The organism is Erwinia sp. MYb375 (assembly GCF_037479175.1).
In the GTDB taxonomy this organism is placed as follows: Bacteria; Pseudomonadota; Gammaproteobacteria; order Enterobacterales; family Enterobacteriaceae; genus Erwinia; species Erwinia rhapontici.
In genome coordinates this window covers 57,131-114,801 of record NZ_JBBGZS010000010.1, presented here as the reverse complement: position 1 = coordinate 114,801, position 57,671 = coordinate 57,131, and the positions used below count along the sequence as shown (strand labels likewise).

Sequence of the window (57,671 nt, the reverse complement as noted above, 5' to 3'; positions counted from 1 at the left end):
AGTACCGTGATTTATGAGGCTCATGTGCGTGGCCTGACAAAGCGGCATCCGGATATCCCGGAAGCGATACGCGGCACCTACGCGGCGTTGGGGCATCCGGTGATGATCGACTACTTCCAGCGACTGGGGATCACCAGCCTGGAGTTGCTGCCGGTGGCCTGCTTCGCCAGTGAACCGCGCTTACTGCGTATGGGATTGAGTAATTACTGGGGCTATAACCCGCTGGCCTGCTACGCGCTGGAGGCGCGCTACGCCTCCGGCCAGCAGCAGCTGCATCCGCGTCAGGAGTTCCAGCAGGCTGTGAAGGCGCTGCATCAGGCTGGTATAGAAGTGATTCTTGACGTGGTGTTTAACCACACCGCTGAGCTGGAGGAGACCGGCCCCACACTGTCGATGCGCGGCATCGATAATCAGAGCTACTACTGGCTGGACGGGCAGGGGGAATATCAGAACTGGACCGGTTGTGGCAACACGCAGAATCTCAGCCACCCGCAGGTGATGGCGTGGATGCTCGACTGCCTGCGTTACTGGGTAGAAGAGTGCCATGTTGATGGCTTCCGCTTTGATCTGGCCACCGTACTGGGGCGCACGCCGGACTATCAGCAGGATGCGCCGCTGTTTCAGGCGATGGCGGCCGATCCTGTGCTGTCGGGTTGCAAGCTGATTGCCGAGCCCTGGGATATCGGCATCGGGGGGTATCAGGTAGGGCATTTTCCGCCTCCGTTCGCCGAATGGAATGACCATTTTCGCGATACCACGCGGCGTTACTGGCTGCATGGTGAGTTGTCTAACGGCGACTTTGCACGGCGTTTTGCCGGGTCGAGCGATATCTTCGATCGTGGCGGCCGACGGCCCTCCAGCAGTATCAACCTCGTCACCGCCCACGACGGTTTTACCCTGCGTGATGTGGTCAGCTATCAACATAAACATAACGAAGCGAACGGCGAAGATAACCGTGATGGCAGCAACAATAACTTCAGCCATAACCACGGTGTGGAAGGATTACAGGCACCGTTACTGATCATGGAACACCGCCGTCGGAGCGTGCATGCCCTGTTGGCCACGCTGCTGCTGGCGCAGGGAACGCCGATGTTACTGGCCGGGGATGAACACGGGCACAGCCAGCACGGTAACAATAATGCGTACTGCCAGGACAATCCGCTGACATGGCTCGACTGGCAGCAGCACGATCGCGGACTGTTTGCTTTCACCGCCGCACTGCTCCATCTGCGCCGCCGTATTCCGGCGTTGCAGCAGGACCGCTGGTGGCAGGACGGTGATGGCAATGTGGAGTGGCTGAACGACCAGGGACAGCCGTTGACCACCGAGCAGTGGGAGCAGGGGGCGCATCGTTTGCAGATCAGGCTTTCACAGCACTGGCTACTGACGATCAACGCCACCGAAGAAGTGTATGACCTGGTGTTACCTGAAGGGAAATGGCATGCCATTCCTCCCTTTGCCGGGGATGATAACCCGATTCTGTCAACGGTCTGGCATGGAGCCGCCCACGGTGTGTGCGTGTTCCAGGAACAATCATAATAGGAATCAGACATGGTCAAATTAGATAAGAACGACCCTGTAATGCTGGCAAGGCAACTCCCTACACAAACTGTTGCGCTGATCCTTGCAGGTGGCCGTGGTACGCGCCTGAAAGACCTGACCGCCAAGCGTGCGAAACCTGCGGTTCACTTCGGCGGCAAGTTTCGTATTATCGACTTTGCGCTCTCCAACTGCCTGAACTCTGGCATCCGGCGTATCGCAGTCATCACCCAATATCAGTCGCATACCCTGGTGCAGCATATCCAGCGCGGCTGGTCCTTCCTCAATGAAGAGATGAACGAGTTCGTCGATCTGCTGCCTGCGCAGCAGCGCCTCTCAACCGATCACTGGTATCGCGGTACCGCCGATGCGGTCACACAGAACCTCGACATTATTCGCCGTTACCACGCGCAGTACATCGTGATCCTCGCCGGGGACCATATCTACAAAATGGACTACTCGCGCATGCTGATCGACCACGTGGAAAATGGCGCACGCTGCACCATTGCCTGCCTGCCGGTGCCGCTGGAGGAGGCCAGTTCCTTCGGCGTGATGAAGGTGGATGATGACAACAAGGTGGTCGAGTTCCTTGAAAAACCGGAAAACCCGCCGTCTATGCCCGGTGACAGCAGCCGGGCGTTAGCCAGCATGGGTATCTATGTTTTTGATGCCGAATACCTCTTTGGCCTGCTGGAAGAGGATATGGAACTGCCGCAGTCGAGCCATGATTTCGGTAAAGACTTGCTGCCGAAAATTGTCGCCAGCGGCGAGGCACTAGCGCACTCGTTCAGCCTCTCCTGCGTGCAGCATGACGAAACGGCCGAGCCTTACTGGCGTGATGTCGGGACGCTGGAAGCCTACTGGAAAGCCAACCTTGATCTCGCCTCGGTGATGCCGGAACTGGATATGTACGACAGTACCTGGCCGATCCGCACCCATATGGAACCGTTGCCGCCAGCGAAGTTTGTGCAGGATCGCTCCGGTAGCCATGGGATGACAATGAATTCGCTGGTGTCAGGGGGCTGCATTATCTCTGGCTCAGTGGTGGTGAACTCGGTGCTGTTCTCACGGGTTCGGATTAACTCCTTCTGCAATATTGAGTCATCGGTATTACTGCCGGACGTGGAGGTGGGACGTTCCTGCCGTCTGCGGCGTTGTGTGATAGACCGTGCCTGCGTACTGCCAGAAGGAACGGTGATTGGCGAAAACCCGGATGATGATGCCCGGCGTTTCCACCGATCGGAAGAAGGGATCGTTCTTGTCACCAGGACCATGCTGGCGAAGCTTGGCTGGCGATAGCACAAAAATTATCCAAAATAATGGAAGTTGCCTCAAGGCGGCAAGGCAAAGAGTCCCGATGAGCTTACACAGGTAAGTGATTCGGGTGAGTGAGCGAAGCCAACGCTGAGGCAGCTTCGAGTATGAAGGATAAAAAAGGAGCCGATAATGCAGGTGTTACACGTCTGTTCAGAAATTTTCCCGCTGCTAAAAACCGGCGGACTTGCTGATGTTATTGGGGCATTACCGGCGGCGCAAATCGCAGAAGGCACGGATACAAGGGTGTTGTTGCCGGGCTTTCCGGCGCTGAAGAAAGCCATTACACCGACTCAGGTGGTGGCGAAGCTGCAAACATTTGCCGGTGATGTGGAGCTACACTTTGGTCATTTCGATGGCGTCGGCATTTATCTGATCGATGCTCCCGGCCTGTACGATCGGCCCGGCAGTCCGTATCACGATGAGTCGCAGTACGCTTATGCCGATAACCATCTGCGCTTTGCGCTGCTGGGATGGATCGGCTGTGAGCTGGCGTGTGGGCTGGATAACTGGTGGCGACCGGATGTGGTGCATGCTCACGACTGGCACGCGGGGCTGGCCTGTGCCTATCTTGCGGCGCGTGGGCGCCCGGCAAAATCGGTGTTTACGGTCCACAATCTGGCGTATCAGGGGCTGTTTGAAGCGCGGCATCTGGATCTGCTTCAGCTCCCGCCTTCCTTCTTCAATATGCACGGGCTGGAGTTCTACGGGCAGATCTCATTCCTTAAGGCCGGGCTGTTCTATGCCGACCATATCACGGCCGTCAGCCCGACTTACGCACGTGAAATCACGCTGCCTGAGTTTGGTTACGGTATGGAAGACTTGCTGAAACAGCGCCAGCTGGAAGGGCGGCTGACCGGGATACTCAACGGTGTTGATCCGGCTATCTGGGATCCGGAGCAGGATCTGCTACTGAATGCGCGCTATAACCGTGATGTGCTGGATGCCAAGCTGGAGAACAAACGGCAGTTGCAGATCACCATGGGATTAAAGATCGACGATAAAGCACCGGTTTTTGCTGTGGTCAGCCGTTTAACGAAACAGAAAGGGCTGGATCTGGTGCTGGAAGCACTGCCGGGACTGTTGGAGCAGGGCGGCCAGCTGGTGTTACTGGGCGCTGGGGATGCAGAACTGCAACAGGGGTTCCTTGCTGCGGCTGCCGAGTATCCAGGCCAGGTGGGCGTGCAAATCGGCTATCACGAAGCCTTCTCGCACCGCATTATTGGTGGTGCTGATGTGATTATGGTGCCGAGCCGTTTTGAGCCTTGTGGTCTGACACAGCTCTACGGATTGAAATACGGCACGCTGCCGCTGGTGCGGCGTACCGGAGGGCTGGCAGATACGGTGAATGACAGCTCACTGGAAAATCTGGCGGACGGTATCGCCAGCGGTTTTGCCTTTGAAGACAGTAATGCCTGGTCGTTATTACGTGCAATTCGACGTGCTTTTGTTCTCTGGTCCCGTCCTTCGTTGTGGCGCTATGTTCAGCGTCAGGCAATGGGGATGGATTTTAGCTGGCAGGTGGCTGCAGTGGCCTACCGCGATCTCTATCAACGTTTGTTGTAACCAGAAAATGGGAAATTTGATATGAACGCACCGTTCTCCTATGCCTCACCGACGCTCAGTGTCGATGCACTCAAGCACTCCATTGCCTATAAGCTGATGTTCACCATTGGCAAAGACCCGTCTATTGCTAACAAGCACGAGTGGCTGAATGCCACCTTGCTGGCCGTGCGCGATCGTATGGTCGAGCGCTGGCTGCGATCGAACCGTGCCCAATTGTCTCAGGATGTGCGTCAGGTGTATTACCTGTCGATGGAGTTTCTGGTGGGGCGCACGCTGTCCAATGCGCTGCTGGCGATGGGCATCTACGACGATGCAAAATCGGCACTGGAAGAGATGGGCTTCGATCTTGAGGAGTTGATTGAAGAAGAGAGCGATCCGGGGTTGGGTAACGGCGGCCTCGGTCGTCTTGCTGCCTGTTTTCTGGATTCCCTTGCCACGCTCGGTCTGCCGGGACGCGGCTACGGCATCCGCTACGAGTACGGCATGTTCAAACAGAATATCGTTGATGGTCGCCAGGCGGAGTCACCGGATTACTGGCTGGAATATGGGAACCCCTGGGAATTCCAGCGTTTTAACACCCGCTACAAGGTGCGTTTCGGTGGCCGTATTCAGCAGGAAGGCAGCCGCGCACGCTGGGTAGAGACCGAAGAGGTGCTGGCCACCGCCTACGATCAAATTATCCCGGGTTACGATACGGATGCCACCAATACCCTGCGGCTATGGGGCGCGCAGGCCAGTAATGAAATCAACCTCGGGAAGTTTAACCAGGGCGATTACTTTGCGGCGGTGGAAGATAAAAACCATTCGGAAAATGTGTCGCGCGTGCTCTATCCCGATGACTCGACCTATTCCGGGCGTGAATTGCGTCTGCGGCAGGAGTACTTCCTGGTGTCAGCCACGGTTCAGGATATCCTTCATCGTCACTGGGCGATGCACCAGACCTTTGATAACCTGGCCGATAAAATTGCCCTGCATCTTAATGATACCCACCCGGTGCTGGCGATCCCCGAACTGATGCGCGTGCTGATCGATGAGAACAAATTTACCTGGGATGACGCCTTTGAAGTCACCTGCCAGGTGTTCTCCTACACCAACCACACGCTGATGCAGGAAGCGCTGGAGACCTGGCCGGTGGATATGATCGGTAAAATTTTGCCGCGTCATCTGCAAATTATCTTCGATATCAATGACTACTTCCTGAAAACCATCCAGGATTATTACCCGGATGACTGGGAGCTGCTGTCGCGTATTTACATTATTGATGAGAACAATGGTCGCCGTATTCGTATGGCCTGGCTGGCGGTAGTGGTCAGCCATAAAGTGAATGGCGTCTCTGAGCTGCACTCGAATCTGATGGTTCAGTCGTTGTTTGCTGACTTTGCCAAACTGTTCCCTGGCCGTTTCTGCAACAAAACTAACGGCGTGACGCCACGTCGCTGGCTGGCACTGGCGAACCCGGCGCTCTCCGATGTGCTGGATGAGACGATTGGTCGTACCTGGCGTACCGAACTGAGCCAGCTGGATGAGCTGAAACAGCATATTGACTATCCGAACTTTATTGAGCAGGTGGCGAATGCCAAACTGAAAAATAAAAAGCGTCTGGCGGCTTACATCAGCCAAAAAATGGATGTGGTGATCGATCCGCGTGCGATGTTTGATGTGCAGATTAAGCGTATCCACGAGTACAAACGCCAGTTGCTGAATGTTTTGCACGTCATCACCCGCTATAACCGCATCAAAGCCGATCCGACTGCCGATTGGGTGCCCAGGGTCAATATCTTCGCCGGGAAAGCCGCCTCAGCGTATTACACCGCAAAACACATCATTCATTTGATCAACGATGTGGCGAAGGTGATTAACAACGATCCGCAGGTGAAGAACAAACTGAAGGTGGTGTTTATCCCTAACTACGGCGTGAGTCTGGCGCAGATCATTATTCCGGCAGCCGATCTCTCCGAGCAGATTTCACTGGCGGGCACCGAAGCGTCCGGCACCAGCAATATGAAATTTGCACTCAACGGTGCCCTGACGATTGGTACGCTCGACGGGGCGAACGTCGAGATGCTGGATCATGTGGGTGAAGAGAATATCTTTATCTTCGGTAACACCACGCCGCAGGTCGAAGCGCTGCGCAACAGTGGCTATAACTCCCACACTTTCTATGAGGAGGATGCCGAACTGCATCAGGTCCTGATACAGATTGCCACCGGGGTATTCAGCCCTCAGGAGCCGGGGCGTTATCGCAATATCTTTGATTCACTGGTCAATCTTGGGGACCATTATCAGTTGCTGGCCGATTATCGCAGCTACGTGGATACTCAGGATAAGGTCGATAAGCTGTATCGTAATCAGGAAGAGTGGACGCGCTGTGCGGTACACAACATTGCCAATATGGGGTATTTCTCGTCGGACAGGACCATTCAGGAGTACGCGGATGAGATCTGGGGGATAAAACCGATAAGATTGTAATCAGAGCCGGAAAGGCGAGGCATGTAGGGTTGGGGTATGCCAACCCTACATGCCATAGTATAACGTAGGGGTCGGGCATGCCCGACCCGCTGATATTACGATGCCAGCGACAGCGCGGCCGGTTTCTTACCGTGCTCGGCCAACCACGCGGTCACTCGCGCCTGCTGCTCATCGTTCAACCACATCCCTTCTTTGGTACGACGCCAGATAGCATCGTCGGTCACGCGTACCCATTCGTGCTCAACCAGGTAACGCAGTTCCGCTTCATAGAAGTGGTGACCAAACAGCTCACCCAGATCTTCAAGAGAGGTCGCGTCTTTCAGCAGCAGTTCTGTATTACTGCCGTAGGTGCGCGCGAAGTGGCGTGCCATCGCTTCGGTAATAAACGGGAAGCGGCGACGCAGGGTTGCGGCGTAATCTTCACGTGTTCCGGCAAAGTTGCCACCCGGTAGTACACAGCTTTTGGTCCATGCCGCACCGATATTCGGATAGTACTTGCTCAGTTTCTCCATCGCGTGCTCTGCCAGCTTACGATAGGTCGTCAGCTTACCGCCGAACACCGAAAGCAGTGGTGCCTGGCCGGCATCATCATGCACATCCAGCGTGTAATCGCGGGTAATCGCCTGCGGAGAATCTGACTCGTCGTCACACAGCGGACGCACACCGGAGTAAGTCCAGACGATATCGTCACGCCCCAGATCTTTCTTGAAGTGGGCGTTAAACACTTTCAGCAGATAGTCGACTTCGTTATCGTCGATTTTCACATTCTGCGGATCGCCTTTGTACTCAACGTCGGTGGTGCCAATGATTGAAAACTCATCCATCCACGGAATGACGAAGACAATACGGTTATCTTCGTTTTGCAGAATATAAGCCTGTTTCTGGGTGTGCACGCGTGGTACCACGATATGGCTGCCTTTGATCAGACGGATGCCATACGGCGACTTCAGCTTCAGGCTGTCATCGAACAGCTGTTTGACCCACGGACCAGCAGCATTTACCAGGCCTTTGGCGCGCCAGGTAAAGGTTTTGCCACTGTCGATATCTTCCGCTTCCACGATCCACAGACCATTTTCACGCCAGGCGCGCGTCACGCGGGTACGGGTGCGAACTTCACCGCCACGCTTCTCAATTTCCTGCGCGTTAAGCACGACCAGGCGGGCATCATCCACCCAACAGTCAGAATATTCGAAACCGCGCACGATTTCCGGCTTCAGCACCGAGTCTGAGCCAAAACGCAAACCCTTACTGCCCGGCAGGCTGGTACGTTTACCCAGGTGGTCGTACATAAACAGACCCACGCGGATCATCCAGGCTGGACGCAGATGCGGGCGATGCGGCAGACGGAAACGCATAGGGAAAGCGATGTGGGGTGCCATTTTCAACAGCACTTCACGTTCGGCAAGGGCTTCACTCACCAGGCGGAATTCATAGTGCTCCAGGTAGCGCAGGCCACCGTGGATAAGTTTTGAACTGGCAGAAGAGGTGGCGCAGGCGAGATCTTGCGCCTCCAGCATCAGTACTGACAGGCCGCGCCCGGCAGCATCAGCCGCAATGCCAGCACCGTTAATACCGCCGCCGATTACGATCAGGTCTTTGGTTTCCACGTCATCTCCTCCGATGTTCGGAATCTTTCACTAATGTTCGTTTTCGAGCATTATACTAATCGGAAACCAACATTGATGCCAGCGTTAACCTAATAAAAACAATTATGCGTGATGCAGGTAACATATTTGCTGCAAGAAAAAGTTTATCTCCCTGCTAACTGCCGGGTTATTGTGCGCCGGCTTCAGGCTACAATGGGGGTAATTTGGTCACTTTTTTAGCTTTTGACGAGAACCCACCATGGAACAATTTGAGTGCATCAACGTACAGCAGGCGCAGCAGAAACTCTCTGAAGACAATGCGTTGCTGGTTGATATTCGCGACCCCCAGAGTTTTGCCGCAGCCCATGCCAGCGGCGCTTTTCATCTGACTAACGATTCACTGCCTGCTTTTATCTCTCAGGCGGCGTTAACGACCCCGGTGCTGGTGATGTGCTACCACGGTAACAGCAGTAAAGGAGCCGCACAGTTCCTGCTCAGTCAGGGGTTCACGGCGGCTTACAGTATTGATGGCGGATTTGACGCCTGGCGTGCCGCTTTCCCGCAGCAGGTCGACGCACTCTGACGCCTCTCTTGTCACCGCTCGCGCTTTCCCCTGCAACAGGTAAGGGGAAATCGTTATACTCTCGGTTTGTCTGGTCTGACTGAAAGGAAGTCGCTTCTCTATGCGCATCACCCATTTTACTCATCTGCGCCCGGCGCAGGCGTTTGTCGATTACATGGCGACGCGCGGCGTGACGTTGCGCGTTGAGCACGATAATGGTTACACCCTGTGGCTGGATGATGAATCGCAGCTGACGGTGGTCGAAAACGAACTTAACCAGTTTATTCGTGACCCTAACCACGTGCGTTATCAGGCGGCCAGCTGGACCTCGGGCACGACCGACAGCGGCATTCACTATCAGCATGTTTCACTGCTGGATAATCTGCGTGAACGTGCCGGCGTTCTCACGCTGACGGTGATGGCAGCCTGCGTGCTGGTCTTTATCCTGATGCAGGTGCTCGGGGATGGCGCCGTGATGCGCCTGCTCTCCTGGCCTGATGCGGATCAGCACTTTGAACTGTGGCGCTGGTTCTCACATGCCTTACTGCATTTCTCGCTGTTGCATATTCTGTTTAACCTGATGTGGTTTTGGTATCTTGGCGGCACGCTGGAAAAGCGGCTCGGCAGCGGCAAGCTGTTCGTGATTATGCTGATATCCGCGCTGCTCAGCGGCTGGATGCAGGCGAAGTTCAGCGGTGTGCTGTTTGGTGGGCTTTCCGGTGTGGTCTACGCCCTGATGGGCTATTCCTGGCTGAGCGGTGAACGCAGCCCTGAGCGCGGGATCTTTCTGCAACGCGGATTGATGGCCTTTGCGGTTCTGTGGCTGCTGGTGGGGTATTTCGGTTGGTTTGGTTTGTCGATTGCCAATGCAGCGCACGTGACCGGGCTGCTGGTTGGGCTGGCGATGGCCTTTGTCGATACGCGTCATAAAAAAAGCTAAAAGGAGAACAGCGTGAAGCAGACACAACGACATGACGCCATCATCGAGCTGGTGCGCCGTCAGGGATATGTCAGTACCGAAGAACTGGTAGAGCACTTTGATGTCAGCCCGCAAACCATTCGTCGCGACTTAAACGATCTGGCCGAGCAAAACAAAATTCAGCGCCATCACGGCGGTGCCGCGTTACCTTCCAGTTCGGAAAACACCGCCTGGCAGGACCGTAAGATGATGTGGTCGGCAGAGAAAGCGCGTATTGCTCAGCGTGTTGCCAGCCAGATCCCCGATGGCGCCTCGCTGTTTATTGATATCGGTACCACCCCGGAAGCGGTGGCGCATGCGCTGATGAACCATAACAATCTGCGTATCGTCACTAATAACCTGAACGTTGCGGTGTTGCTGATGGCGAAACCCGATTTTCGCCTGATCCTGGCCGGGGGCGAAGTGCGCACCCGTGACGGCGGGATTATGGGCGAAGCGACACTCGACTATATTTCTCAGTTCCGCCTCGATTACGGCATTCTGGGGATTAGTGGCATCGATATGGACGGCTCCCTGCTGGACTTCGACTACCACGAAGTGCGCACCAAGCGCGCGATAATCGAAAATTCACGCTGTGTGATGCTGGTGGCAGACCACTCTAAATTTGGCCGCAACGCGATGGTTAACCTGGGCAATATGGGGTTGATCGATTATCTGTTTACCGACCAGGCACCGCCACCGAGTGTGATGAAAACGATCGAACAGCACGAAGTTCATCTGGAACTCTGCTAGCCCGGCCTGGGCGATCTAAAAAAAGGTCGCCCGCTACTGGCACGTTTAACGAATTCACGCATACTCAGATCAGTCTCTTTTTTTCACTTCCTCTTCCCATTCTGGGCGTGCAGCCTGCTCTGCACCCTATAGCCGTGCGCTTTATCCGGGCAGCCCAGCCCGGTTGGTTGTCCCCCTCTAGTTGTTTATTTGCTTTTTTTTCGCTCATCGCATTCTGCGGTGAGCTTTTTTTCGTTTTGCCGTCTTAACTGTAAAGTGCCTTCAGTCACATTTTGCTCACCCGTTTAAGAGGGATTGTATGTCGCAACAGAAATTCAATAAGGTGCGCTTTGATGCGGCGTTGACGCGTCAGTGGCAGCACCTTGGCTATACATGTGCCGCAGACATGACCGCCCACCAGTGGTGGCAGGCTATCAGCGGTGCGCTGGCAGAACTGCTGGCGGCACAGCCGGTGGCGAAATCCGTGAAAAAGCAGCGCCACGTTAACTATATTTCCATGGAGTTTCTGATTGGCCGCCTGACCGGGAATAACCTGCTGAATCTGGGCTGGTATGATGCGGTTAAATCGGCACTGGCAGAGCATCAGCGCGATCTCAGTGAGCTGCTGGAAGAAGAAGTCGATCCTGCTCTGGGTAATGGTGGACTGGGGCGGCTGGCGGCCTGCTATCTGGATTCGATGGCCACGGTGGGGCAGCCGGCCACGGGTTATGGGCTAAATTATCAATACGGTTTATTCCGCCAGTCGTTTGACGACGGTCAGCAGATTGAAGCGCCGGATGACTGGCAGCGTGAGCGTTATCCATGGTTTCGCCACAATGCGGCGCTGGATGTGAACGTCGGCATCGGCGGGACGGTAATCAAAAATGCCGATGGCCAGCTGGCGTGGCATCCGGCGTTTACCCTGCGCGGCGAAGCCTGGGATCTGCCGGTGACCGGCTACCGCAACGGGGTTGTCCAGCCACTGCGTCTGTGGCAGGCCACCCATGTTCATCCGTTCGACCTCACGCTGTTTAATGACGGTAAGTTTCTCACGGCCGAGCAACAGGGTATTGATGCGGCGAAGCTGACCAAAGTGTTGTACCCCAACGACAACCATCAGGAAGGAAAGCGCCTGCGCCTGATGCAGCAATACTTCCAGTGTGCCTGTTCGGTGGCCGACATTCTGCGTCGCCATCACCTTGCCGGGCGCAGCGTGCATACGTTGCCGGACTATGAGGTGATTCAGCTTAATGATACCCACCCGACCATCGCCATTCCCGAGATGCTACGTGTACTGCTGGATGAGCACCAGTTAAGCTGGGACGATGCCTGGGCCATCACCCGTCAGACCTTCGCCTACACCAATCATACCCTGATGCCGGAAGCGCTGGAGCGCTGGGATGAACGACTGGTACGCAGCCTGCTGCCACGCCATTTCACGTTGATTAAAGAGATCAACCGACGTTTTAAAAAGGTGGTCGAGAAACAGTGGCCAGGGGATGAAGCCGTCTGGGCGAAGCTGGCGGTGGTGCACGATAAACAGGTGCGCATGGCCAACCTCTGCGTGGTCAGCGGTTTTGCTGTGAATGGTGTGGCTGCGCTGCATTCTGAACTGGTGGTGAAAGATCTGTTCCCGGAATATCACCTGCTTTGGCCGGAGAAATTCCATAACGTCACCAACGGCATCACGCCGCGTCGCTGGCTGAAGCAGTGTAATCCGGCGCTGGCCGCGCTGATTGATGACACGCTTAACGTTGAGTGGGCGAACAATCTGGATGCCCTGAAAGGGCTTGAAGCCTTTGCCGACAATAAAGCGTTCCGCAAACAGTATCGACAGATTAAACGCGCCAACAAGCTGCGCCTGGCTGAGTACATTGTGCAGCGCACCGGGATTGTGGTGAACCCGGATGCCTTGTTCGATGTACAAATCAAACGCCTGCATGAGTACAAACGCCAGCATCTTGGCCTGATGCATATCCTCTCTCTCTACAAACGGCTGCGCGACGACCCGAAGCTGGATGTGGTGCCGCGTGTGTTCCTGTTTGGCGCCAAAGCCGCACCGGGTTACTACCTGGCGAATAATATTATTTATGCCATTAATAAGGTGGCGGAGAAGATCAATAACGACCCGCTGGTGGGCGACAAGCTGAAGGTGGTGTTCATTCCGGATTATCGCATTACGGCGGCTGAGTTGATGATCCCGGCAGCCGATCTGTCAGAACAGATCTCCACTGCCGGATATGAAGCTTCAGGTACAGGCAATATGAAGCTGGCGCTGAATGGTGCACTGACCGTAGGTACGCTCGACGGGGCCAACGTTGAAATCGCTGAACAGGTGGGTGAAGAGAATATCTTTATCTTTGGCAATACCGTGGACCAGGTCAAAGCGCTGAAAGCCAGTGGCTATCAGCCGCTGAAGTTACGCAAAAAAGATAAACATCTTGATAGCCTGTTGAAAGAGCTGGAGAAAGGGTTTTTCAGCGATGGGGATAAACACGCGTTCGACATGATGCTGCACAGCCTGGGCAAAGGGGGCGATCCGTGGCTGGTGCTGGCCGACTTCGCCAGCTACTGCGAAGCACAGCTGAAGGTGGAAGCGCTGTACCGTGACCAGGAGGCCTGGACGAAAGCGGCTATTCTGAATACGGCCCGTACCGGGATGTTCAGCTCTGATCGTTCGATTCGGGATTACCAGCAGCGTATCTGGCAGGCAAAACGGCCCGGGAGAGGCGATGGACTTAAAAAAGCGTGATCAGGCCGCGGCGGCGGCGGGTATTGCTTCGAAATATATTAATGCACGCGGGCAGCCGGAAGCGGTGAGCGCCGGGACGCGCGAAAAGCTGCTTGAGGCAATGGCAGTCCTTCCTGAGAGGGGAAATGCGCCACTGCCACCCTGTCATGTGCTGCTGAAAAAACGGACTCAACAGCTTCAGGTGGGAGGAAAAGGGAATTATCAGTGGCAGTTTGACAGTGAGCAGGGGAAAACCCACCAGGGGTCGCTGTCTGGTGGAGAGGTGCTGACGCTGCCAGCGAATCTGCCAGAAGGTTATCATCATCTGCTGCTCACGCAGGGGAAAAAACAGTGGCCGTGCCGGATTATTGTGGCACCGAAACGCTGCTATGAGCCTGCGGAGTTAAAGCGCGGCGACAAACTGTGGGGCGCCTGCGTGCAACTCTACACGCTGCGATCGGCCCAGAACTGGGGGATCGGTGACTTCGGCGATTTGAAGCACATGGTCAGCGAGATCGCGGCACGCGGCGGTGCATTTATTGGTCTCAATCCGATTCACGCGCTTTATCCTTCCCTGCCTGAAAATGCCAGTCCTTACAGCCCGTCGTCACGGCGCTGGCTCAATGTGATGTATATCGATGTGGCTGCCGTGCCGGATTTCCAGCACAGTAAGGCCGCTCAGCGCTGGTGGCAGAAAAAGAGCACCCAGACGGCGTTACACACTGCACGCGATGCTGACTGGGTGGATTATGCGCGGGTGGGGGCATTAAAAATTCAGGGGCTACGTCATGCCTGGTCGCAGTTCACCGCACGTGATGCGCAGGACGCCAGCGTGCAGCACTTTGAGGCCTTTATCAACGCCGGGGGAGAAAGCCTGTTAAACCAGGCCGCCTTTGATGCCCTGCACTGCGCTATGCTGAAGGACGATCCTGCTCGCTGGGGCTGGCCGGTATGGCCTGAAAATGTACAGCAGGGCGATAGCGAGGCGGTGCAGCAGTTTTGCCGTGAGCAGCAGGATGAAGTGCGTTTCTGGTCATGGCTGCAATGGCTGGCGAATCGTCAGTTTGATGCGTGCTGGCAGTGTTGCCAGCAGAACCAGATGCCGGTGGGGCTTTACCGGGATTTAGCCGTGGGCGTGGCGGAAGGAGGATCCGAAACCTGGTGCGATCGTGAACTGTACCGGTTGAAAGCTTCCGTTGGCGCGCCGCCGGATATCCTCGGCCCGCTCGGGCAAAACTGGGGATTGCCGCCGATGGACCCGCACGTGATGGCGGCGCGTGGCTACCAACCGTTTATCGACCTGCTGCGGGCGAATATGGCGAGCTGCGGCGCACTGCGCATCGATCATGTGATGTCGCTGTTGCGTTTGTGGTGGATTCCTTACAGTGAAACGGCCAACTTCGGTGCCTACGTCCACTATCCGGTGGATGACTTAATGGCGATCCTCGCGCTGGAAAGTCAGCGCCATCAGTGCATGGTGATCGGTGAGGATCTCGGTACCGTACCGGCGGAAATTGTCAGTAAACTGCGCGACAGCGGTATTTATTCGTGGAAGGTTCTCTACTTCGAGCAGGAGAGTGGGGATCGTTACCGGGCACCCTCCGCCTGGCCACGCCAGTCTATGGCAAGTGCGACGACCCATGACCTGCCGACGTTGCGTGGCTTCTGGAGTGCCGGGGATCTGACTCTGGGTGAAACGCTGGGTATTTATCCTGACAAGCTGGTCCTCAAAGGGCTGTTTGAGCATCGCGTCCGCCAGAAACAGGCATTGCTGGAGGCATTGCATCGTCATCACTGTGTGCCAAAAAGCTGTGGTAAACGGGCTGAAAGGATGGCGATGACAACGGTGCTCAATCGCGGATTACAGCGTTTTATTGCCGACAGCAACAGCGCACTGCTGGGGCTGCAACCAGAGGACTGGCTGGATATGGCCGAGCCGGTGAATGTACCGGGCACCACCGATCAGTATCCTAACTGGCGGCGTAAACTGAGCGTCACGCTGGAGGCCATGTTTGCCGATGATCGCGTTAATCGCTTAATTAAGGATATCGATAAACGACGTAAAGCCCCGTAACAATCGTGCGAGGCATGCCTCGCCCCTACGACATTGGTATCAACTATTACCGCATCACGTAGGGGTCGGGCATGCCCGACCCCTTTCTCTTGCGGTCCGCCCGGCGCTTACGGCGTAAAGGCTTTAAAAATCACCGAACCGTTCACACCACCAAAACCGAAACCGTTAACCAGTACGCTGCGGATGGTCATCTGCTGCGCACTGTTTTTAACGATGTTCAGCCCTTCAGCAGCACTGTCCAGCTGTGTGATATTCAGCGAAGGTGGCGCAATCTGCTGACGCATTGCCATCAGTGAGAAGATCGCCCCCACAGCCCCGGCGGCGCCCAGCAGATGCCCGGTGGCGGATTTGGTTGAGGAGATCGCCGTGTGAGCACCTTCACCCAGTACCCGACGCAGCGCATTGATTTCGGCAAGATCGCCGACCGGCGTCGAGGTAGAGTGGGCGTTGATATAATCGATATCGCGCCCTGTTATCCCTGCCTGCTGGAGCGCAATGGTCATCGCACGCGCAGCGCCTTCGCCATCTTCCGGCCCGGAAGTGATGTGGTAAGCATCCGAAGTGGTGCCATAACCGACCACTTCACCAAGGATTGTGGCGCCACGCGCCTGAGCACGGGTCAATTCCTCCAGTACCAGCATCCCGGCACCTTCTCCCATCACAAAACCATCACGTGCCTGGTCGAACGGGCGCGAAGCCTGCTCAGGATGGTCGTTAAAGGCTGTTGAGAGCGCGCGGGCGGCCTGGAAGCCCCCGAGTGAAACCGGATTGATGCAAGATTCACAGCCACCCACCACGGCGATATCCGCATCATCAAAACGAATGGCGCGGAAACCGTCACCGATACTTTGAATGCTGGCCGCGCAAGCGGAAACGGGTGTTCCCAGCATGCCCTTGAAGCCATATTTGATCGCCACGTGTGACGCCGCGAGATTGGCGATAAATGACGGAATTGTAAACGGGGACAGTTTACGGCTGCCTTTTTCTGCCACGGTTTTGACCGCATTGCTGATGGCATGAAAACCGCCAATGCCGGTGGCAATAATGGTGGCGGTACGCAGACGTGCGGTTTCCGAGAGATTATGTAAGCCGGCCTGCGTGATGGCTTCTTCGGCCGCTGCCAGCGCCAGATGAATAAAGCGGTCCGCTTTACGCTGCTCTTTCACCGGAATAAGCGCAGCGATATCAAAACCGTGCTGCGGGTCTTGTTCGATGGAGGGAACCTGCCCACCCACGCGGATGGCCGTATCGCCATAGGCCTCTTCAGGAAGATGACGAATCCCGGACTGACCGGCGATCAGCCGTTGCCAGCTACCGTCTACGCCATTACCGAGCGGGCTGATTAAGCCCATACCTGTGATCACGACTCTTCTGCCAATATTGTTCAACATGATGACCTGTAGGTTGCGAAAACAGGTTTCAGTGTACACGTGTAAGCTGAAAAATCCAGCGTCAATCACGCCAGGGAAAATTAAACAGGCAGTCGGGGAAAAATTAAACCGGGGGCGTGAAATCGCGGGGAAGAAAAGAGAAGGGGCCGGATATCCGGCCCCAGGTCATCAGTAGAACGAATGCTCACCGCGTTCGTGTTCTGTCAGGTCGCGTACGCCTTTCAGTTCAGGGAACGCTGCCAGCATCTCTTTCTCGATGCCTTCTTTCAGGGTCACATCGACCATGGAACAGCCGTTACAGCCGCCGCCAAATTGCAGAATAGCGAAACCTTCGTCGGTGATTTCCATCAGGGAAACTTTACCGCCGTGGCTGGCCAGCTGCGGGTTGATCTGGGCCTGCAACAGGTACTCAACACGCTCAATTAACGGGGCATCTTCGTTAACTTTACGCATTTTGGCGTTCGGTGCTTTCAGCGTCAGCTGTGAACCCAGGTTATCGGTCACAAAGTCGATTTCAGCGTCTTCCAGATACGGTGCGCTCAGGGCATCAACATAGGCTGACAGCAGGGGAAACTTCAGTTCAGTATCCGTTGCTTCTACTGCATCGGGTGGGCAGTAGGAAACACCGCACTCGGCAGTCGGTGTACCCGGATTAATCACGAATACACGAATTTGGGTGCCATCTTCCTGCTTTGACAGCAGTTTTGCGAAGTGCTCTTGTGCAGAGTCGGTAATTAGGATCATGGCGATTGCTCAATAGTTAACTAATTTCATTGGTTATAATACGCCCATCACCGACGCTCTACAAGGTTCGGCACAGGCACCAGATCTGTACGCTGGCAGCACCCCTGGCCAGCAGAATGCGGCTTATCTCTGCGGCGGTACTGCCCGTGGTGACCACATCATCTAATAAGGTGATATGCAGTCCGCGCACATCAATTTCAAGTGTAAACGCGCCGCGTAAGTTTTTACGCCGTGCCAGAGCGCCCAGTCGGTGCTGAATACGCCCCGCACGCACACGTGTGATGGCTCGGGGTAAATAACGACATTGCGTCCAGCGCGCCAGGCTGTGAGCTATATCCTCCAACTGATTATAGCCGCGTTGCCACGCCCGGCGATGATGCAGTGGCACCGTCAGCAATACATCGGGACGAAGCAGCCCGCTGTTACGCCGTTGCATTAACCAGCATAGCAGTATCAACCGGGCCAGCATTACCGCAAGTGCGGTGGTGTGATAAAACTTTAGCCGGTTCACCAACTGGCTCAGCGGTGGTTGCCAGGGCGTGACTGACACCAGCCACTGCCAGGGAGGCGGATTGTGCAGGCAGCGGCCGCATTCACGGGTTGTTTCGCCGCTGGGCAGTCCACAGCGCGGGCAGCCACCGCGCATCGCCAGAAGGCGACGTAAACAAACGGTGCACAAGCCGTGCTGTGCAAGATTGAGCGGCATCAGACATAGCCAACAGCCTGCTGGCATTGGTAGCATGGCGACCTCGTAATTTAAATACAGGACGATAACCCATGACGGTGCTTCACTGGGAGACTATTGGACAGGGCGATTGCCATCTTGTGCTGCTGCACGGATGGGGGCTGAACGCCGGGGTGTGGCATTGCATTAGCGAGCGGCTCAGTGCACATTTTTGCCTGCATCTGGTGGATTTGCCCGGCTATGGCCACAGTCAGGGATTCCCGGCAATGACTCTTGACGAGATGGCGGCAGCCGTGCTGGCGCAGGCCCCTGAGCAGGCCATCTGGCTGGGCTGGTCGCTGGGGGGCCTGGTTGCCAGCCAGGTGGCGCTGAATGCGCCGCAGCGGGTGCGCGGTCTGGTCAGCGTGGCATCCTCACCGCGTTTCAGTGCGGAAGCTGATTGGCCCGGCATAAAACCGGAAACGCTGACCTCATTTCAGCACCAGTTGAGTGAGGATTTCCAGCGTACCGTGGAGCGGTTTCTCGCGTTACAAACCCTGGGAACGGACAGCGCTCGCCAGGATGCCCGGGCGTTGAAAAGCGTGGTGTTTGAGCGGCCGGTACCTGCGGTTGAGGTCCTGAACGGCGGACTGGAAATTCTCAAGACGGCAGACGTACGCCAGGCGCTCGCCGCGCTGTCCATGCCATTTTTGCGCCTGTATGGGGCGCTGGATGGCTTAGTCCCGCGCAAAATTGTCCCGCTGCTTGATGATGCCTGGCCAGCCAGCACCAGCCATATTATGGAGAAAGCGGCCCATGCGCCGTTTATCTCGCATCCGGCGGATTTCTCACAGCAGATTATCGATTTCAGTGAAACTCTCTGGACCTGAATTCTGAATTAAAAACAGCCTGCTCCGTTGATTATTTCTGGTCATTTTTTGCAACAATTCACCTCGTTGCTGCTTTTATCTGTTGGGGAAATAATAAAAGCGGCAGCTTAGATTTGCTGCCATAATTTACTGGAAATATTGACCTAAGGAGAGGAAATTATATGAAAAAGCTGATCACTATCTCTGCCCTGATGTTGACTACCCTGGCGGCATTTAATGCCAGTGCAGCCGAGCAGATCACCCGCGAAAAAGCGCAGGAGATGAAGCTGGAAAAGATCGGTACGGTGACGACAAACTCCACCACCGACCCGATGGATGCCAACGCGCGCCTATCGAAAAAAGCGGATGAGAAAGGCGGAAAATACTATGTGATCATCGCGGCCCAGCAGGGGAATCGCGATCACGCATTGGCCGACGTCTATAAGTAAGTGATAGTCTCTGCCCGCCATCGGTGGGCAGTTTCAGGCTTTCAGCCAGCGGTATTCCCACGCTTCCAGCAGCATCGCCTGCGCACCATCAATACGATCGTCACTGGCAATATCCCGATACCAGCGCGCCTCTGGCAACATCAAACTCACTGCTTTGTTGCTCAGGTTAAACACACACCAGAGGGATTCCTGTTCTTCTCTTGCCTGGCGTTTCATCACCAGCAGTGAATTGTCACTGTCGATGATGCTCATGGGATTATCCGGATGGAAGGCCGACTGCTGGATACGCACCTGAATAAGCTGGCTGAGAGCATAGTAGACCCGTTGTCGCAGTGAATCCTTTTCCATTAATGCCTGTTCGATATCGCTGACGGCATATTTCTGGCGGTTGATCGCCCGGTTGTAGCCGGCGGTTTTGACGCCTTCTACATCGTTACGTGAGCCGAGAATACTTTGTACGTAGATGGCCGGTACGCCGGGAAAGGCCAGCAGCAGCGCATGAGCAAGCAGGAAACGGCGCAGGCGGGTATCGTCGTCGTCCGGTTTCTGATTCAGCGCATCCATGTAGGTGACGTTAATTTCATACGGGCTGGTGCTGCCGTCAGGGTTATTCTTATAGGAGATCAGTGCCCCTTCCATCGCCAGATCGCGCACCAGCGAAACGATTTCAGTTTCTGGCAGAATGCCGCGTAAGGGGTTCAGACCGATGCCGTCATGTGAGGCGAGGAAATTGAAGAAGGTGGTGCTGCCGCTGCCGCCATCGAGGGAGGCGGCCCACTGCCGCAGGGCGCGCGAGGATCCGTAATGGATCGCGTGCAGCACCAGCGGCGGCAGTGAAAATTGATACACCATCTGCGCCTCATCACGACCATTACCAAAATAGCTGATGTTATCTTTGTGCGGTACGTTGGTTTCCGTCAGCACAACCGTGCCTGGTGCCACCTCGTTGGCGATGGCGCGAAACAGTTTGACCAGTTGGTGGGTTTTTTCCAGATGAATGCAGGACGTCCCCGGGGTTTTCCACATGTAGCCCACGGCATCCAGCCGCAGGTAATCGGCGCCTTTTTCCAGATAATCCAGTACCACGTTCACCATCGCGATCAACACTTCCGGGTTAGCGAAGTTCAGGTCGATCTGATCGGCGCTGAAGGTGGTCCAGATAAAACGGGTTTCACCATCGGCCATCGTAAAAGGCGTGAGAAGGGGTGAGGTGCGTGGGCGGGTGACAGCGCTTAAATCGGTGGTGGGCGGCATGCTGATAAAGAAATCGTCCCAGCCGGGGTCCTGCGCCAGATAATGGTGAAACCAGGTGCTTTCAGATGACATGTGGTTGCAGACAAAATCAAACATCAGCCGGGTATGCTGGCGCAGGGCGGCCACATCCTGCCAGTCGCCACATTTAGGGTCCACCTGGTGATAGTCAATAACGGAGAAGCCATCGTCGGAAGACCAGGGGAAAAAAGGCAGCAGATGAACCAGATTAAAGCTGGATTGCAGGTGCTGTTGCCAGAAACGGGAGAAGGTCGTCAGGGTGGGTGTGTTCTCTTCATGAAACTGATCGGCGTAGGTGATCAGCACCACGTCTTTTTCATCCCAGTGTGGCTTACGTGACTGTTGAATACGCTCCCGCGCATCAGCAATCAGCGTATGCAGCCGCTGTAAGCAGGATGGCGGGAAAGTGTAATCGTAGATCTTATCTATTAAGTTATTGATAATATCCATTATTATTCGAATTGCCACCGCTGGTGAAAAATTCAGACGTTATTTTTCACTGTAGACGCTGGTCACAAAATCGCAACCTGCATCAGTGGCAACGACCGTTTTTGGCGCAGTTCTGGCAGCCGGTGCTGACCTGTTTGACCGGGATCTGCGCCGGGGTGATGCGCACCCGGCGTAGCGCGCCCAGCAGCAGGGCATTGAACAGCAGGACAGTGGTAATAATCAGACTGCTGCTGCCCGGATGCTGGTGGAAACTGGCAACCTGATAGAACAGAGCGGCCAGCGAGTAAGCCAGATCCAGCCCCCACAGGATCGAGAACAGCATCCAGCGGTGACTGCTTTCACGGGCAATGGCACCCATCACTGAAACGCACGGCACGTACAGCAGCACAAAAATCAGGTAGCTGTAGGCGGCGGCATCGCTGGCGAACTTGCTGTGCATCGTACCCATTGCGCCGCTGGCCATTTCCGCATCGCCTTTACTGGCCTCAATAGGGTTGGCGAGAACGCTGAGGCTGAAGGTGGCTTTGATGCCTTGCCATGTCTGAGTCAGCGCGTCACTCAGTTGCGCGCGAAGACTGAACTGCTCAGGGTCGAATGCCTGCTGTTGCAGCGCTTCGGCGGTGTAGAGGGTATTCAGCGTGCCGACTACCACTTCTTTTGCCATCGCTCCGGTCAGCAGACCGACGGTAGCCTGCCAGTTATCATCGTGAACACCGATCGGTGCCAGCAGCGGTGTCAATGTCTGGCTGACGCTGGCCAGCGCGGAGTCGTTCAGATGACTCACCGGCTTGCCGCTAAACGAAAAACAGTTTAGCGCTCCGATAAGCATACTGACCAGCACAATCACTTTCCCGGCCCGCAGGACAAACCCCCGCAGACGCTGCCAGGTCTGCAACAGCAAACTTTTGGCGTGAGGAACGTGCCACAGCGGCAGTTCCATCACAAAGGGACTGGCGGTACCGCGCATCAGCGTATGCTTCAGCAGCAGACCAGTGGCGATGGCCGCACAGATCCCCAACAGATAGAGGCTGAAAACGACCAGGGCACCGCGCTGACCGAAAAAGGCCGCCGCAAAGACGGCGAAAATCGCCAGCCGCGCTCCGCAGGAGATAAACGGCGCCATCAGCACGGTGATCAGCCGCTCCCGTGGCGCGTCCAGCGTGCGTGCACCCATCACCGAGGGCACATTGCAGCCAAAGCCAACAATCAGCGGTACAAAGGATTTACCGGGCAGACCCAGCGCCTGCATCAACCGATCCATCACAAAGGCGGCACGCGCCATATAACCGGAATCTTCCAGCAAAGAGAGGAACAGATACATCATGCCGATCTGCGGCACCAGCGGCATCACGGTATTGATCCCGCCGCCAATGCCCTGCGCCAGGAAAAGTGTCAGCCATAACGGCAGGTGCAGCGTAGCCCCCAGCCATTGCGTACCCTGAATAAAGATCGCCGCTGATCCAAGGTCGAACAGGGGTTGCAGCGCGCCACCAAGGTTGATGGCGAGGAAGAACATCATATACATCACCAGCAGAAACACCGGCAGACCCAGCCAGCGGTTCATGGTCAGCCGATCCAGCCGCTGGCTGAACAGGCTACGGCTTCCGGCCACACGGATGACCTTGTGACAGAGGGATTCGAGAGTCTGATAGCGGCTACTGGCAATGGACTGGGCAGCATCTTCCCCCAGATGTTCATGGATGCCAGGCAGTAACGCCTGGGCAGCGGGCATCTGCTGCTGGCTCCAGATGTCCCCTTCCAGCATATGCAGGGCCAGCCAGCGTTTCTGCCCTTCGGGCGTGGCGGCAGGCATGGCCGCGACCAGTTCACGTAATGCCTGTTGCAGCGGCTGCGAATAGGGGACATCAAGCAGGGTAGGCTGGCGTGAATAGCGGTCGATGGTCTCTTTCAGTGGTTTGATGCCGCGCCCGCGTGTCGAAACCAGCGGTATCACCGGGCAGCCCAGGGCCTGTTCCAGCGCCGCGAGGTCTAACTCTGTTTGCTGGCTTTCAACAATATCCAGCATGTTTAACGCCACGATGCAGGGCTGCCCCATTTCCAGCAGCTGCAAGGTCAGATAAAGATTACGTTCAAGGTTACTGGCATCCACCACGTTAATCACCAGGTCAGCATCACCGCTCAGCAGATACTGGCAGGCAATCTGTTCGTCCAGCGATGCCTGCGCCGAGAGGGTGGTGAGCGAGTAACAGCCCGGCAGATCAACCAACTGCACCTGATGCTCTGCGGTGGTGAACAGCCCCTCTTTGCGCTCGACGGTTACCCCGGCCCAGTTACCGACCCGCTGGCGCGATCCGGTGAGCTGGTTAAACAGGGTGGTTTTACCTACGTTTGGGTTCCCGGTCAGTGCGATAGTGATGGTTTTCATGCTGTCTCTCCGGCTGACTGCATGGCTTCCAGCTGGAGCAAATCAAGGTCCCTTTTGCGCAACATCAGGCTCACGTGGCGGGTTTCAATATGCAGCGGATCGCCCAGTGGCGCGATGCGGATCAGCCGAAAGGTGGCGCCGGGCAACAGCCCCAGCGCCATCAGTTTCTGGCGAAATACCGGATTGATGGATGACGAAAAACCGACGATTCGGTAGGTATGCTGTGGGATCATGTGCATTGGCGGTGCCTGCTTAAATAGACACTGAGAATTTTAATGAGAGTGATTCTTGCTCACATTGATATGGAGCAACTTAATCGCAGGGCAAGTGGGGAGGTTAGGAAAAAAGAGCGGGCCGTGAGGCCCGCCGGGGAGGATTAGCTTTTTTTACCAAACGCGGCGGCCAGCGCATCGCCCATCGCGCTGTTGCCCGCAGACTGAGCAGCAGGGCGTTTGTTGTTGGCTTTTGCCGGGCGTGCATTGTCACGGTCCGGCGATTTGTTGCCGCCACCGCGTCGCGCATTGGTTTCGCCTGGCTGCTCGTCAAGACGCATGGTCAGTGCAATACGCTTACGCTGTAAATCCACTTCCATCACCTTCACTTTGACCACATCACCAGCTTTCACCACTTTGTGTGGGTCATCGACAAATTTATCGGCCAGTGAGGAGATATGCACCAGACCATCCTGATGGACGCCGATATCGACGAAGGCGCCGAAGTTGGTGACGTTAGTCACCGAGCCTTCCAGCACCATCCCCGGGAGCAGGTCATTCATGGTGTCGACGCCGTCAGCGAACTGTGCGGTTTTAAACTCAGGACGGGGATCGCGGCCCGGTTTTTCCAGCTCTTTGATGATGTCACTCACGGTCGGCACGCCGAAACGCTCATCGGTAAAATCAACGGCTTTCAGATTACGCAGCTCAGTCGGGTTACCCATCAGGTCGTTCAGTGCCTGCTCGGTGGCGGCGAGAATGCGCTCCACGACAGGATACGCTTCCGGGTGCACGGTAGAGGCATCCAGTGGGTTATCGCCCTGAGTGATGCGAAGGAATCCGGCGCACTGTTCAAAGGCCTTTGGCCCCAGACGACCGACTTTCAGTAACTGCTGACGGTTCTGGAAACGGCCGTTCTCGTCACGCCAGGTGACAATATTCTGGGCGATCATCTTGCTCAGCCCTGCCACGCGCGTTAGCAGCGGCACAGAGGCGGTATTCAGATCGACACCCACGCCGTTTACGCAGTCTTCCACTACCGCATCAAGTTTTCTCGCTAACTGGCTCTGGCTGACGTCATGCTGGTACTGGCCGACACCAATGGATTTCGGGTCGATTTTCACCAGTTCGGAGAGCGGGTCCTGTAAGCGACGGGCAATGGAAACCGCACCACGCAGCGAGACATCCAGGCCGGGGAACTCCAGCGCCGCCAGTTCGGAAGCGGAATAGACCGAGGCTCCCGCTTCGCTGACGATGACTTTCTCGCCCTGTACCTGCGGGAACTGCTTCTGCACCTCAAGATAGAAACGCTCGGTTTCACGCGATGCCGTACCGTTGCCGATGGCGACCAGTTCAACCTGATGTTGGGTGCAGAGTGCCGCTACGGCCGCTGCGGCTTTGGCAGTCTGCCCGGTGTGAGGATAGATGGTGTCGGTCGCGACCAGCTTCCCGGTCGCATCCACTACGGCGACTTTGACCCCGGTACGCAGGCCAGGATCGAGACCCATCGTGGCGCGCATCCCCGCCGGTGCCGCCATCAACAGATCGTGCAGATTGCGGGCGAAGACATTAATCGCTTCGTCTTCCGCGCGTTCACGCACAGTGCCCATCAGTTCGGTTTCGAGGTGCAGCAGCACCTTGATGCGCCAGGTCCAGCTGACCACGGCTTTACGCCAGGCATCCGCTGGCGCATTGTTCAGGCGCAGATTCAGATGGTCCGTGATGATCTGCTCACCGTGGCTTTCGCGCGGTGGTTCATCGAACTGCGGATCAGCATTCAGCGCCAACTGTAAGATACCTTCGTTACGCCCACGGAACATGGCCAGCGCACGGTGTGAAGGCACAGTGGATAACGCTTCATGATGATCGAAGTAGTCACGGAATTTTGCGCCTTCCTCTTCTTTGCCATCGATCACGCGTGCGACCAGGTGTGCATTTTTCCACAGGTAGTCACGTACTTTTGCCAGCAGCCCGGCATCTTCTGCGAAGCGTTCCATCAGGATATAGCGTGCACCATCCAGTGCCGCTTTGGTGTCTCCCACACCTTTGTCGGCATCAATGTAGCCAGCGGCCAGTTGTTCAGGGTCGTGAGACGGCTCCTGCCATAACGTGTCCGCCAGGGGTTGCAGACCGGCTTCAATAGCGATCTGACCGCGCGTGCGGCGCTTCTGTTTGTAAGGCAAGTAGAGGTCTTCGAGCTCGGTTTTACTCAGAGTGGCGTTGATTGCCGCTGCCAGTTCATCGGTCAGTTTTCCCTGGTCGGCAATGGATTTCAGAATGGACTGGCGACGGTCGGCAAGTTCGCGCAGGTAACCCAGTCGGGTCTCCAGCTGACGCAGTTGGGTATCATCTAACCCGCCGGTCACTTCCTTACGATAACGTGCGATAAACGGCACGGTATTTCCTTCGTCGAGCAGGCGAACAGCGGCTTCAACCTGTTCTGGTCTGGCCTTTAGCTCACTTGCAATCAGGCGGCTCAGTGAATTATTCATCATTGTTGGGACACTTTTTAGCTTAAGAAATTGGCAACAGTTATACGGATTGCAGCAGCATAATGCCAGTCATCAGGCTGTCAGCATGGCTGCAACGGCGAGTTTAAGACTCTTTGACGTAGCTGATCGCATTGACGTACCACAGCGCTTCACCCACCGGGGTGTGGACGATGGCGGCATCCCCGATCTCTTTTTTCAGCAACGCACGCGCCATCGGCGAGTCGATAGAGATATAGTCATTACGACCAAAAATCTCGTCATAGCCGACAATGCGGAAATGCTTCAGATCGCCATCATCATTTTCCACCTCTACCCAGGCACCGAAAAACACTTTGCCATCCTGCTGAGGGGAATAGTCGACAATACGCAGCTGTTCCAGGCACTTGGTCAGATAGCGTATCCGGCGGTCAATTTCACGCAGGCGTTTTTTGTTGTACTGATAGTCGGCATTTTAACTGCGATCGCCAAGGCTGGCCGCCCAGGTGACCTTTTTCGTCACTTCCGGGCGATCTTCGCGCCACAGGAAGTCCAGCTCCTGCTTCAGCAGGTTGTAGCCTTCGCGGGTAATCAGTTTGGTTTTCATCATTCAGCCATCGTCATCGTGATATGCAGACTATTTTGTTGTGCTGTGTGACGGGATGCAAATTCATTGTTCCGAATTATGCCGCAACGTTACTGCTTGTTTGTCATGATAAATACGCTGGAAAAAACCGTTCATCCCCAGGTTTTTTTGACCCAGGTTACAGATAAGCTGCTGTTTAATATGCTTTGTAACAATTTCGGCTACAATATAAACCATTATTGACTGTTACATTCAGGCATCTTTTTTGAAAATACAGGCTCAGGCAATAGCGCCTTTGGGAGTAACGAAATGCAAGAAAATTACAAAATCCTGGTGGTAGATGATGACATGCGTTTGCGTGCACTGCTGGAGCGTTATCTGACCGAGCAGGGCTTCCAGGTGCGTAGCGTGGCCAATGCTGAGCAGATGGATCGCCTGCTGACACGTGAATCATTCCACCTGATGGTGCTGGACCTGATGTTACCTGGCGAAGATGGCCTGTCGATTTGCCGCCGTCTGCGCAGCCAGAGCAACCCGATGCCGATTATTATGGTCACTGCCAAAGGCGAGGAAGTGGATCGTATCGTGGGCCTCGAAATCGGTGCGGATGACTATATTCCAAAACCGTTCAACCCACGTGAACTGCTGGCCCGTATCCGTGCGGTGCTGCGTCGTCAGGCGAATGAACTGCCGGGCGCACCTTCTCAGGAAGAAGCGGTGATTGCTTTCGGTAAATTCAAGTTGAACCTCGGTACCCGCGAGATGTTCCGTGAAGATGAGCCGATGCCACTGACCAGCGGCGAGTTCGCCGTGCTGAAAGCGCTGGTGAGCCACCCGCGTGAGCCGCTGTCGCGCGATAAACTGATGAACCTGGCCCGTGGTCGTGAGTACAGTGCGATGGAGCGTTCTATCGACGTACAGATCTCCCGTTTGCGCCGTATGGTGGAAGAAGATCCGGCTCATCCGCGCTACATCCAGACCGTTTGGGGCCTGGGCTATGTCTTCGTGCCGGACGGCAGTAAAGCATGAGGCGATTCCGCTTCTCTCCCCGTAGTTCATTTGCCCGCACACTGTTATTGATCGTTACCCTGCTGTTCGTCAGCCTGGTAACGACCTATCTGGTGGTGCTGAACTTTGCAATTTTGCCCAGTCTGCAACAGTTCAACAAAGTTCTGGCCTATGAAGTGCGTATGTTGATGACCGACCGTTTGCAGTTGGAAGATGGCACGCAGCTGGAAGTGCCTCCGGCATTTCGCCGTGAAATCTACCGTGAACTCGGCATCTCGCTGTATACCAATGCAGCGGCGGAAGAGAGCGGATTACGCTGGGCGCAGCACTATCAGTTCCTCAGCCAACAGATGGCGCAGCAGTTGGGTGGCCCGACCGATGTTCGTGTGGAGGTCAATAAGAACTCCCCGGTGGTGTGGCTGAAAACCTGGCTGTCGCCGGATATCTGGGTGCGCGTCCCCCTGACCGAGATCCATCAGGGCGATTTCTCTCCGTTGTTCCGCTACACGCTGGCGATTATGTTGCTGGCGATCGGCGGAGCCTGGCTGTTTATACGTATCCAGAACCGCCCGCTGGTGGAGCTGGAGCACGCAGCGTTACAGGTGGGTAAAGGCATTATCCCGCCACCACTGCGCGAGTATGGTGCCTCTGAGGTCCGTTCGGTGACGCGGGCATTCAATCAGATGGCGTCTGGTGTGAAACAGTTAGCTGATGACCGAACCCTGCTGATGGCCGGGGTGAGTCATGACCTGAGAACGCCATTGACGCGTATTCGTCTGGCAACGGAAATGATGTCAGAGCAGGATGGCTATCTGGCTGAGTCGATCAATAAAGATATCGAAGAATGTAATGCGATTATCGAACAGTTTATTGATTACCTGCGTACGGGCCAGGAGATGCAGTTTGAACGCGCGGACCTCAACAGTGTGTTGGGGGAAGTGGTGGCGGCAGAAAGCGGTTACGAGCGTGAAATTGAAAACGCCGTAATGTCCACTGAGCTGATGCTGGATATTAATCCCCTTGCGATTAAGCGTGCTATTGCCAATATGGTCGTCAATGCTGCCCGTTATGGTAATGGCTGGATTAAGGTCAGTTCCGGCCGCGAGCTGCATCGGGCCTGGTTCCAGGTGGACGATGATGGTCCCGGTATTGAACCCGACCAGCTTAAGCACCTGCTTCAGCCGTTCGTGCGCGGCGACAGCGCACGCAGTACCAGCGGCACGGGCCTGGGACTGGCGATTGTGCAACGTATTATTGATGCTCACCAGGGGGCACTGGAGATTGGTAAGAGTGAAAAAGGGGGCTTACGCATTCGTGCCTGGCTGCCATTGCCACCTGCCAGCCTTCCGCCAGGGCCGACAGTGACAGGCAAGGGCGCGGCATGATGTCGTAGGGGTGAGGCATGCCTCACCCGATTCCACTGGCTTACAGTGTCGGTCCGGCTTTCACCAGAGCTTCACCCGCTTTGGTGTCGGTAAACTTATCGAAGTTATTGATAAATCTCTGAGCCAAATCCCGGGCCTTTGTTTCCCATTCGGCTTCACTCGACCAGGTTTGACGCGGGTCGAGCAGTTTGCTGTCTATACCTTGCAGAGTCAGCGGTATCTCCAGGTTGAAAACAGGCAACGTGGTGGTTTCTGCATGGGCGATGTCCCCACTGAGGATAGCGTTGATAATCGCCCGCGTATCGGCGAGCGAAATACGTTTCCCGCTGCCGTTCCAGCCGGTGTTCACCAGCCAGGCTTCTGCGCCTGCGTCTTTCATCCGTTTCGCCAGAACCTCTGCGTACTGTGTGGGGTGCAGAGTCAGGAACGCGGCACCAAAGCAGGCTGAGAAGGTGGGAGTGGGGGCGGTGACGCCACGCTCAGTACCGGCCAGTTTGGCGGTAAAACCGGACAGGAAATGGTACTGGGTCTGCTCGGCGGTCAGGCGTGATACGGGGGGCAGCACGCCAAAAGCGTCAGCGGTCAGGAAAATCACTTTCTTCGCGTGGCCGGCTTTCGACACCGGTTTAACAATATTGTCGATATGGTAAATCGGGTAGGAGACGCGGGTGTTCTCGGTCTTGCTGCTGTCGTCATAATCCACCGAACCATCGCTGCGAACGACAACGTTCTCCAGCAGGGCATCCGGGCGGATCGCATGGTAGATCTCCGGTTCTGCTTTTTCTGACAGCTTGATCGTTTTAGCGTAGCAGCCCCCTTCAAAGTTAAACACGCCGTCATCATCCCAGCCATGTTCATCATCGCCAATCAGCTTGCGCTCTGGGTCGGTAGACAGTGTGGTTTTGCCCGTGCCCGACAGGCCGAAGAATATGGCAACATCCCCTTTTTCACCGACGTTTGCCGAGCAGTGCATCGACGCGATCCCTTTTAGCGGCAGCAGGTAGTTCATAATAGTGAACAACCCTTTCTTCATCTCGCCGCCGTACCAGGTTCCCCCGATAAGCTGTATGTTTTCCGTCAGGTTAAAGGCGACAAAGTTCTCGGAGTTCAGTCCCTGCGCCTGCCAGTCCGGGTTGGTGCACTTGGCGCCGTTCATCACCACGAAGTCAGGTGTGAAATTCGCCAGACCCGATTCATCCGGGCGTATAAACATGTTCTTCACAAAGTGCGCCTGCCAGGCGACTTCCGTGATAAAGCGTACGCTGAGGCGTGAGTCCGGGTTAGCGCCGCACCAGGCATCGACCACAAACAGGCGTTTGCCGGAGAGCTGCTGCGTGACAAGGTTTTTCAGCGACTGCCAGGTTTCCTGCGAGAGGGGATGGTTATCATTTTTACCTTTGCCCTGGTCACTCCACCACAGCGTGTCGCGGGTGGTTTCGTCACGTACCAGATATTTGTCTTTCGGAGAACGTCCGGTAAAAATGCCGGTATCCACGGCCACAGCGCCAGACTGCGTGATGATACCGTGCTCAAAACCGTTTAATGTGGGTAGGGTTTCTTCCTTAAACAGGGTGTCATAATCAGGATTATGAATCACCTTAACCGTATCAGTGATGCCATAAGCGACGAGGTCCTGCAAGGTCAGGTCGTTAGTGTGCATGTTACTGCTCCTTTGTCGGTTTTTTGTACTGCGTCAAATTGTAGGGGTATTTCAACTTTATTATCGCGAGTGACCTCCGACTTCTGCATCAGTGCCGGGTGATACCACGATCGCGCGCAGTTTACACCCGCCAGAAAACAGCGAAAGCGGCAAAGAAGGAAAATGAGAAGCCACGCTGGGTTCAATGAAAAGAATCGCATTTGTTGCATCAATAGTGCTAAGTCGGTGTCTGTTTTTAGTGATAAATACCAGGGAGGGGAGGATTGTCAGGTGGAAAGTTCGACTTTTTGTGACGGGAGTATCGTATTGTTTTTTGATGAGAAATAAAGGCAGGCAGCGTAAAAACGGGGGCATTGTGGAAATGAAAAAGGCCGGAGAATATCCGGCCTCTGGCGATTAATGAACCTGTTGGTCACCTGTCGCAGAATCATTACGGATCGCGGCAATATCGACCGCATCATAGACATAATGATTACCGCAGTAGTCACAGTGCATATCAATATTGCCATCTTCCTGCAGGATTTGATCCACTTCTTCATCCGGGAGTGTGCGCAGCACATCGCCGCAACGTTCGCGTGAACAGGTGCACTTGAAACTCACGTTCTGGGGTTCAAACAGGGTGACTTCTTCCTGATGATAGAGGCGCCACAGCACGTCATTCGCTGGCAGGCCCAGCAGCTCTTCCGTTTTAATCGTTTCTGTCAACGTCGCCAGGTGGTTGAACTCATCCAGACTGGCATCCTGAGCCGGGAGAACCTGCAACAGAATACCGGCTGCACCCACCTGCGATTCTGTTTCGCCGGTGCGGATAAACAGGCGAGTAGGGAGCTGCTCTGAACGCATAAAGTAATCTTCCAGGCAGGCGGCCAGGGTGTCACCTTCCAGGCCGACAACGCCCTGATAGCGCTCACCTTCTTTCGGAGAAATGGTGATCACCAGATAGCCATTGCCGACCATCTCTTTCAGGCTGCTGCCGTCGGCAATTTCACCCTGCATACGCGCAACCCCACGCATTTCCTGAAGATTATTACCGTTGATCACCGCCATGTTAAGCGGGCCATCACCCTGCAATTGCACCGTGATATCACCGTCAAATTTCAGGGTGGCTGTCAGCAGGCTGGTGGCCACCAGCAGTTCGCCAAGGACCTGTTGCACTGGCTGAGGGTAGTCATGGCCCTCAATGATTTCCTGCCATGTCTGGGATACGGTAACCAGTTCGCCGCGCACAGCATGGTTTTCGAACAGGTAACGGTGCATCTGGTCTTGCTGGGACATAGTGTTTCTCTCGAGTGTGGCGTTATTCGTCGCCAGAATGTTTAAATTTCATCAGGTCACGACGTTCCTTTTTATCAGGGCGCCGGTCAGGGTGCGGCATAGTCAGGGCGTTCATTTTACGCGCCAGTGCCACTTTTTCCCGCTTCTCAATACTTTCTACCGTTTCACGGTACAATTGTTGCGCAACAGTCGCCGGGCCACGTTTGTCAGTGACCGCTTCAATTACTACGGTGCGCTGATCGTTACCCTGGCGCAGCGTCAGCTCCGCAGCGACTTCCACCAGTTTACTGGGTTTGCTGCGTTGACCGTTGTAATGGACTTTGCCGCCTTCGATCATTTCGCGTGCATCTGCCCGGGTTTTATAAAACCGGGCGGCCCAAAGCCATTTATCGAGCCGGACCCCGTCTGAGGGTTTCTCTTTCATCGCTGCTCCTTTTGGGAATACCCCTATATAGGGTGTCCCCCGTCGTCTTTCAAGTTAACGGGTGGGGCGTCCTGGATTATTTTGGGTATGGAGGGCACTAGCTATTAAAAATAGCACAGATGCGATGGGGTCAGAACATCGGCCGCACGGTCTGTATATCGTTGAGCGAATGGTTGAGGCATTTGTCGTAATACTGATGAATTTCCATCATCCGAAGACGATTACGGTGGATGCGACGCAGCGCCAGTAGTGTGTTAATGACCAGAATCAGAGTAAGCAACAGCAACAGCAAACTGCTGCCGAGGTAGTGCCATAATGTGATGGTATCCGGCTCGCTGTGCAGTGCGATATGGCGCGTACCGTTGGCATCGGTGGTGATGCTGGTAATGATCCCGTTAGCCTTAAACGGCGTGTGCAGCAGCATACCAGCCAGACGTTGCAGTTCTGGCCATTGGTCAGGCGCGTTGTAATCAAACAGTGATGCCGCCGGGGAGGGTTGATTCACCAACTGGCGGCCTTCATCGCTGAGGATCAGGAAACCACCCGGAGGAGGGCTGTTCAGCGCGTCTGAGGCACGGCGTGTTTCTCGGTAGAAGAAAGAGGACGTCGCGGTATTGACCAGGTTTTCCAGCGCTTCGGCGCTCACCGGGCGCAGTAGCACGTTCATGCCGTTGAGTGCACCAGAATTGGCACGATGCACCAGCGTCTGCCAGTCTTTGGCATTGCCGAGGTTGACCAGCGCATTTTTCAGACGCACACAGTCCTGTTCCTGGCTGCACAAATCCTGGGTTTTTTGCACGATATCGGAGAAGTCATCCAGCAGGATCATGCCTGACTTTTGAATGGCGGTGGCCAGCTGCGGATTGAGTTTTGGATCGGTGCTGGTCTGCGGATGAAGCTGCATCCGGGTGGTATCCAGCAGTGCGGTGGCTTTATCGATAATATCGGACTGCGGCAGGGGCAGGGGTTCAGCGTTGTTCCAGTATACCGCAGAGCAGTCGAACGGCATAAAGTCATAGCTGCGGTTGCCCTGATAGGTGGCTGGGATCGAACACATCCCCGTGCCTTTGACTTTCAGGCTGTCGCCCACATGCAGGGCAACGTTTTCTAAGTCACTCACCTGCGTGACCTGCAGACTTTCCGTGCCTTTAATCCATGCCAGGCTCAACTTCAGTGGCATGCTCAGGGGGATCCAGGAAATCAGCAGTACCAGCACCAACAACGCACCCGCAGCCAGCACAACATTTTTACGCCAGCGTTGGATTGGGAAATTACGCACCTCATCCTGCAGGGAGAGGAAACGTCCCTGGCGAACGACCTGGCGGTTAAGATAGATATCAACGTCGGTGGTTTGACCCAGGTCCTGGGTTACGTAGCTTTGCCAGTGTGGCGGATAGATCAAATCGATAATACCCAGCGAGATGTTACTGACCTGGCCCTGGTTGGATTCGCCAAATAAGCCCCAGCGTTTCGGTGCGCCGCGCAGGCAGTGGATGTCGCGCAGGTCTTTCTCTGTGGGGCGGCGGTACAGCATCCAGATGCTAAACAAAATCATACTTATTCCGGCCAGTACCAGCCATGGCATCAGAACAACCGGCCCCACCAGGCTGATGAAAAACAGCAGTAATCCCGTGCTGATAAGCACGGCTTCACGGGTGCCATCCGGCCTGCTCAACGCATACTCTTCCAGGCTCTCCTTGCGGACTCTGAGAAGCTCAACGTTCTCACCCTCTTCCTTGCGGATAGAGGCATTTTGCCCGGTCGCGCGTACCATCGGCATCAGTGCAGGCGATTCCCAACGATATTGGGTCAGTGAGTGCCCATTGAGTGAAATGACCAGCGGGATCGTTTGCGTTTTAATGAGCTCAACGTAGTTCTCTTCCGCAATGTACTGCTCCCATAGAGGGGGCAGATGCACTTCAACCGCATCCAGGTAGTAGCGCCATTTATTTTGGTCGTCGGTGGAGAGTCCGTAGCGGGTGATGGAGCGAGTGACGGGATAAACATTGTTGCTTTGAGACGTCAGAACCAGTTGTTCGGGGGAGCTACTGGCGCCGGTTGGCTGGGTATCGTGACGATTACTGGCCAGCATTGAGACATAGCGTTCTACCGCCGTGCGCTCTTCGTCGCTCAATTTGCGATAAGGGGGACTGATGAATGGCAGTGGTTTCGCCAACGGCGGGCGATGCCGCATAGCGTACCAAAAAAAACAACCTGCCGTCACCGAGCAGGCCAGCATTACAGCCAATATGATGACTATTGTGCTCATGCTCCCCTCATTCCTGCCACGATGCTCCTGTCATTTCTCTCGCATAAGATGGTGGGTCAATACCAGCCAAAAATGGCGAGTGAAGACAGAATAGGCAATTCACTGTGTGATTAAAAATAGCGCTAAAAATCATAAAATTAGAATAATTGTATAGCATGGCCGGGGGTGATGTTACCAGGCATTTACCCTAACAGATATCGGCATAATCCTATTTTTTAGTCGTTTAATTGACATTCTTTAAAAGATTTTCCTTATAGTAACAAGGATTTGTTATAAAAAAGTAAAATGATTCATGCGATGATTGGATTCCTGCGGCGCCTGCCGCACAATGGACAATAGCACACCCGTGTTTATACCGGGCATGACGTTAACCTTATTCGGCTTTTCGCTGGGGCCATGATGACCAGACAATTACAAAAACCTACTATCCACAAAGTTGAAGCTGTTGCACGCTCCAGGCTGTTCACGGTTGAAGCCGTTGATCTGGAGTTCAGCAACGGTGCACGCCGCGTGTATGAACGCATGCGTTCCTCCGGCCGTGAAGCGGTCATGATCGTGCCGATTGTCGACGATCATCTGATTCTGATTCAGGAGTATGCCGTCGGGCTGGAAAGCTACGAGCTGGGGTTCCCGAAGGGATTGATTGATGCTGGCGAAACGCCGTTTGAAGCAGCCAACCGTGAGCTAAAAGAAGAGGCCGGGTTTGGCGCTCATCAACTGGAGACGCTGGGAAAACTGACGATGGCGCCCTCCTATTTTTCCAGCCAGATGAACATTGTGGTGGCAGAGGGGCTTTATCCTGAGCAGTTGGAAGGGGATGAACCTGAGCCATTACCGCAACTGCGCTGGCCGCTGAATAACTTGCTGGCGCTACTGGATGAACCTGATTTTCGCGAATCGCGTAACGTCAGTGCGCTGTTTCTGGTCCGCGAATGGCTGGTGAAGCAAGGCCGGCTGAGTTACTGATGTGAGCTATCGTAGCGGGTGAGCGCGGCTGGCTGACCTGTAATAAAAAATGCCGGGCACTTGCCCGGCATTTTTGTATCAGAACAACTCGTGACTTTCTCCGTTGTCCATCAGTGTGGTGCCAACGTCATGTACGGAATACTCCGTCGGCTGGGTGCCGTTGATGAAGTACTCCGCGCGGCTATTGCCGCCACCGTTCGCCAGTTTGCCGGTGCTGCGGTCGATATTGACCGTCACTACGCCCTCTGGCGGCGTCAGGGGTTGTAACGGCACCCCATCCAGCGCGGACTTCATATAGTCATCCCATGCTGGCTGGGCGCTCTTGGCACCGCCTTCGTAGCCTGATATCTGATCTTTGATCGCCCCGGAAGCCGTAGTGCGTCCAAGGTCACGGCGGTGATCGTCAAAACCGATCCACACCGAGGTGACAACCCCCGGCCCGTAGCCAGAGAACCAGGCATCTTTTGAGCTATTAGTGGTACCGGTTTTGCCACCGATATCGTTACGCTTAAGGTCACGGCCAGCACGCCAGCCCGTCCCCATCCAGCCTGGTTCACCAAACACATTCGAATTCAGCGCGCTTTTAATCAGGAACGCCAGCGGGGTGTTGATCACGTGTGGCGCATATTGCTGCTGGCCATCCTGCTGACCCCGCTGTGGAACCTGCTCCAGCTGCGGTTGTGGCACGGCAACATTGTTACCTTCCGACGATACCGCCACGTTTTCCACGCTGTCTTCACTCAGTGCGACGGCCTTCTGAGTGTTGCCATAGATCACCGGCAGATTGCACTCTGCACAGGCGACTTTCGGTTTCGCTTCGAAGACGTGGTTGCCTTGCTCATCATCGATGCGCGTGATGAAGTACGGGTCAACCAGGAAGCCGCCGTTCGCCATCACAGAATAGCCACGTACCATCTGCAAGGGGGTGAAGGAGGCCGAACCCAGCGCCAGTGATTCCGTATGGACGATGTTCTGTGCCGGGAAGCCAAAACGCTGCAAATATTCGGCCGCATAGTCGACGCCCATGGCGCGCATGGCGCGCACCATCACAACGTTCTTCGACTCCCCCAATCCCTGGCGCAGACGAATGGGGCCCGCGTAGGTATTGGGTGAGTTCTTCGGACGCCAGTCGGCACCGGCACCGGCATCCCAACGAGAAATCGGCACGTCGTTAAGAATGGATGCCAGCGTCAAACCGCGATCCATTGCTGCGGTATACAGGAACGGTTTGATATTGGAACCGACCTGGCGTAACGCCTGGGTTGCACGGTTAAACTTGCTCAGATTGAAGTCAAAACCGCCTACAAGGGCGCGCACGGCACCATCGTGTGGGTCGAGCGACACCAGTGAGGAGTTCACATCCGGCACCTGGCTCAGCTGCCAGTCGTTATCCACCTTACGTACCCAAATCTGCTGGCCAGGCTGTAATACCTGGCTCACCGAACGCGGAGTGGCACCTTGTAAGGTGTCAGACTTGAACGGGCGCGCCCAGCGAACACTGGCGAGGTTTAGCGCAACGCTGCTGCCATCACGCATAATGGCAGTGGCTTCATCGCTGTTACTGGTGGTGACCACGGCCGGGAACAGCGGACCGTACACCGGCAGAGACTTCAGCGTTTTCATGATTTCACTGTGGCCCCACGCCTGTTCACCCACTTTCCACAACACACTGGCCGGACCGCGATAACCATGACGCATATCATAGGCAATCACGTTGTCCTGAACCGATTTCTGTGCCGCCAACTGGAGTTTACGGGTGACAGTGGTATAGACCTTGTAGCCATCGTTGTAGGCGTTCTCACCGAAGCGCTTGATCATCTCCTGACGCACCATCTCAGTCAGATAAGGCGCTGAGAAAGCAATTTCCGGCACATGATAGTCCGCCACCAGTGGTGTGCTGCGGGCTTCGTTATATTGCATCTGCGTGATGTAGTGCTGGTCAAGCATACGCGCCAGGACGGTATTGCGACGCTGCACAGCACGATCATGAGAATAGAGTGGGTTAAACGTCGACGGCGCTTTTGGCAGGCCGGCGATCATGGCGATCTCACTCAGTGACAGCTGGTCAACGCTCTTACCAAAATAGACCTGTGCCGCAGCGCCAACACCATAGGCGCGGTAGCCGAGGTAAATCTTGTTCAGATACAGCTCAAGGATCTCGTCCTTGCTCATCATTTGTTCAATGCGAATGGCGAGGAACACTTCCTTGACCTTACGTATCAGAGTACGTTCAGGGCTGAGGAAGAAGTTACGTGCCAGCTGCTGGGTAATGGTACTGGCCCCCTGCGACGCATGACCGGAAACCAGCGCAATGCTGGCTGCACGGAAAATACCAATCGGGTCGACGCCATGATGTTCATAGAAGCGGCTGTCTTCCGTCGCGATAAAGGCCTTCACCATTTGCGGTGGGATTTGTTGCAGCGTCAGTGGAATACGGCGTTTCTCGCCGTACTGTGCGATAAGCTCGTTATCAGCACTGTAGACCTGCATTGGCGTCTGCAGACGCACATCTTTCAGCGTGGCGACATCCGGGAGCTGTGGCTCTATGTATTTGTACAAACCATAGATCGAGCCAGCTCCCAGCAAGATGCAACACACTGCAAGGATCAATAAATACTTTACGAACTTCACCTGATATTTCCCACTTAAAGTCGGTTGGGCAGTTTATAAACAATCGCGCGGTAGTATAAAGGCAAGCCTGTACCTTGGATACGTCCTTTTCAACAGACGATAAGGAGATCGCGCAATGGCTTTTCAAACATGGCAAGTCGGGCTGGATATTCAAAACGGGCAGCTCTGCGCCCTGGGCATCCAGCGCCGTCGAAACGGCTGGCAGCTACGTCATTGGTGGCAGCATACGTTGCCGCAAGATACGTTAAGAAATGGCCTGGTGCAACGCCCGGACGATGTGGTGGCATTACTGCAACGCTGGCGTAAACACCTTCCTGCTCGCATTTCATTGCGGGTGGGCTTTCCCCCACAGTTAGTCATGCAGCGCCAGCTGACGAAGCCTGCCTTGCGATTACGTGAATCCGATCATAGCAGTTACATCATGGCGGCGGCGAGGCGACTTTTCCCAATCGCACCCGAAGTGCTGGCGCTGGATTACCGTTGTAGTGATGACGCTGACGGATCGATGTATCTGACGGCCGCACGTCAGGACGCACTACAAAATTGGGTAGACTGCCTGCAACAGGCATCGCTGGCTCCAGACGTTCTGGAACTGACTCCGGCGGCGCTGTATGCGCTGGCTCGTGAGCTGTCACTGGAGACGTCCGCTGCGTTGGTGCACCGCCTGAGCGATCACTGGCTGTGGTATGCCCCGCAGTCGGGTGAACATGCCTGGGGCTGGTGTTCACAGGAAGATGCAGCCGATTTTAGCGCACTACAGCAGCGATACTTACAAGGCAGTCACTCAGTCTGGTACAGCTCTGTGCTGGCAGAAGAGCGACCGGAAGGCACCTTCGCACTGTCGCCGCTGGCCGCAGTGCAATGTTATCAGCCGCCGTTACCCGTGTATGACGGTGCTTTTGCGTTGGCAACCGGCCTGGCATTACGCCCGGAGGATGACTGATGGTATGGGTGAACTTATTACCCTGGCGGCAGGTGCAATTGCAGAAGCGCTGGCGCGTCTGGCGTCTGGCAGGGGGCGCGTTAGTGCTGGTGTTTTCCATGCTGATGCTGAAGGGATACTGGCAGCGCAGTCTCAATCACCAACAGAGTAGCATGCAGGGGCTGTGGAACGCCGCGCTGAACGAGGCACAGGCTCTGAACGGGCGCACGCAGGCCGTGAGGCAGCAGCTCATCGCCTTGCAACGTCAGCAGGATCACCTCGTGCGCCGGCAACAGCAGATGGTTCAGTGGCGTGATTTCGCACGCGGGCTCGGCGCGCACTTTCCTCCGGATACGTGGCTGAACGTTTTGCATAAAACCCGTAAGGAACTGGTGTTACGCGGGGTGGCGGCCAGCATTCAGGAACTGCATCAACTGCGTGACAGATTACGTGAGGTTACGTTGTTTACACAGGTGAACCTGGGGGCGGTCCAGCGTGTGCGCACGGGCGAAATAACGTTCGATATGCTGGCATTACCGGTCTTGTCTTCTGGCGCCATCGAATGATGCACCGCTGGCTGATCGGCTGGTTGCAAATGGCAGCCTGGCTGCGCTTGTGCAGTTTTTGTGGCGCGGCGCTGTTGCTGGCGATGCTGTTATGGGGTGTCTGGCTGCGTCCGATACAACAAAAGCAGCAGCAGTGGGAACAGCAATGGCAGCAGCAGGCACATCGTTATCGCCAGCAGTTGCAATTACTCCGTGCCATGCCCGCACTTGCCGCCTTACAGCAGCAGACAGAACAGCTCGAGGCACAGCTTGTCTCTGACGTCAGCGGGTCTTACTCACTGTCCGACTTGCTCAAAGCCAGCGGTGCGGTGCTGGAATACTGGCGCCCTGCGGGGCAGGGCGGTGAGCTGTCTCTGACGCTGAACTGGCCACAATTTATTGCGCTGCTGGATTATCTTTCTGCGCTTCAGCCCACGTTACTGTTTTCCCAGTTCAAACTGCAACGTGAGGAACAGCAATTGCGCCTGATCATGGAGTTAACGGATGAAAATTAAGCTGGCCTGGGGATTGCTGTTGTTGATGTGTAACGGGTGGGCGCGCGATCCTTTTTTTCCTCTGAACGTCCAGCGTTGCGCGTCCGTGGCAGAGACGGAACTCACCTGGCGTTTACTGGGACTGATTGGCCGAGAGGGCCGCTATGACGCGTGGTTGGTCTCGCCTCAACATCAATTGCTCTGGCGGCAGACTGGCGACCCATTACCTGGCACGGACTGGCGTATCGCGGAGATTGATGCTCACGCTGTCACGATTACGATTTTACAGGACTGCCAGCCGCCACGTCGGCTGGGTTTAAAAGGACGACATAATGCTCAGGATGATTTGCCTGTGGCTGGCGCTGATAAGCCCGATATCCGCCAGCCAGATTCCCCTTTCTCTCGCTTTTGACGCTGCCCCTGTCGGGCAGGTATTACAGGCGCTGGCCGATTATCAGCAGCTCAACCTGGTGGTGGCGCCCGGAATAGAAGGCACGCTGTCTCTTCGGCTAAAAGATGTGCCCTGGCAGCAGGCTTTACAGTTGGTGTTAAAAATGGGGCGCCTGACAATGGAAAAACAGGGCAATGTGATGCTGGTTTATCCGGAAAGCTGGCGGCAAGAAGAGGATCGTAAAACGGCCGCTCGCCGTGAAGCACAGGAACAGACGCTCCCCCTGCATAACCGTACACTCACTCTCCAGCATGCCGATGCCGCAGCGGTCAACGGCAGCTTGCAAAATGAGCGGGCCCGATTAATGACCGTGCGTGGCAGCATTACGCTGGATAGTCGAACCAACAGTCTGCTATTACGTGATACTGAAAGCGCCCTCGATCAGGTAGAACGCTGGGTGCGCCAGTTAGATGTGCCGTTGGCACAGATTGAACTGGCAGCACACATCGTCACCATCAGTGAAGAGAATCTGCGCGAGTTAGGGGTTAACTGGGGGCTAAGTGGATCTGAACAGGTGGCACAGGCGTTGCGAAGCAGCCAGCTTAGAGTGGATCTTGGCGTCAGTCACCCGGCGGGCATGGTGGGTTTTACGCTGGCAAAACTGGATGGTCAGTTGCTGGATCTTGAGTTGAGCGCGCTGGAAAGAGAGCACCAGGCCGAGATTATTGCCAGCCCACGTTTGTTCACCTCGCATCAGCAGACGGCCAGTATCAAACAAGGTACAGAAATTCCCTATGAGGTTGCCAGTGGTAATAGTGGTTCGACCACCATGGAGTTTAAAGAGGCGATGCTGGCGATGGAAGTCACGCCAGAAGTGCAGGCTAACGGTCGGATTTTGCTGAAACTGCATATTTCTCAAAATGTACCCGGAAAAAATATGCGAAGCGGTGAAAAAGAGGTTCTGACCATCGATAAGCAGGAGATTGATACCCAGGTGATGTTGAAGGATGGGCAGACGCTGGCGCTGGGAGGGATTTTTCAGCAACAGAGCGGCACAGGGCGCACTAAGGTGCCTTTTTTGGGCGATATTCCGCTATTGGGTGGCCTGTTTCGTCACGATGTGCGTGAACAAAAAAGGCGTGAATTGGTGATCTTCATCACACCGAGACTGATTCGTAGCGATTAATGCGAATTTTGAGGCAAACTGTAACACCTGCATGTTTTTTCCGGAATTGCTGACAGTTGGGTTTGACGCAAGGACGGAATTAGCTTACAAGGTTTAGCGATTTTGAATTACGGGCCAGGTGCCCTTAGCAGCGAATGCTTTTTAACCGTTTTTTATCGTGCGCAACCGGCGTAGCCGATGCAACCACATCCGGCTGATAAATGAAGCGGACTGAAACGCGCCAAAATATTGCGTGCAATGGGCAAGGTAAATTTAATCGGTTGCCAAAACACCTTCAGTGTTGAGATAATTTTCATCTGACTCTCGCACTATCGCTCATGAGGTTTCAGTTCATGTCCTGCCTGGTTTAAGGCGGGGTATCATCAACGAATTGTCTTAGTAATACCGAAAAAATGGCAGAGAAACGCAATATCTTTCTGGTTGGGCCTATGGGTGCCGGCAAAAGCACTATTGGGCGTCAGTTAGCTCAACAACTCAATATGGAATTTTTCGATTCCGATCAAGAAATTGAGCGACGTACCGGAGCGGATGTGGGCTGGGTTTTTGACGTCGAAGGCGAAGAAGGCTTCCGCGATCGCGAAGAAAAAATCATCAATGAACTCACTGAAAAGCAGGGCATTGTGCTGGCGACAGGTGGCGGTTCCGTCAAGTCGCGCGAAACGCGCAATCGTCTCTCCGCCCGTGGCGTAGTGGTTTATCTTGAAACGACTATCGAAAAGCAACTGGCACGTACTCAGCGCGACAAAAAGCGTCCGCTGTTGCAGGTGGATTCTCCACCGCGTGAAGTGCTGGAAGCATTAGCCGATGAACGCAATCCGATGTATGAAGAGATTGCTGACGTAACCATTCGTACTGACGATCAAAGTGCGAAAGTGGTGGCTAATCAAATTATCAATATGTTGGAAAAGAGCTGATTCAGGCTCTGATGGCCCACTCGTGGGCACAGCAAAAAAGGTGATACAGCGTCATGGAGAGGATTACCGTAACTCTTGGGGATCGCAGTTACCCCATTACCATCGCCGCCGGGTTGTTCGCAGATCCGGCTTCTTTTTGGCCGCTTAAAGCGGGCGATCAGGTCATGCTGGTAACCAACCAGACGCTGGCTCCTCTCTATCTGGAACCATTGCGTTCACGCCTTGAGGGCGCGGGCGTGGTGGTCGATCAGGTGATTCTGCCGGACGGTGAGCAGTTTAAATCGCTGGCCGTGTTGGAGCAGGTTTTTACCGCATTACTGTCCAGACCTCATGGCCGGGATACCACTTTGGTGGCACTCGGTGGCGGTGTGATTGGTGATCTAACCGGATTTGCAGCCGCCAGCTACCAGCGTGGCGTACGCTTTATCCAGGTACCAACCACGCTGCTGTCGCAGGTTGACTCCTCTGTGGGGGGGAAAACTGCCGTCAATCATCCGTTGGGTAAAAACATGATTGGGGCATTTTATCAACCTGCCTCGGTGGTGGTGGATCTTGACTGCCTGAATACCCTGCCAGCGCGTGAGCTCTCTTCCGGTCTGGCGGAAGTGATCAAATACGGCATCATCCTTGACGGTGAATTCTTCACCTGGCTTGAAAACAATCTCGATGCCTTGCTGGCGCTGGATGGCACGGCGCTGGCGTACTGTATCCGCCGCTGCTGTGAGTTGAAAGCTGAAGTGGTGGCAGCAGATGAACATGAGCACGGCCAGCGTGCGTTGCTGAACCTTGGGCATACCTATGGTCACGCCATTGAAGCCCATATGGGTTACGGCAACTGGCTGCACGGCGAAGCGGTGGCAGCCGGGATGGTGATGGCTGCGCGCAACGCTGAACGTCTTGGCCAGTTCAGTTCGCAAGATACAGACCGTATTATCACGTTGTTACAGCGTGCCGGGTTACCGGTACATGGGCCAGAAAGTATGGCGGCGGCTGATTACCTGCCACATATGATGCGTGATAAAAAAGTACTGGCTGGCAAGCTGCGTCTGATTCTTCCACTGGCCATCGGCAAAGCCGAAGTGCGCAGCGGAGTACCACATGATATGGTTCTTGCATCCATTCAGGATTGTCAGAAGCCATAGCGATTATCTGTTGCCAGGTCTCCTGGCTACTATTCTGATGTATCGCCGTTCAAGGGTTCGAACGGCATTGCCGCTCTATGGGAGGAGGTTAAATGGACGAGTTTAAACCGGAAGACGAGTTAAAACCTGACACCAGCGACCGCCGACCAACGCGGTCCCGCAAAACGTCGTCTGCACCAAAAATCCCTGTATCCCGACAGCATATGATGATGGGAATTGGTATCCTGGTTCTGCTGCTGCTTGTGTTAGGTATTGGGTCTGCATTGAAATCACCTGATAGCAGTAATGCGAAACAACCTGTAACACCTGCGGGTAACTCAGGTGGTGAAAAGAATATCGATATCTCCGGGTCTTCTTCAATGAGCGGCCAGTCAGGCCAGCAGCCAGCCACGTCTGAAACCCGTCCAGGCGCGAATAATGCTCAGACGGATTCGTCACAGAATGTGGGTGTTCCGCCGATTTCCCCAACGCCGACAGAAGCACAGCCAGTGCAGACACCGCCGAATCAACAGCGTGTTGAACTGCCTGGCGATCTGAATACAGCTTTGAATGACCAGCAAGGGCAGGTTGATGCTGCAGCGCAGGCAGGTCAGGGAGAGTCTTCATTGCCAACGGCGGCTGCCACGGTAGCACCAGGGGCAGAAACTCCGCGCCAGACAAGCAACAAACCTGTTACGGCTCCACGTCCGACGGCAACGCACCAGAATAAACCGGCGGCGGCCCATACGCCTGCTGCCAGTAAGCCTGCGGCGAAAGAGAGTAAACCAGCGACGACAGCCAGTCAGAGCACGCCAGCCGCGCGTAGCGGTAGCACACCCGGCGGTAACTTTACGTTGCAACTCAGCAGTGCATCGCGTTCTGACACGTTGAATGCCTGGGCGAAAAAACAAAATCTGAGTGGCTATCATGTCTATCAGACCACGCGTAACGGACAGCCTTGGTATGTGCTGGTGAGTGGCTCTTATGCGACTTCAGGTGATGCTAAACGCGCTGTTGCCTCTCTACCGGCGGAAGTTCGTGCTCAGAATCCCTGGGTAAAACCGGTTAGCCAGGTAAAAAAAGAAGCGGGTAAATAACCCCCCGCCGGGGAAACCCGGCGTATCCTTAGTGTGTGTGCGTGCCGCTGGCACGCAGAGCATTCAAAGCGCAGATATGCTGTCGGTGTAACCACAGCCTGATGAGTAAAAGTAATTAACGACAGCATGAAAAAAAATCGCGCTTTCTTGAAGTGGGCAGGTGGCAAGTACCCGTTGCTCGATGATATCCGACGCCATCTCCCAGAAGGGGACTGTTTGATCGAACCCTTCGTAGGGGCGGGCTCGGTATTCCTTAACACCCAGTACTCAAAGTACATTCTCGCAGACATTAACAGCGATCTGATTAATCTCTATAACATCGTTAAAGAACGAACAGATGAATTCGTGGCAGACGTTCGCATGCTCTTCGTGCCTGAAACGAATGATTCGGCGGTGTACTACGCCTATCGCAAAGAGTTTAATCTGTGCCGCGATGATTACCGACGAGCGGTGTTGTTTTTATACCTCAACCGCCATTGTTACAACGGCTTGTGCCGTTATAACCTGAGCGGTGAGTTCAACGTGCCGTTTGGTCGTTATCGCAGACCCTACTTTCCGCAAGATGAAATTTACTGGTTTGCCGAACGGGCCCAGCAGGCGACGTTTGTCTGCGAATCTTACGATGTTACGCTGGAAAAAGCGCAAAAGGGGGCGGTGGTCTATTGCGATCCACCCTATGCACCCCTCTCCACGACCGCTAACTTTACGGCGTACCACACCAACAGCTTTAGTATGCGTGAGCAACAGCATCTGGTCGAACTGGCTACGATGCTGGCCAACGAGCAGAGCATTACCGTGCTGATCTCCAACCACGATACGCCGCTAACACGTCAGTGGTACGAGGGCGCTATCTTGCACGAAATCAAAGTGCGTCGTTCGATCAGCCGAAGTGGCAACACGCGAAGTAAGGTCAATGAATTACTGGCGTTGTATACTGGCCGGTGATGATGCCTGAACCTCAGGCACAACCAGGGAGAAACGGATGAAACAGTTTTTAATTGCCCCATCAATTCTTTCCGCAGATTTTGCCCGCCTGGGCGAAGACACTGCTAAAGCACTGGCTGCCGGCGGTGATGTGGTTCACTTCGATGTGATGGATAACCATTATGTTCCCAATCTTACGATGGGCCCGATGGTGTTAAAAGCCCTGCGCGATTATGGCGTGACTGCGCCTATCGATGTCCATCTGATGGCCAAACCGGTTGACCGTTTGATACCTGATTTTGCCAAGGCCGGTGCCAGCTATATCACCTTCCATCCAGAAGCCTCCGAGCATGTTGATCGCACACTGCAATTGATTAAAGAGCAGGGCTGCAAGGCGGGCCTGGTGCTGAACCCGGCAACCCCTCTCAGCGTGCTTGACTATGTGATGGATAAGCTGGATGTGATCCTGCTGATGTCCGTGAACCCGGGCTTTGGTGGTCAGTCATTTATTCCGGGTACCCTGAATAAACTGCGTCAGGTACGCAAGCTGATCGACCAGAGCGGCTATGATATTCGTCTGGAAGTGGATGGTGGCGTTAAAGCGGACAACATTGGTGAGATTGCCGCAGCGGGTGCCGATATGTTTGTTGCCGGTTCAGCCATTTTTGGTCATCCCGATTACAAAAAAGTGATTGATGATATGCGCACCGAACTGGAGAAGTCTCGTCATGGGTCATTTCACTAACGTCCGTGCCCTCGCTTTTGATCTTGATGGCACGCTGACCGACAGCGCGCCAGGATTGGCGGGTGCCGTTGATGGCGCCCTCAATGAGCTGAACCTGCCCATGGCCGGTATTGAACGGGTGTCTACCTGGATTGGCAACGGGGCGGATATTCTGATCGAACGCGCCCTGACCTGGGCGCTGGGCCATGCTCCACAGAGCGACCTGCTCTCTGATGCGCGGGTGCTGCTGGATAAGCATTATGCACATAGCGTAGACGGTGGCAGCCTGCTGTATCCTGGCGTCAAAGAGACGCTGGCCGCGCTGGCTGCGCACAACCTGCCGATGGCGCTGGTCACCAATAAGCCCACACCGTTTGTTGCTCCGTTGCTGCAATCGCTCGGTATTGCCGACTATTTCTCCCTGATTATTGGTGGCGATGATGTGGTGGCAAAGAAACCCCATCCGGCGCCGCTGTTTCTGGTTTTGGGCAAGTTTGGCCTGCTACCGGGAGAGTTGGTATTTGTTGGCGATTCACGCAATGATATTCAAGCCGCGCAGGCGGCAGGATGTCCCTGCATTGGCCTGACTTACGGTTATAACTACGGTGAGCCTATTGCCACCAGCCAGCCCGATGTCACGCTTGATCACTTTAACGATTTGTTGCCCGCACTCGGGCTGTAATTATTCAGGACGGAAACATGAGCAAACCCATCGTATTTAGCGGCGCACAGCCTTCAGGTGAACTGACCATCGGTAACTATATGGGTGCGCTGCGTCAGTGGGTACAAATGCAGGATGACTATCACTGCATCTACTGCATCGTTGACCTGCACGCCATCACGGTTCGTCAGGACCCGGTTGCGCTGCGTAAGGCTACGCTGGATACGCTGGCACTCTATCTTGCCTGCGGCATCGATCCACAGAAAAGCACCATTTTTGTTCAGTCACACGTGCCTGAACATACGCAGCTTAGCTGGATCCTTAACTGTTACACCTATTTCGGTGAACTGAGCCGTATGACTCAGTTCAAAGACAAATCCGCCCGTTACGAAGAAAATATTAACGCGGGTCTGTTTGACTATCCGGTGCTGATGGCGGCAGATATCCTGTTGTATCAAACCACTCAGGTGCCAGTGGGTGACGATCAGAAACAGCATCTGGAGCTGAGTCGTGATGTGGCTTCGCGCTTTAACGCGCTGTACGGCGACATCTTTACCGTGCCAGAGCCAATTATCCCTAAATCCGGGGCGCGCGTGATGTCGCTGCTGGAGCCGACCAAGAAAATGTCCAAGTCTGATGATAACCGCAATAACGTTATCGGCCTGCTGGAAGATCCGAAGTCGGTAGTGAAGAAAATTAAACGTGCGATGACCGACGGCGATGAACCACCGGTGGTGCGTTACGATGTGAAAGAGAAACCTGGTGTGTCGAACCTGCTGGATATTTTGTCGGGTGTGACGGGTAAGACGATGGCCGAGCTGGAAGCCGAGTTTGCTGGCCAGATGTATGGCCACCTGAAAGGGGCGGTTGCGGATGCGGTATCAGCCATGCTGGGTGAGCTGCAGGAGCGTTATCACCGTTACCGCAATGATGAAGCCTTCCTTGAGCAGGTGATGCGTGATGGTGCAGCAAAAGCGCGTGCGCAGGCGCAGGGCACCCTGAAAAAAGTGTATGAGGCCATCGGCTTTGTTGCTCAGCCGTAAATCGTTATCGGTGGCAACCTGCTAAGGGTTGCCACCCGTTAAGACAGCAAGAACATCATGACTGGCGGTGCTCTTTTTTCAGTACCAGAATTGCCCCGTCATACCAGTAGAGTGTTAGCCTGTCGTTGACCGGTGCGGTAACGACGGCTCCCGGTCCCCACGGCTCATCGCCACATATCACATTGTATCCACCCGTGACCTGATAGCTGTCTTCGGGATCGTTCTCATCGGCAGACGTCAACGTGGGTCTCTTCAGACAGTTATCCGTTGCCGGATCGATGGTTCGCTGTGCGCTGCCTTGACTCCACATGATTTTATTTGGCGAAAACGTCACCACTGCGCCCATATACTGCGGATCGTTTTCCACCACAGCCTGGATCCCTGTGCTATCAACATGCACGGCATCGACGTGCCAGACACCTTCCAGCGCAGCATAGTCTGGTGTGGCCGCCATCAGCGGCTGGCTTACCAGCAAGGCGATCATCAGGTGCTTCATGGTCCTTTCCTCGCAGTGAATCAGAATGCTGAGTATAGAGGGAAAATTCACATTCAGGCTGCTGATTTTCATCGGTTCGTTCAGAGATTTCCGGCAGCAGTATTAATCCGTGATAGGGTTAACACAGTGTCTTATTGATGACGGAGGGGTTTATGCGTCCAGAATTACAGTGGATCAATCACGTTCGCCTGCCGCAGCGTGAAGGGCTTTGGCAGATTGAGAGCCAGCAGGGCAAGATTGTGCATATCGCGCCGCAGCCGCAAACGCGTGTCAGCGGTGAAGTGCTGGACGCCGAAGGTGGGCTGGCCTTCCCTCCGTTTATTGAACCGCATATTCATCTGGACACCACGCAGACAGCAGGTGAGCCTGCCTGGAATCAGTCTGGTACGCTGTTCGAAGGCATTGAGCGCTGGGCAGAGCGTAAGGCCACGCTGACGCATGAAGATGTAAAGCAGCGGGCACGTCAGACGCTGAAGTGGCAAATCGCCAACGGTATTCAACATGTGCGTACGCATATTGATGTCTCCGACCCGACGCTGACCGCGCTGAAAGCGATGCTGGAAGTGAAGCAGGAGATGGCGCCGTGGGTGGATATCCAGCTGGTGGCCTTCCCGCAGGAGGGCATTTTGTCTTACCCCGATGGTGAAGCGCTGCTGGAACAGGCATTGCAATTGGGGGCCGATGTGGTGGGGGCAATACCGCATTTTGAGTTCACCCGAGAATACGGCGTCGAATCATTGCACCGCGCTTTTGCGCTGGCGCAAAAGTATCAGCGCATGGTGGATGTGCACTGTGATGAGATCGATGATGAGCAGTCGCGTTTTGTTGAAACCGTCGCGGCGTTGGCGCACCGCGAACAGATGGGATCACGCGTGACGGCCAGTCATACCACCGCAATGCACTCCTATAATGGCGCTTATACCTCCCGCCTGTTCCGCCTGCTGAAGCTCTCCGGGATTAACTTTGTGGCTAACCCGCTGGTGAATATTCACCTACAGGGTCGCTTCGATACTTATCCCAAGCGCCGGGGTATTACGCGGGTAAAAGAGATGCTGGAGGCGGATATTAATGTCTGCTTTGGTCACGATGATGTCTTCGACCCCTGGTATCCTCTGGGGACTGCCAGCATGTTGCAGGTCTTGCACATGGGGATGCACGTGTGCCAGTTGATGGGATACGAGCAGTTGGATGCTGGCATTAACTTGATTACCACTCATAGCGCCAGAACGCTGCAGCTGAAGGATTACGGTATCCAATGTGGTAACAGTGCTAACCTGGTGATCCTGCCTGCGGAGAGCGGTTTTGATGCCTTGCGCCGTCAGGTGCCGGTGCGTTACTCCATCCGTCACGGGCGAGTGATTGCCGAAACCGTGCCTGCGGCCAGCGTCATTCATCTGGATGAAAGTGAGAAGGTGGATTTCAGGCGATGACGCCGCATAAAAAAGGCCGGATTCACCGGCCTTTTTGACATCTTAAGGTTAGTGGGAACCCATATGTCCATGCAACTTGTGCTTGCTGACGAAGCCGAGCAGCAGACACATGACAAAGACCACCGCGTACAGGCCGTTAGCGGTCGCCAGGGCCGCGTGTGCACCGCCTTTTTCTACGATCGGGCCCGTTACCACGAAGGTCAACATGGTGCCAACGGTGCCGCAGGTCAGGATGAAGTTCACCAGTTTCGGCGAAGCGACCTTAGTCTGCAACGAACCCAGCGTGATGATGGTGGTGTAGATAGCGCTGGAGAAGAAGCCCAGGCTCATCATGATCCACTTCAGCATGGAGGCATCCGTCGCGCTGATAAACCAGTACATCAGCGCAGTGGCTGCCAGGGCCAGTACGGTGAGAATGCGCTGCGGATCGAAGAAACGCAGAATGGCACTGAACGCCCACATACCGATCATATACGCGGTCCAGAAGTTACCGACCAGGCCCCCGGCTTGTTCGATACTCTGCCCCATATTTTTGGTCGCATATAGCGGCACCCAGCCAATAAAGCCAAGCTGGCCAAGGATGTAGCACAGCGCTGCGACAGCCAACAGGCCCACGCCCACGCCCCACTTCTCTTTCACTACAGGCTCGCCGCTGGTGGCTTTCTTGCCCAGTACCGGGAATTCAAAGCACAGTGCCAGAACAAAGATGGCGACATAGATAACGCCGATGCAGGCGTATACCCAGTACCACGGCAGAGAACGCGCGAGAATAGCGGCAGCAATAATCGGGAAAATGGTCCCCGCCATGCTGAAGAAGGAGTCAGTAAACAGCAGGCGAGAGCCACGCTGACGTCCTTCGTACAGATGAGTGATCAGGAACGTACCGATAGACATAGTGATACCACTCACCACGCCGAGCACAAACATGCACAGCGAGAAGACGGTGAGGCTGTGGCTGTTCATCAAGCCCAGCACGGCCAGTACCATCAGCACAAAGCCGAAGATAAGCTGACGCTTCAGTGGCACAATTTCCATCAGCCAGGCGTTAAGGAATACCGCCAGCAGGATACCGGCGTTCAGGAAGGTAAAGGTATTACTCATCTGTGCCACGGGCAGCTGGAAGTAAGCAGCAATATTCTCCAGTACCATACCGGTAACGATAACCACTGCACCGGTCAGCGCATAAGAGAAGAAGCTGATCCAGGTAAGCCCAATTCGATCGCGATTTGTCATAGTGGAAACCTGTTTGAAAGAGAAGTCGTCGGGCGGAATGCCCGTGGTAAACGGGAGAAGTTTAACGATATTCGTGATCTGCTTAAATCTTTAATGAAATGAATATCTTCATATTTCATTCATAACGTGATCATTATCACCATTCGGACTTCTCTTAGCCCGATTGCTTCAGGATGTTTACAGCGTAAATAAAGGTAAAACGCTGGCGCGTTGGTAAGCGCCTCTTTACAATCAGCGTTGTTTTTATGGTTTGTTGCACTCAGTAAGGAATCTTTCATGTTGAAACGTACTTTGACCGCAGTGGCGACCGTGCTCGCCCTGTCGACGATCTCTGCCTCCGCTATTGCCGCGAAGGGGGACACGCATGTGCTGCTGACCACTTCCGCCGGTACTATTGAACTGGAACTGAACAACCAGAAAGCACCGGTATCGGTGACTAATTTTGTGGATTACGTCAACAATGGTTTTTATAACAACACCATTTTTCACCGCGTGATCCCGGGCTTTATGCTGCAGGGCGGGGGATTCACCGCTGACATGCAGCAGAAGCAGCCTAAACCGCCGATCAAAAATGAGGCAGATAACGGCCTGCTCAATAAACGTGGCACCATTTCAATGGCGCGTACGGCTGAGAAGGACAGTGCAACCAGCCAGTTCTTTATCAACGTGGCAGACAATGCCTTCCTCGATCATGGTCAGCGTGATTTCGGCTATGCCGTCTTCGGTAAAGTGGTGAAGGGAATGGACGTGGCCGATAAGATCGCCCAGGTGCAGACGAAAACCTTTGGTCCTTACCAGAATGTTCCGGTGACCCCGGTGGTGATCCTGTCTGCTAAAGTGTTGCCATAATTTCCTGATGGCATTCTGTCAGGGCCGCCTGGTGGCGGCCCTGCTGTATCGAGCCCACCATGCTGCTTCTGATCGACAACTACGACTCCTTCACCTGGAACCTCTACCAGTATTTTTCTGAGCTGGGCGCCGAGGTATGCGTGTACCGCAATGATGAGATTACGCTGGCTGAGATTGACGCGCTGGCGCCGGGACATCTGGTAATCTCTCCGGGCCCCTGTACACCGAATGAAGCCGGGATCTCTCTTGAGGCTATCCGTTACTTTTCTGGAAAGTTGCCTATCCTTGGCGTTTGTCTGGGACACCAGGCGATCGCACAGGCCTTTGGCGCCCGCGTAGTGCGCGCACGCAAGGTTATGCACGGCAAAACATCAGCGATTGAACATCGTGATGGCGGCGTGTTTGAAGGGCTGAATCATCCCCTCACGGTGACCCGCTATCATTCATTGATTGTTGAAAGCGGCAGTCTGCCTGCTGAGTTTGAAGTGACCGCCTGGACCGTGGATGAGAATGGTCAGCCTGATGAGATCATGGGCTTCCGCCACCGCACGTTATCGCTGGAAGGGGTGCAGTTTCATCCGGAAAGCATCCTCAGCGAGCAGGGGCATCAACTGCTGGATAATTTCCTCAAACGCTGATTAACGTTTGCCTTTTAGTGACTTTTTATGCATATTTTATGACTATATTTTCACATCCCTGAAAAGACTAAATGGTGAGGTAGTGAATGGCGGCGGAAAAATTAGCGGTAACACGTGCAACGTTCGATGAGGTGATTTTGCCTGTTTATGCACCAGCACAGTTTGTGCCGGTGAAAGGGAAAGGCAGCCGCGTTTGGGATCAGCAGGGTAAAGAGTACATTGATTTCTCTGGCGGCATTGCGGTCACCGCGCTTGGGCATTGCCATCCGGCGCTGGTAGAGGCATTAAAAACTCAGGGCGAAACCCTGTGGCACACCAGCAACGTCTTTACTAACGAACCTGCCCTGCGTCTGGCGACCAAACTGATCAACGCGACCTTTGCCGAGCGAGTGTTCTTTGCTAACTCCGGTGCTGAAGCAAACGAAGCGGCGTTTAAGCTGGCGCGTTACTTCGCCACCAAACGTCACAGTCCGTTCAAAAGTAAAATCATTGCCTTCCATAACGCCTTCCACGGTCGCACGCTGTTTACGGTGTCCGTTGGCGGCCAGCCGAAGTATTCCGATGGCTTCGGGCCAAAACCTGCCGATATCGTCCACGTCCCGTTTAACGACCTGGCCGCAGTAAAAGCGGTGATTGACGATCATACCTGCGCCATTGTGGTTGAGCCGATTCAGGGAGAAGGGGGCGTGATGCCCGCGACGCCAGAGTTTATGCAGGGGCTGCGCCAGCTCTGTGATGAACATAATGCGCTGCTGGTTCTGGATGAAGTACAAAGCGGCATGGGCCGCAGCGGTAAACTGTTTGCGTATGAGCATTACGGCGTGCAGCCGGATATTCTTACCACCGCCAAAGCGCTGGGGGGGGGATTCCCGGTCAGTGCCATGTTAACGACTAACGATATTGCATCGGTCATGGCGCCTGGCGTGCACGGCACCACCTATGGCGGTAATCCGCTGGCCTGCGCGGTCGCTGAAGCAGCACTGGATATCATCAATACGCCAGAGGTGCTGGACGGTGTGGAAGAGCGCCGTCAGCTATTTGTTGATGCGCTTCAGGCGCTGGATGCCCGTTTCGACCTGTTCAGCGATATCCGTGGCAAAGGCCTGCTGATTGGCGCGGAGCTGAAATCACAGCACGCCGGTCGTGCGCGCGATATTCTTAATGCGGCGGCAGAAGCCGGTGTGATGGTGTTGGTTGCCGGAACTGACGTAATGCGTTTTGCGCCTTCGCTGGTCATTGAACCGACCGATATTGCCGAAGGTATGGCGCGGTTTGCCACGGCAGTGGAGAAAGTCCTGGGCTGATTGCGGGGGGGGGGGCATGCCCCGCCCCTACGTTGTTTCGACGATGTCAGGCATATCCCGGGCCAACGTCGGCATGGCGCTAATTCGTAGGGGTCAGGCATGCCTGTCCCGATACCGCTACGTTTTCGATTTGCGCAATCGGCGTGACAGCCAGCGGCCATGATGTGGGCGCTGGCTCCAGGTCAGTGACGAAATGGTGTGCATTACGCTGAGGTGGCCAAGGATACGCTTCACGTGTCGCTCCATAATGGTCACCGGCCCCTGATGGAAGTCCTCGGGGGCATCCAGTACATTGCTGCCTGAATCCGGTCCGTCATACTCCAGACGCTGCTGACAGCGTTGCAGGGCAATTTCGCAGGATTGCAGATAGCGCTCTGCCAGCGTGGGTGTCAGCATGGTGTGTTCTCGCGCCAGAATGGTCATGGCGTTGATATGCTCAACAATAAACTGGCTGTGCGTGACCCACAACTGCATATCGGCGAGATAGCGTGAATTAAAGCCCGGTTCCTGCATCGCCTGATGCAGTGAGTTAAACAGCGCGTTGTGCGCCTGATTCACCCGCATACGCTGGTATGCCAGTTTCTCCGCATCCTGCTCACTCCCCAGCAGCATCTGCAATGCCTCCTGATAGGTCTCCAGTGCATCGTGCGCATTTTGGCGCATTAACCCACTCTGCCACTGTGGCCACAGCCAAATCATGCCGCCAAAGGCAATCAGACAGCCCATTAGCGTGTCCATTAAGCGAGGTAGCAGGAATTGCGCCCCGTTCAGTGACAGCAGTTGCAATGTATAAACCGCGGTGACCGTGAATCCTACGGTTGCCCAGCCGTAAAACTTGCGGATAAACAGATAGCTCACCAGGGTAATCACCAGCATCACCAGCAGCACCCAGGATTCCGGGACATGTAAACCCAGCGTGGCAGCAGCTATGGCCAGTCCTGCCAGCGTTCCCAGCGCCCTGTTCTGGATACGCACTCGGGTGGCGCTGTAACCGTTGAGGCTGACAAACATCACCGTCATCAGGATCCAGTAAGGTTTCGGCAGATTGAAGAACAGGGCCAGTGAGCTGGCGAAGGTCAGCATGACTGCATAGCGTGCGGCGGTACGCAGGGCCGAGGATTTCAGCGACAGATAACTCTTCAACGCAGGAAACAGCGGCAGGCGGCGCTGGCGGTCCGCCATCAGGTCGCGACGGTACAACGGGTGCTGGGTGCGTAGCACGCGGGCGATGCGGCTGAAGTGGTAGTAGCAGAAGTTGCCTACCGGGTTATCGGGGTGCTGTCGGGATATTTTTTCCAGTGCCTGAAGCGGTTTTTCCATCGTGAAACGTTCAGGGAAGCGGTGATAGAGAATATCGTCAGCCAGTACCCGCAGGCGCGTAGCAATAGTTTGTGCATTCCAGCGGATCACCGCCTCGGCGTGGCTCTGCTCTACCAGCTTTTGTACTTCCTCCGGTTGGTGCAGACTGACAGCAATATGCTCTTGTAGATCAAGGGCAACCTGAAATGCGCGCGTCAGTCGCTGATAATGGTCGCGATTGGCGGCCAGCATATGCATCTGCTGGTAACACGTGTTAATCAGATCGACGGCTTTCTGTTGGCGGACCAGCAGCGGTGGCAGGGCGGTTTGCGGATCGGTCAGCCGGGTTAACAGGCTGTATTTCGCTTCGCAGTAATCAGCCAGCTCATGATAGAGCAGACTGAGGGTTTCGCGCATCGGCTGCTCTTTCCACAGCCAGAACCAGAACCAGTTAAACGCGCCGTACCAGACGGTACCGAGAATGAACAATAGCGGCGGCTGCCACATGGGCATACGTCCGGCCAGACTGAGGGTGAAAATGGCGGCAATCAGTGATGCCGGAAGCAGGCGGCCATGCAGCGGGCTGATTTCACCGGTGACGCCAAGTAGCAATGCCATGACCAGCAGGATCACGGGCAGTGGCACCGCTTCGGCCCCGGCGTACTGAATCAAAAAGCTACTGAAGGCAAACAGGCAACCGCCCACGAGCAGGCGTTTAAAGAAGCGTTTGTGCGGGGTATCAAGGCCGGCATTGTTACAACAGGCGGGGACTAATGAGAACAGCAGGCCATTTTGCAGGTTGCCCAGCATCCAGCCAATCGCCACGGGTAAACACAGCACCAGCGTTTGCCTGAGTGCGTAGTTAACTTCGGGGTGATAGATAATTCTCCGCCACATGAGCCACACCAAATAAAAACGGCGCGACTGGGCGTCGCGCCGTGGGTTCAGAGCCGGTTAACGTGTTCCGTAAACAACAATGGTTTTACCATGTGCGGAGATCAGGTTTTGATCTTCCAGCATTTTCAGAATACGACCCACCGTTTCGCGTGAGCAGCCGACGATCTGGCCGATCTCCTGACGGGTGATTTTGATCTGCATCCCATCCGGGTGCGTCATGGCGTCCGGTTGTTTCGCCAGATTCAGCAACGTTTGGGCAATGCGTCCGGTCACATCAAGGAAAGCTAAATTACCCACTTTCTCTGATGTTACTTGCAGGCGACTCGCCATCTGTGAAGACAGGCGCATCAGAATGTCAGGATTCACCTGAATCAACTGACGGAATTTTTTGTAGGAAATTTCAGCCACTTCACAGGCTGTTTTCGCACGTACCCATGCACTACGCTCCTGACCTTCTTCAAACAGACCCAGTTCGCCAATGAAGTCGCCCTGATTGAGGTAGGAGAGGATCATCTCTTTGCCTTCTTCATCCTTGATTAACACCGCTACTGATCCTTTAACGATGTAATAGAGGGTTTCCGCCTTCTCACCCTGATGAATCAGAGTGCTTTTGGATGGATATTTGTGAATATGGCAATGTGACAGGAACCATTCGAGTGTAGGGTCTGTTTGCGGTTTGCCGAGAACCATTCGCTGTTATCCTCTGTTGTAATCGTGCCTAAATATACCCTGTATTCGGCATGCTGCAGATGCGTTGCCGCAGGCCTGAAGCGCGAAATATTGTTGGGTATCAGGGGATGTATCCCTGCCAGGCGTTGAAATATTCAAGCGTTCCCATAGGGAAGTTATACGGGCCTCTGTTA

The 57,671-nt window shown here is 54.9% G+C and carries 47 protein-coding genes and 1 pseudogene (1 of these 48 cut by a window edge); 30 read left to right on the top strand and 18 right to left on the bottom strand.

All coding sequences use genetic code 11. The annotated features are described in order from the left end of the window. The 4 genes from glgX to glgP form a co-directional block, all read left to right on the top strand. On the top strand, nt 1–1,539 hold the 3' portion of the coding sequence (gene glgX, locus WH279_RS00575; RefSeq protein ID WP_339454638.1) for a glycogen debranching protein GlgX. Its footprint begins 447 nt before the window's first position; 1,539 of the gene's 1,986 nt are visible here — the last part of the coding sequence; its start codon lies off the left edge, out of view; its stop codon occupies nt 1,537–1,539. Nucleotides 1,540–1,551: 12 nt separating this feature from the next. Next, complete coding sequence (gene glgC, locus WH279_RS00570) at nt 1,552–2,838, top strand: glucose-1-phosphate adenylyltransferase (RefSeq protein ID WP_200642627.1); 1,287 nt, start codon at nt 1,552–1,554, stop codon at nt 2,836–2,838. Between the two features lie 147 nt (nt 2,839–2,985). Then, a complete protein-coding gene (glgA, locus tag WH279_RS00565; protein ID WP_339454635.1) occupies nt 2,986–4,419 on the top strand; it encodes a glycogen synthase GlgA in 1,434 nt (477 codons plus the stop codon). Between the two features lie 21 nt (nt 4,420–4,440). Continuing rightward, nucleotides 4,441–6,888, top strand: coding sequence for a glycogen phosphorylase (glgP, locus tag WH279_RS00560; protein WP_339454633.1), 2,448 nt, complete (start codon nt 4,441–4,443; stop codon nt 6,886–6,888). Between the two features lie 95 nt (nt 6,889–6,983). On the opposite strand, the gene glpD is transcribed toward glgP, so the two are convergent. Next, on the bottom strand, nt 6,984–8,495 hold the full coding sequence (glpD, locus tag WH279_RS00555) for a glycerol-3-phosphate dehydrogenase (protein ID WP_200642630.1): 1,512 nt from the start codon (nt 8,493–8,495) through the stop codon (nt 6,984–6,986). Nucleotides 8,496–8,733: 238 nt separating this feature from the next. Here glpD and glpE point away from each other — a divergent pair, with 238 nt between their 5' ends. From glpE to malQ, 5 genes are all read left to right on the top strand, one after another. Continuing rightward, complete coding sequence (glpE, locus tag WH279_RS00550) at nt 8,734–9,057, top strand: thiosulfate sulfurtransferase GlpE (RefSeq protein WP_200642631.1); 324 nt, start codon at nt 8,734–8,736, stop codon at nt 9,055–9,057. Between the two features lie 100 nt (nt 9,058–9,157). Beyond that, nucleotides 9,158–9,976, top strand: a complete 819-nt coding sequence (glpG, locus tag WH279_RS00545) for a rhomboid family intramembrane serine protease GlpG (protein WP_200642632.1) — start codon at nt 9,158–9,160, stop codon at nt 9,974–9,976. A gap of 12 nt (nt 9,977–9,988) precedes the next feature. After that, the gene (locus WH279_RS00540; protein WP_200642633.1) at nt 9,989–10,747 is read left to right on the top strand and encodes a DeoR/GlpR family transcriptional regulator; all 759 of its coding nucleotides are present in this window, start codon (nt 9,989–9,991) and stop codon (nt 10,745–10,747) included. A gap of 298 nt (nt 10,748–11,045) precedes the next feature. Then, nucleotides 11,046–13,478, top strand: a complete 2,433-nt coding sequence (malP, locus tag WH279_RS00535; RefSeq protein WP_339454630.1) for a maltodextrin phosphorylase — start codon at nt 11,046–11,048, stop codon at nt 13,476–13,478. Further along, nucleotides 13,459–15,531, top strand: coding sequence for a 4-alpha-glucanotransferase (gene malQ / locus WH279_RS00530; RefSeq protein WP_339454628.1), 2,073 nt, complete (start codon nt 13,459–13,461; stop codon nt 15,529–15,531). Before malP ends, malQ begins: the two co-directional genes overlap by 20 nt. Before the next feature lie 107 nt (nt 15,532–15,638). Here malQ and fabF read toward each other — a convergent pair whose 3' ends face one another. The 3 genes from fabF to gntX form a co-directional block, all read right to left on the bottom strand. Further along, nucleotides 15,639–16,922, bottom strand: a complete 1,284-nt coding sequence (gene fabF / locus WH279_RS00525; protein ID WP_133846646.1) for a beta-ketoacyl-ACP synthase II — start codon at nt 16,920–16,922, stop codon at nt 15,639–15,641. A gap of 168 nt (nt 16,923–17,090) precedes the next feature. Continuing rightward, nucleotides 17,091–17,666, bottom strand: coding sequence for a Fe-S biogenesis protein NfuA (gene nfuA, locus WH279_RS00520; RefSeq protein ID WP_133846647.1), 576 nt, complete (start codon nt 17,664–17,666; stop codon nt 17,091–17,093). 58 nt (nt 17,667–17,724) lie between these two features. Further along, nucleotides 17,725–18,408: a DNA utilization protein GntX gene (gene gntX, locus WH279_RS00515; RefSeq protein ID WP_200642637.1), complete on the bottom strand. Its 684-nt coding sequence runs from the start codon at nt 18,406–18,408 to the stop codon at nt 17,725–17,727. A gap of 35 nt (nt 18,409–18,443) precedes the next feature. On the opposite strand from gntX, the gene bioH reads away from it, so the two are divergent. After that, nucleotides 18,444–19,220, top strand: coding sequence for a pimeloyl-ACP methyl ester esterase BioH (bioH, locus tag WH279_RS00510; protein WP_339454623.1), 777 nt, complete (start codon nt 18,444–18,446; stop codon nt 19,218–19,220). A gap of 161 nt (nt 19,221–19,381) precedes the next feature. Continuing rightward, nucleotides 19,382–19,648: a YdgH/BhsA/McbA-like domain containing protein gene (locus WH279_RS00505; protein ID WP_133846650.1), complete on the top strand. Its 267-nt coding sequence runs from the start codon at nt 19,382–19,384 to the stop codon at nt 19,646–19,648. A gap of 33 nt (nt 19,649–19,681) precedes the next feature. On the opposite strand, the gene WH279_RS00500 is transcribed toward WH279_RS00505, so the two are convergent. The 5 genes and pseudogenes from WH279_RS00500 to greB all read right to left on the bottom strand — a co-directional run bounded on the left by WH279_RS00500 (nt 19,682) and on the right by greB (nt 27,043). Continuing rightward, nucleotides 19,682–21,370 (bottom strand): sugar phosphorylase, encoded by a 1,689-nt coding sequence (locus tag WH279_RS00500; protein WP_339454610.1) that lies wholly within the window; start codon nt 21,368–21,370, stop codon nt 19,682–19,684. A gap of 82 nt (nt 21,371–21,452) precedes the next feature. Next, the gene (feoB, locus tag WH279_RS00495; RefSeq protein WP_339454608.1) at nt 21,453–23,756 is read right to left on the bottom strand and encodes a Fe(2+) transporter permease subunit FeoB; all 2,304 of its coding nucleotides are present in this window, start codon (nt 23,754–23,756) and stop codon (nt 21,453–21,455) included. Next, complete coding sequence (gene feoA / locus WH279_RS00490; RefSeq protein ID WP_200642641.1) at nt 23,753–23,995, bottom strand: ferrous iron transporter A; 243 nt, start codon at nt 23,993–23,995, stop codon at nt 23,753–23,755. Before feoA ends, feoB begins: the two co-directional genes overlap by 4 nt. 137 nt (nt 23,996–24,132) lie before the next feature. Further along, nucleotides 24,133–26,463 (bottom strand): Tex family protein, encoded by a 2,331-nt coding sequence (locus WH279_RS00485; protein ID WP_339454606.1) that lies wholly within the window; start codon nt 26,461–26,463, stop codon nt 24,133–24,135. Between the two features lie 100 nt (nt 26,464–26,563). Further along, nucleotides 26,564–27,043: pseudogene (gene greB, locus WH279_RS00480) on the bottom strand (transcription elongation factor GreB). A 288-nt stretch (nt 27,044–27,331) separates the two neighbouring features. Between greB and ompR the strand changes: the two are divergent. Further along, nucleotides 27,332–28,051 (top strand): osmolarity response regulator transcription factor OmpR, encoded by a 720-nt coding sequence (gene ompR, locus WH279_RS00475; RefSeq protein ID WP_001157751.1) that lies wholly within the window; start codon nt 27,332–27,334, stop codon nt 28,049–28,051. Next, on the top strand, nt 28,048–29,415 hold the full coding sequence (envZ, locus tag WH279_RS00470) for a two-component system sensor histidine kinase EnvZ (RefSeq protein WP_200642643.1): 1,368 nt from the start codon (nt 28,048–28,050) through the stop codon (nt 29,413–29,415). The genes ompR and envZ overlap by 4 nt, the downstream gene beginning before the upstream one ends. A 40-nt stretch (nt 29,416–29,455) precedes the next feature. On the opposite strand, the gene pckA is transcribed toward envZ, so the two are convergent. The 4 genes from pckA to WH279_RS00450 form a co-directional block, all read right to left on the bottom strand. Beyond that, nucleotides 29,456–31,075, bottom strand: coding sequence for a phosphoenolpyruvate carboxykinase (ATP) (gene pckA / locus WH279_RS00465; RefSeq protein ID WP_339454587.1), 1,620 nt, complete (start codon nt 31,073–31,075; stop codon nt 29,456–29,458). Nucleotides 31,076–31,471: 396 nt separating this feature from the next. After that, complete coding sequence (hslO, locus tag WH279_RS00460) at nt 31,472–32,350, bottom strand: Hsp33 family molecular chaperone HslO (protein ID WP_133846657.1); 879 nt, start codon at nt 32,348–32,350, stop codon at nt 31,472–31,474. Between the two features lie 22 nt (nt 32,351–32,372). After that, nucleotides 32,373–32,774, bottom strand: a complete 402-nt coding sequence (gene hslR, locus WH279_RS00455) for a ribosome-associated heat shock protein Hsp15 (RefSeq protein WP_200642645.1) — start codon at nt 32,772–32,774, stop codon at nt 32,373–32,375. Between the two features lie 130 nt (nt 32,775–32,904). After that, a complete protein-coding gene (locus WH279_RS00450) occupies nt 32,905–35,043 on the bottom strand; it encodes an intracellular growth attenuator family protein (protein WP_339454582.1) in 2,139 nt (712 codons plus the stop codon). Nucleotides 35,044–35,442: 399 nt separating this feature from the next. Here WH279_RS00450 and nudE point away from each other — a divergent pair, with 399 nt between their 5' ends. Next, nucleotides 35,443–36,009: an ADP compounds hydrolase NudE gene (gene nudE, locus WH279_RS00445; protein ID WP_133846704.1), complete on the top strand. Its 567-nt coding sequence runs from the start codon at nt 35,443–35,445 to the stop codon at nt 36,007–36,009. Between the two features lie 78 nt (nt 36,010–36,087). Here the strand turns inward: nudE and mrcA are convergent, their stop codons facing one another. Next, entirely contained in the window at nt 36,088–38,640 is a 2,553-nt protein-coding gene (gene mrcA, locus WH279_RS00440) for a peptidoglycan glycosyltransferase/peptidoglycan DD-transpeptidase MrcA (RefSeq protein WP_200642647.1), read from the bottom strand. Between the two features lie 115 nt (nt 38,641–38,755). On the opposite strand from mrcA, the gene pilM reads away from it, so the two are divergent. The 12 genes from pilM (at nt 38,756) to trpS (ending at nt 48,662) form a co-directional block, all read left to right on the top strand. Beyond that, nucleotides 38,756–39,583: a pilus assembly protein PilM gene (gene pilM / locus WH279_RS00435; protein WP_339454578.1), complete on the top strand. Its 828-nt coding sequence runs from the start codon at nt 38,756–38,758 to the stop codon at nt 39,581–39,583. Next, nucleotides 39,583–40,128, top strand: a complete 546-nt coding sequence (locus tag WH279_RS00430) for a PilN domain-containing protein (RefSeq protein ID WP_339454576.1) — start codon at nt 39,583–39,585, stop codon at nt 40,126–40,128. Before pilM ends, WH279_RS00430 begins: the two co-directional genes overlap by 1 nt. Then, nucleotides 40,125–40,622 carry a HofO family protein gene (locus tag WH279_RS00425; RefSeq protein ID WP_339454574.1) on the top strand — a complete coding sequence of 166 codons (498 nt, stop codon included), beginning with the start codon at nt 40,125–40,127 and terminating at the stop codon, nt 40,620–40,622. Before WH279_RS00430 ends, WH279_RS00425 begins: the two co-directional genes overlap by 4 nt. Further along, entirely contained in the window at nt 40,612–41,013 is a 402-nt protein-coding gene (locus WH279_RS00420; protein ID WP_339454572.1) for a HofP DNA utilization family protein, read from the top strand. The genes WH279_RS00425 and WH279_RS00420 overlap by 11 nt, the downstream gene beginning before the upstream one ends. Then, nucleotides 40,934–42,178, top strand: coding sequence for a DNA uptake porin HofQ (hofQ, locus tag WH279_RS00415; RefSeq protein ID WP_339454571.1), 1,245 nt, complete (start codon nt 40,934–40,936; stop codon nt 42,176–42,178). The genes WH279_RS00420 and hofQ overlap by 80 nt, the downstream gene beginning before the upstream one ends. A gap of 392 nt (nt 42,179–42,570) precedes the next feature. After that, nucleotides 42,571–43,092, top strand: a complete 522-nt coding sequence (aroK, locus tag WH279_RS00410; protein ID WP_048917675.1) for a shikimate kinase AroK — start codon at nt 42,571–42,573, stop codon at nt 43,090–43,092. A 53-nt stretch (nt 43,093–43,145) separates the two neighbouring features. After that, nucleotides 43,146–44,234 carry a 3-dehydroquinate synthase gene (gene aroB, locus WH279_RS00405; RefSeq protein ID WP_200642653.1) on the top strand — a complete coding sequence of 363 codons (1,089 nt, stop codon included), beginning with the start codon at nt 43,146–43,148 and terminating at the stop codon, nt 44,232–44,234. Between the two features lie 92 nt (nt 44,235–44,326). Further along, the gene (locus tag WH279_RS00400) at nt 44,327–45,310 is read left to right on the top strand and encodes an SPOR domain-containing protein (protein WP_339454567.1); all 984 of its coding nucleotides are present in this window, start codon (nt 44,327–44,329) and stop codon (nt 45,308–45,310) included. Nucleotides 45,311–45,436: 126 nt separating this feature from the next. Continuing rightward, the gene (gene dam / locus WH279_RS00395) at nt 45,437–46,255 is read left to right on the top strand and encodes an adenine-specific DNA-methyltransferase (RefSeq protein WP_200642655.1); all 819 of its coding nucleotides are present in this window, start codon (nt 45,437–45,439) and stop codon (nt 46,253–46,255) included. A 37-nt stretch (nt 46,256–46,292) separates the two neighbouring features. Next, nucleotides 46,293–46,979, top strand: a complete 687-nt coding sequence (rpe, locus tag WH279_RS00390) for a ribulose-phosphate 3-epimerase (protein WP_133846669.1) — start codon at nt 46,293–46,295, stop codon at nt 46,977–46,979. After that, nucleotides 46,963–47,640, top strand: coding sequence for a phosphoglycolate phosphatase (locus WH279_RS00385; RefSeq protein ID WP_200642656.1), 678 nt, complete (start codon nt 46,963–46,965; stop codon nt 47,638–47,640). The genes rpe and WH279_RS00385 overlap by 17 nt, the downstream gene beginning before the upstream one ends. 17 nt (nt 47,641–47,657) lie before the next feature. Then, nucleotides 47,658–48,662 carry a tryptophan--tRNA ligase gene (trpS, locus tag WH279_RS00380; protein ID WP_200642657.1) on the top strand — a complete coding sequence of 335 codons (1,005 nt, stop codon included), beginning with the start codon at nt 47,658–47,660 and terminating at the stop codon, nt 48,660–48,662. Nucleotides 48,663–48,717: 55 nt separating this feature from the next. Here the strand turns inward: trpS and WH279_RS00375 are convergent, their stop codons facing one another. Beyond that, nucleotides 48,718–49,158 (bottom strand): hypothetical protein, encoded by a 441-nt coding sequence (locus tag WH279_RS00375; protein ID WP_200642658.1) that lies wholly within the window; start codon nt 49,156–49,158, stop codon nt 48,718–48,720. Nucleotides 49,159–49,310: 152 nt separating this feature from the next. Here WH279_RS00375 and WH279_RS00370 point away from each other — a divergent pair, with 152 nt between their 5' ends. After that, a complete protein-coding gene (locus tag WH279_RS00370; protein WP_339454559.1) occupies nt 49,311–50,588 on the top strand; it encodes a cytosine deaminase in 1,278 nt (425 codons plus the stop codon). A gap of 48 nt (nt 50,589–50,636) precedes the next feature. Here WH279_RS00370 and tsgA read toward each other — a convergent pair whose 3' ends face one another. After that, entirely contained in the window at nt 50,637–51,821 is a 1,185-nt protein-coding gene (gene tsgA, locus WH279_RS00365) for an MFS transporter TsgA (RefSeq protein WP_200642660.1), read from the bottom strand. A 276-nt stretch (nt 51,822–52,097) separates the two neighbouring features. Here tsgA and ppiA point away from each other — a divergent pair, with 276 nt between their 5' ends. The 3 genes from ppiA to argD all read left to right on the top strand — a co-directional run bounded on the left by ppiA (nt 52,098) and on the right by argD (nt 54,612). Continuing rightward, nucleotides 52,098–52,670 carry a peptidylprolyl isomerase A gene (ppiA, locus tag WH279_RS00360; RefSeq protein WP_133846675.1) on the top strand — a complete coding sequence of 191 codons (573 nt, stop codon included), beginning with the start codon at nt 52,098–52,100 and terminating at the stop codon, nt 52,668–52,670. Nucleotides 52,671–52,729: 59 nt separating this feature from the next. Then, nucleotides 52,730–53,308, top strand: coding sequence for an aminodeoxychorismate synthase component II (locus tag WH279_RS00355; RefSeq protein WP_227535592.1), 579 nt, complete (start codon nt 52,730–52,732; stop codon nt 53,306–53,308). An 86-nt stretch (nt 53,309–53,394) separates the two neighbouring features. Continuing rightward, nucleotides 53,395–54,612 carry a bifunctional acetylornithine/succinyldiaminopimelate transaminase gene (argD, locus tag WH279_RS00350; protein WP_200642662.1) on the top strand — a complete coding sequence of 406 codons (1,218 nt, stop codon included), beginning with the start codon at nt 53,395–53,397 and terminating at the stop codon, nt 54,610–54,612. 117 nt (nt 54,613–54,729) lie between these two features. Here the strand turns inward: argD and WH279_RS00345 are convergent, their stop codons facing one another. Together WH279_RS00345 and crp are read right to left on the bottom strand one after the other, a co-directional pair. Then, the gene (locus tag WH279_RS00345; RefSeq protein WP_339454554.1) at nt 54,730–56,808 is read right to left on the bottom strand and encodes a YccS/YhfK family putative transporter; all 2,079 of its coding nucleotides are present in this window, start codon (nt 56,806–56,808) and stop codon (nt 54,730–54,732) included. A gap of 57 nt (nt 56,809–56,865) precedes the next feature. Beyond that, entirely contained in the window at nt 56,866–57,498 is a 633-nt protein-coding gene (gene crp, locus WH279_RS00340; RefSeq protein WP_011412109.1) for a cAMP-activated global transcriptional regulator CRP, read from the bottom strand. Nucleotides 57,499–57,671 lie beyond the last annotated feature (173 nt).

What these genes read in the sequence shown, in the direction of transcription:
- ppiA (WP_133846675.1), top strand. Translation starts at nt 52,098, where the DNA reads ATGTTGAAACGTACTTTGACCGCAGTGGCGACCGTGCTCGCCCTGTCG.
- trpS (WP_200642657.1), top strand. Translation starts at nt 47,658, where the DNA reads ATGAGCAAACCCATCGTATTTAGCGGCGCACAGCCTTCAGGTGAACTG.
- feoB (WP_339454608.1), bottom strand. Translation starts at nt 23,756, where the DNA reads ATGAAAACCATCACTATCGCACTGACCGGGAACCCAAACGTAGGTAAA.
- nfuA (WP_133846647.1), bottom strand. Translation starts at nt 17,666, where the DNA reads ATGATCCTAATTACCGACTCTGCACAAGAGCACTTCGCAAAACTGCTG.
- glgC (WP_200642627.1), top strand. Translation starts at nt 1,552, where the DNA reads ATGGTCAAATTAGATAAGAACGACCCTGTAATGCTGGCAAGGCAACTC.
- WH279_RS00345 (WP_339454554.1), bottom strand. Translation starts at nt 56,808, where the DNA reads ATGTGGCGGAGAATTATCTATCACCCCGAAGTTAACTACGCACTCAGG.
- WH279_RS00400 (WP_339454567.1), top strand. Translation starts at nt 44,327, where the DNA reads ATGGACGAGTTTAAACCGGAAGACGAGTTAAAACCTGACACCAGCGAC.
- hslO (WP_133846657.1), bottom strand. Translation starts at nt 32,350, where the DNA reads ATGTCCCAGCAAGACCAGATGCACCGTTACCTGTTCGAAAACCATGCT.
- ompR (WP_001157751.1), top strand. Translation starts at nt 27,332, where the DNA reads ATGCAAGAAAATTACAAAATCCTGGTGGTAGATGATGACATGCGTTTG.
- glgA (WP_339454635.1), top strand. Translation starts at nt 2,986, where the DNA reads ATGCAGGTGTTACACGTCTGTTCAGAAATTTTCCCGCTGCTAAAAACC.
- aroB (WP_200642653.1), top strand. Translation starts at nt 43,146, where the DNA reads ATGGAGAGGATTACCGTAACTCTTGGGGATCGCAGTTACCCCATTACC.
- fabF (WP_133846646.1), bottom strand. Translation starts at nt 16,922, where the DNA reads ATGTTGAACAATATTGGCAGAAGAGTCGTGATCACAGGTATGGGCTTA.
- aroK (WP_048917675.1), top strand. Translation starts at nt 42,571, where the DNA reads ATGGCAGAGAAACGCAATATCTTTCTGGTTGGGCCTATGGGTGCCGGC.
- crp (WP_011412109.1), bottom strand. Translation starts at nt 57,498, where the DNA reads ATGGTTCTCGGCAAACCGCAAACAGACCCTACACTCGAATGGTTCCTG.
- WH279_RS00505 (WP_133846650.1), top strand. Translation starts at nt 19,382, where the DNA reads ATGAAAAAGCTGATCACTATCTCTGCCCTGATGTTGACTACCCTGGCG.
- glpE (WP_200642631.1), top strand. Translation starts at nt 8,734, where the DNA reads ATGGAACAATTTGAGTGCATCAACGTACAGCAGGCGCAGCAGAAACTC.
- WH279_RS00420 (WP_339454572.1), top strand. Translation starts at nt 40,612, where the DNA reads ATGAAAATTAAGCTGGCCTGGGGATTGCTGTTGTTGATGTGTAACGGG.
- glpG (WP_200642632.1), top strand. Translation starts at nt 9,158, where the DNA reads ATGCGCATCACCCATTTTACTCATCTGCGCCCGGCGCAGGCGTTTGTC.
- rpe (WP_133846669.1), top strand. Translation starts at nt 46,293, where the DNA reads ATGAAACAGTTTTTAATTGCCCCATCAATTCTTTCCGCAGATTTTGCC.
- WH279_RS00375 (WP_200642658.1), bottom strand. Translation starts at nt 49,158, where the DNA reads ATGAAGCACCTGATGATCGCCTTGCTGGTAAGCCAGCCGCTGATGGCG.
- hslR (WP_200642645.1), bottom strand. Translation starts at nt 32,774, where the DNA reads ATGAAAGAGAAACCCTCAGACGGGGTCCGGCTCGATAAATGGCTTTGG.
- WH279_RS00430 (WP_339454576.1), top strand. Translation starts at nt 39,583, where the DNA reads ATGGTATGGGTGAACTTATTACCCTGGCGGCAGGTGCAATTGCAGAAG.
- pilM (WP_339454578.1), top strand. Translation starts at nt 38,756, where the DNA reads ATGGCTTTTCAAACATGGCAAGTCGGGCTGGATATTCAAAACGGGCAG.
- nudE (WP_133846704.1), top strand. Translation starts at nt 35,443, where the DNA reads ATGACCAGACAATTACAAAAACCTACTATCCACAAAGTTGAAGCTGTT.
- feoA (WP_200642641.1), bottom strand. Translation starts at nt 23,995, where the DNA reads ATGCACATGATCCCACAGCATACCTACCGAATCGTCGGTTTTTCGTCA.
- tsgA (WP_200642660.1), bottom strand. Translation starts at nt 51,821, where the DNA reads ATGACAAATCGCGATCGAATTGGGCTTACCTGGATCAGCTTCTTCTCT.
- WH279_RS00450 (WP_339454582.1), bottom strand. Translation starts at nt 35,043, where the DNA reads ATGAGCACAATAGTCATCATATTGGCTGTAATGCTGGCCTGCTCGGTG.
- envZ (WP_200642643.1), top strand. Translation starts at nt 28,048, where the DNA reads ATGAGGCGATTCCGCTTCTCTCCCCGTAGTTCATTTGCCCGCACACTG.
- WH279_RS00500 (WP_339454610.1), bottom strand. Translation starts at nt 21,370, where the DNA reads ATGGATATTATCAATAACTTAATAGATAAGATCTACGATTACACTTTC.
- WH279_RS00385 (WP_200642656.1), top strand. Translation starts at nt 46,963, where the DNA reads ATGGGTCATTTCACTAACGTCCGTGCCCTCGCTTTTGATCTTGATGGC.
- bioH (WP_339454623.1), top strand. Translation starts at nt 18,444, where the DNA reads ATGACGGTGCTTCACTGGGAGACTATTGGACAGGGCGATTGCCATCTT.
- gntX (WP_200642637.1), bottom strand. Translation starts at nt 18,408, where the DNA reads ATGCTACCAATGCCAGCAGGCTGTTGGCTATGTCTGATGCCGCTCAAT.
- WH279_RS00355 (WP_227535592.1), top strand. Translation starts at nt 52,730, where the DNA reads ATGCTGCTTCTGATCGACAACTACGACTCCTTCACCTGGAACCTCTAC.
- pckA (WP_339454587.1), bottom strand. Translation starts at nt 31,075, where the DNA reads ATGCACACTAACGACCTGACCTTGCAGGACCTCGTCGCTTATGGCATC.
- argD (WP_200642662.1), top strand. Translation starts at nt 53,395, where the DNA reads ATGGCGGCGGAAAAATTAGCGGTAACACGTGCAACGTTCGATGAGGTG.
- dam (WP_200642655.1), top strand. Translation starts at nt 45,437, where the DNA reads ATGAAAAAAAATCGCGCTTTCTTGAAGTGGGCAGGTGGCAAGTACCCG.
- WH279_RS00485 (WP_339454606.1), bottom strand. Translation starts at nt 26,463, where the DNA reads ATGATGAATAATTCACTGAGCCGCCTGATTGCAAGTGAGCTAAAGGCC.
- hofQ (WP_339454571.1), top strand. Translation starts at nt 40,934, where the DNA reads ATGCTCAGGATGATTTGCCTGTGGCTGGCGCTGATAAGCCCGATATCC.
- malQ (WP_339454628.1), top strand. Translation starts at nt 13,459, where the DNA reads ATGGACTTAAAAAAGCGTGATCAGGCCGCGGCGGCGGCGGGTATTGCT.
- WH279_RS00425 (WP_339454574.1), top strand. Translation starts at nt 40,125, where the DNA reads ATGATGCACCGCTGGCTGATCGGCTGGTTGCAAATGGCAGCCTGGCTG.
- glgP (WP_339454633.1), top strand. Translation starts at nt 4,441, where the DNA reads ATGAACGCACCGTTCTCCTATGCCTCACCGACGCTCAGTGTCGATGCA.
- malP (WP_339454630.1), top strand. Translation starts at nt 11,046, where the DNA reads ATGTCGCAACAGAAATTCAATAAGGTGCGCTTTGATGCGGCGTTGACG.
- WH279_RS00370 (WP_339454559.1), top strand. Translation starts at nt 49,311, where the DNA reads ATGCGTCCAGAATTACAGTGGATCAATCACGTTCGCCTGCCGCAGCGT.